The sequence below is a fragment of the Actinomadura sp. WMMA1423 genome, assembly GCF_006547145.1.
In the GTDB taxonomy this organism is placed as follows: Bacteria; Actinomycetota; Actinomycetes; order Streptosporangiales; family Streptosporangiaceae; genus Spirillospora.
In genome coordinates this window covers 884,713-942,383 of sequence record NZ_CP041244.1, presented here as the reverse complement: position 1 = coordinate 942,383, position 57,671 = coordinate 884,713, and the positions used below count along the sequence as shown (strand labels likewise).

The 57,671-nt window shown below is 73.8% G+C and carries 44 protein-coding genes and 1 pseudogene (2 of these 45 only partly in view); 25 read left to right on the top strand and 20 right to left on the bottom strand.

The features are described from left to right. The 4 genes from FKD65_RS04735 to FKD65_RS04720 form a co-directional block, all read right to left on the bottom strand. Nucleotides 1–348, bottom strand: the 5' end (the start) of a protein-coding gene (locus FKD65_RS04735) for a LysR family transcriptional regulator (protein ID WP_141576325.1). Its footprint begins 531 nt before the window's first position; 348 of the gene's 879 nt are visible here — the first part of the coding sequence; it begins with the start codon at nt 346–348; the stop codon falls past the left edge of the window. Nucleotides 349–429: 81 nt separating this feature from the next. Continuing rightward, nucleotides 430–1,995 (bottom strand): MFS transporter, encoded by a 1,566-nt coding sequence (locus FKD65_RS04730; protein ID WP_141576324.1) that lies wholly within the window; start codon nt 1,993–1,995, stop codon nt 430–432. Continuing rightward, nucleotides 1,995–2,258: a ubiquitin carboxyl-terminal hydrolase 14 gene (locus tag FKD65_RS04725; protein ID WP_141576323.1), complete on the bottom strand. Its 264-nt coding sequence runs from the start codon at nt 2,256–2,258 to the stop codon at nt 1,995–1,997. The genes FKD65_RS04730 and FKD65_RS04725 overlap by 1 nt, the downstream gene beginning before the upstream one ends. 32 nt (nt 2,259–2,290) lie before the next feature. Next, nucleotides 2,291–3,325 (bottom strand): GDP-mannose 4,6-dehydratase, encoded by a 1,035-nt coding sequence (locus FKD65_RS04720; protein ID WP_141586362.1) that lies wholly within the window; start codon nt 3,323–3,325, stop codon nt 2,291–2,293. 179 nt (nt 3,326–3,504) lie between these two features. Between FKD65_RS04720 and folP the strand changes: the two genes are divergently transcribed. Beyond that, nucleotides 3,505–4,359: a dihydropteroate synthase gene (gene folP / locus FKD65_RS04715; protein WP_141576322.1), complete on the top strand. Its 855-nt coding sequence runs from the start codon at nt 3,505–3,507 to the stop codon at nt 4,357–4,359. A gap of 186 nt (nt 4,360–4,545) precedes the next feature. Here folP and FKD65_RS04710 read toward each other — a convergent pair whose 3' ends face one another. From FKD65_RS04710 to FKD65_RS04700, 3 genes are all read right to left on the bottom strand, one after another. Continuing rightward, nucleotides 4,546–5,106, bottom strand: a complete 561-nt coding sequence (locus tag FKD65_RS04710) for a CGNR zinc finger domain-containing protein (protein WP_141576321.1) — start codon at nt 5,104–5,106, stop codon at nt 4,546–4,548. A gap of 334 nt (nt 5,107–5,440) precedes the next feature. Further along, nucleotides 5,441–6,013: a hypothetical protein gene (locus tag FKD65_RS04705; protein WP_141576320.1), complete on the bottom strand. Its 573-nt coding sequence runs from the start codon at nt 6,011–6,013 to the stop codon at nt 5,441–5,443. 280 nt (nt 6,014–6,293) lie between these two features. Then, nucleotides 6,294–7,628: a pyridoxal phosphate-dependent aminotransferase gene (locus tag FKD65_RS04700; protein ID WP_141576319.1), complete on the bottom strand. Its 1,335-nt coding sequence runs from the start codon at nt 7,626–7,628 to the stop codon at nt 6,294–6,296. Between the two features lie 145 nt (nt 7,629–7,773). Here FKD65_RS04700 and FKD65_RS04695 point away from each other — a divergent pair, with 145 nt between their 5' ends. The 5 genes from FKD65_RS04695 (at nt 7,774) to FKD65_RS04675 (ending at nt 13,802) form a co-directional block, all read left to right on the top strand. Beyond that, nucleotides 7,774–8,700, top strand: coding sequence for a LysR family transcriptional regulator (locus tag FKD65_RS04695; RefSeq protein ID WP_141576318.1), 927 nt, complete (start codon nt 7,774–7,776; stop codon nt 8,698–8,700). A 261-nt stretch (nt 8,701–8,961) separates the two neighbouring features. Continuing rightward, nucleotides 8,962–9,699, top strand: a complete 738-nt coding sequence (locus FKD65_RS04690; protein WP_240809967.1) for a DUF3159 domain-containing protein — start codon at nt 8,962–8,964, stop codon at nt 9,697–9,699. A 146-nt stretch (nt 9,700–9,845) separates the two neighbouring features. Further along, nucleotides 9,846–11,015 (top strand): Ig-like domain-containing protein, encoded by a 1,170-nt coding sequence (locus tag FKD65_RS04685; protein ID WP_141576317.1) that lies wholly within the window; start codon nt 9,846–9,848, stop codon nt 11,013–11,015. 195 nt (nt 11,016–11,210) lie between these two features. Continuing rightward, nucleotides 11,211–12,404, top strand: coding sequence for an Ig-like domain-containing protein (locus FKD65_RS04680; protein WP_141576316.1), 1,194 nt, complete (start codon nt 11,211–11,213; stop codon nt 12,402–12,404). Between the two features lie 60 nt (nt 12,405–12,464). Further along, nucleotides 12,465–13,802: a glycosyltransferase family 4 protein gene (locus FKD65_RS04675; RefSeq protein ID WP_240809966.1), complete on the top strand. Its 1,338-nt coding sequence runs from the start codon at nt 12,465–12,467 to the stop codon at nt 13,800–13,802. On the opposite strand, the gene FKD65_RS04670 is transcribed toward FKD65_RS04675, so the two are convergent. Next, complete coding sequence (locus FKD65_RS04670) at nt 13,772–14,281, bottom strand: DUF664 domain-containing protein (protein WP_141576314.1); 510 nt, start codon at nt 14,279–14,281, stop codon at nt 13,772–13,774. The genes FKD65_RS04675 and FKD65_RS04670 overlap by 31 nt on opposite strands. Nucleotides 14,282–14,411: 130 nt before the next feature. On the opposite strand from FKD65_RS04670, the gene FKD65_RS04665 reads away from it, so the two are divergent. Next, nucleotides 14,412–15,482 (top strand): DUF3533 domain-containing protein, encoded by a 1,071-nt coding sequence (locus FKD65_RS04665; RefSeq protein ID WP_141576313.1) that lies wholly within the window; start codon nt 14,412–14,414, stop codon nt 15,480–15,482. Here FKD65_RS04665 and FKD65_RS04660 read toward each other — a convergent pair. Both FKD65_RS04660 and FKD65_RS04655 read right to left on the bottom strand, forming a co-directional pair. Further along, nucleotides 15,465–16,727, bottom strand: a complete 1,263-nt coding sequence (locus FKD65_RS04660) for a cell wall metabolism sensor histidine kinase WalK (RefSeq protein ID WP_141576312.1) — start codon at nt 16,725–16,727, stop codon at nt 15,465–15,467. The two genes, FKD65_RS04665 and FKD65_RS04660, sit on opposite strands and share 18 nt — an antisense overlap. Next, entirely contained in the window at nt 16,724–17,380 is a 657-nt protein-coding gene (locus FKD65_RS04655) for a response regulator transcription factor (RefSeq protein ID WP_141576311.1), read from the bottom strand. Before FKD65_RS04655 ends, FKD65_RS04660 begins: the two co-directional genes overlap by 4 nt. 168 nt (nt 17,381–17,548) lie before the next feature. Between FKD65_RS04655 and FKD65_RS04650 the strand changes: the two genes are divergently transcribed. The 4 genes from FKD65_RS04650 to FKD65_RS04635 are packed head-to-tail and all read left to right on the top strand — an operon-like array spanning nt 17,549 to nt 21,055. Then, entirely contained in the window at nt 17,549–18,112 is a 564-nt protein-coding gene (locus tag FKD65_RS04650; protein WP_141576310.1) for a hypothetical protein, read from the top strand. 17 nt (nt 18,113–18,129) lie between these two features. Then, the gene (locus FKD65_RS04645; RefSeq protein ID WP_141576309.1) at nt 18,130–19,152 is read left to right on the top strand and encodes an efflux RND transporter periplasmic adaptor subunit; all 1,023 of its coding nucleotides are present in this window, start codon (nt 18,130–18,132) and stop codon (nt 19,150–19,152) included. Next, nucleotides 19,149–19,838: an ABC transporter ATP-binding protein gene (locus FKD65_RS04640; RefSeq protein ID WP_141576308.1), complete on the top strand. Its 690-nt coding sequence runs from the start codon at nt 19,149–19,151 to the stop codon at nt 19,836–19,838. The genes FKD65_RS04645 and FKD65_RS04640 overlap by 4 nt, the downstream gene beginning before the upstream one ends. After that, nucleotides 19,835–21,055, top strand: coding sequence for an ABC transporter permease (locus tag FKD65_RS04635; protein WP_240809965.1), 1,221 nt, complete (start codon nt 19,835–19,837; stop codon nt 21,053–21,055). Before FKD65_RS04640 ends, FKD65_RS04635 begins: the two co-directional genes overlap by 4 nt. 247 nt (nt 21,056–21,302) lie before the next feature. Here the strand turns inward: FKD65_RS04635 and xylA are convergent, their stop codons facing one another. Together xylA and xylB are read right to left on the bottom strand one after the other, a co-directional pair. Beyond that, nucleotides 21,303–22,460, bottom strand: coding sequence for a xylose isomerase (gene xylA, locus FKD65_RS04630; RefSeq protein WP_141576307.1), 1,158 nt, complete (start codon nt 22,458–22,460; stop codon nt 21,303–21,305). A gap of 10 nt (nt 22,461–22,470) precedes the next feature. Then, nucleotides 22,471–23,853: a xylulokinase gene (xylB, locus tag FKD65_RS04625; protein ID WP_141576306.1), complete on the bottom strand. Its 1,383-nt coding sequence runs from the start codon at nt 23,851–23,853 to the stop codon at nt 22,471–22,473. Between the two features lie 89 nt (nt 23,854–23,942). Here xylB and FKD65_RS04620 point away from each other — a divergent pair, with 89 nt between their 5' ends. Then, on the top strand, nt 23,943–25,148 hold the full coding sequence (locus FKD65_RS04620) for an ROK family transcriptional regulator (RefSeq protein ID WP_141576305.1): 1,206 nt from the start codon (nt 23,943–23,945) through the stop codon (nt 25,146–25,148). Here FKD65_RS04620 and FKD65_RS04615 read toward each other — a convergent pair. Next, on the bottom strand, nt 25,145–26,683 hold the full coding sequence (locus tag FKD65_RS04615) for a glycoside hydrolase family 43 protein (protein ID WP_141576304.1): 1,539 nt from the start codon (nt 26,681–26,683) through the stop codon (nt 25,145–25,147). The two genes, FKD65_RS04620 and FKD65_RS04615, sit on opposite strands and share 4 nt — an antisense overlap. After that, the gene (locus FKD65_RS46545) at nt 26,680–30,126 is read right to left on the bottom strand and encodes a glycoside hydrolase family 3 N-terminal domain-containing protein (RefSeq protein ID WP_141576303.1); all 3,447 of its coding nucleotides are present in this window, start codon (nt 30,124–30,126) and stop codon (nt 26,680–26,682) included. The genes FKD65_RS04615 and FKD65_RS46545 overlap by 4 nt, the downstream gene beginning before the upstream one ends. A 244-nt stretch (nt 30,127–30,370) precedes the next feature. Here FKD65_RS46545 and FKD65_RS04605 point away from each other — a divergent pair, with 244 nt between their 5' ends. From FKD65_RS04605 to FKD65_RS04590, 4 genes are all read left to right on the top strand, one after another. Continuing rightward, complete coding sequence (locus FKD65_RS04605; protein WP_141576302.1) at nt 30,371–31,669, top strand: extracellular solute-binding protein; 1,299 nt, start codon at nt 30,371–30,373, stop codon at nt 31,667–31,669. After that, the gene (locus FKD65_RS04600) at nt 31,666–32,658 is read left to right on the top strand and encodes a carbohydrate ABC transporter permease (protein ID WP_141576301.1); all 993 of its coding nucleotides are present in this window, start codon (nt 31,666–31,668) and stop codon (nt 32,656–32,658) included. The genes FKD65_RS04605 and FKD65_RS04600 overlap by 4 nt, the downstream gene beginning before the upstream one ends. Next, nucleotides 32,655–33,482: a carbohydrate ABC transporter permease gene (locus tag FKD65_RS04595; RefSeq protein WP_141576300.1), complete on the top strand. Its 828-nt coding sequence runs from the start codon at nt 32,655–32,657 to the stop codon at nt 33,480–33,482. Before FKD65_RS04600 ends, FKD65_RS04595 begins: the two co-directional genes overlap by 4 nt. A 144-nt stretch (nt 33,483–33,626) precedes the next feature. Next, nucleotides 33,627–34,694, top strand: coding sequence for a lytic polysaccharide monooxygenase (locus FKD65_RS04590; RefSeq protein WP_141576299.1), 1,068 nt, complete (start codon nt 33,627–33,629; stop codon nt 34,692–34,694). Nucleotides 34,695–34,841: 147 nt separating this feature from the next. On the opposite strand, the pseudogene FKD65_RS04585 reads toward FKD65_RS04590, so the two are convergent. Together FKD65_RS04585 and FKD65_RS04580 are read right to left on the bottom strand one after the other, a co-directional pair. Then, nucleotides 34,842–36,568, bottom strand: a pseudogene (locus FKD65_RS04585) (glycoside hydrolase family 6 protein). A 43-nt stretch (nt 36,569–36,611) separates the two neighbouring features. Beyond that, entirely contained in the window at nt 36,612–38,102 is a 1,491-nt protein-coding gene (locus FKD65_RS04580; protein WP_141576298.1) for a cellulase family glycosylhydrolase, read from the bottom strand. A 293-nt stretch (nt 38,103–38,395) separates the two neighbouring features. Between FKD65_RS04580 and FKD65_RS04575 the strand changes: the two genes are divergently transcribed. The 6 genes from FKD65_RS04575 to FKD65_RS44025 all read left to right on the top strand — a co-directional run bounded on the left by FKD65_RS04575 (nt 38,396) and on the right by FKD65_RS44025 (nt 48,497). Further along, entirely contained in the window at nt 38,396–39,433 is a 1,038-nt protein-coding gene (locus FKD65_RS04575; protein ID WP_141576297.1) for a LacI family DNA-binding transcriptional regulator, read from the top strand. A 109-nt stretch (nt 39,434–39,542) separates the two neighbouring features. Further along, nucleotides 39,543–42,467 carry a glycoside hydrolase family 48 protein gene (locus tag FKD65_RS04570; protein ID WP_240809964.1) on the top strand — a complete coding sequence of 975 codons (2,925 nt, stop codon included), beginning with the start codon at nt 39,543–39,545 and terminating at the stop codon, nt 42,465–42,467. Nucleotides 42,468–42,608: 141 nt separating this feature from the next. Further along, a complete protein-coding gene (gene dinB, locus FKD65_RS04565) occupies nt 42,609–43,784 on the top strand; it encodes a DNA polymerase IV (protein ID WP_240809963.1) in 1,176 nt (391 codons plus the stop codon). 166 nt (nt 43,785–43,950) lie between these two features. Then, complete coding sequence (locus FKD65_RS04560; protein WP_141576294.1) at nt 43,951–45,765, top strand: histidine kinase; 1,815 nt, start codon at nt 43,951–43,953, stop codon at nt 45,763–45,765. Continuing rightward, nucleotides 45,756–46,430 (top strand): response regulator transcription factor, encoded by a 675-nt coding sequence (locus FKD65_RS04555; RefSeq protein ID WP_141576293.1) that lies wholly within the window; start codon nt 45,756–45,758, stop codon nt 46,428–46,430. The genes FKD65_RS04560 and FKD65_RS04555 overlap by 10 nt, the downstream gene beginning before the upstream one ends. 300 nt (nt 46,431–46,730) lie before the next feature. Beyond that, the gene (locus tag FKD65_RS44025) at nt 46,731–48,497 is read left to right on the top strand and encodes an ATP-binding protein (protein WP_168220949.1); all 1,767 of its coding nucleotides are present in this window, start codon (nt 46,731–46,733) and stop codon (nt 48,495–48,497) included. A 43-nt stretch (nt 48,498–48,540) separates the two neighbouring features. Here FKD65_RS44025 and FKD65_RS04545 read toward each other — a convergent pair whose 3' ends face one another. The 4 genes from FKD65_RS04545 to FKD65_RS46185 all read right to left on the bottom strand — a co-directional run bounded on the left by FKD65_RS04545 (nt 48,541) and on the right by FKD65_RS46185 (nt 52,244). Further along, the gene (locus FKD65_RS04545) at nt 48,541–48,936 is read right to left on the bottom strand and encodes an STAS domain-containing protein (protein WP_141576292.1); all 396 of its coding nucleotides are present in this window, start codon (nt 48,934–48,936) and stop codon (nt 48,541–48,543) included. Between the two features lie 104 nt (nt 48,937–49,040). Next, nucleotides 49,041–50,678, bottom strand: a complete 1,638-nt coding sequence (locus FKD65_RS04540; protein WP_141576291.1) for an ABC transporter permease — start codon at nt 50,676–50,678, stop codon at nt 49,041–49,043. Continuing rightward, nucleotides 50,675–51,577, bottom strand: coding sequence for an ABC transporter ATP-binding protein (locus tag FKD65_RS04535; protein ID WP_141576290.1), 903 nt, complete (start codon nt 51,575–51,577; stop codon nt 50,675–50,677). Before FKD65_RS04535 ends, FKD65_RS04540 begins: the two co-directional genes overlap by 4 nt. Then, nucleotides 51,570–52,244: a TetR/AcrR family transcriptional regulator gene (locus tag FKD65_RS46185; RefSeq protein WP_141576289.1), complete on the bottom strand. Its 675-nt coding sequence runs from the start codon at nt 52,242–52,244 to the stop codon at nt 51,570–51,572. Before FKD65_RS46185 ends, FKD65_RS04535 begins: the two co-directional genes overlap by 8 nt. Before the next feature lie 129 nt (nt 52,245–52,373). Between FKD65_RS46185 and FKD65_RS04525 the strand changes: the two genes are divergently transcribed. The 3 genes in view from FKD65_RS04525 to FKD65_RS04515 are tightly spaced (at most 52 nt apart) and all read left to right on the top strand, a layout consistent with a single transcriptional unit that may run on beyond the window. Then, complete coding sequence (locus FKD65_RS04525) at nt 52,374–53,423, top strand: iron ABC transporter permease (protein WP_141576288.1); 1,050 nt, start codon at nt 52,374–52,376, stop codon at nt 53,421–53,423. Next, nucleotides 53,420–54,436 (top strand): iron chelate uptake ABC transporter family permease subunit, encoded by a 1,017-nt coding sequence (locus FKD65_RS04520; protein WP_141576287.1) that lies wholly within the window; start codon nt 53,420–53,422, stop codon nt 54,434–54,436. The genes FKD65_RS04525 and FKD65_RS04520 overlap by 4 nt, the downstream gene beginning before the upstream one ends. A gap of 52 nt (nt 54,437–54,488) precedes the next feature. Next, nucleotides 54,489–57,671 carry the 5' portion of a non-ribosomal peptide synthetase gene (locus FKD65_RS04515; RefSeq protein WP_141576286.1) on the top strand. It continues 180 nt past the right edge of the window, so only the first 3,183 of its 3,363 coding nucleotides appear in the window; the start codon lies at nt 54,489–54,491; the stop codon falls past the right edge of the window.

Genomic DNA, 57,671 nt, shown 5'->3' with positions numbered 1-57,671 from the left:
CCTGCGCGCGAAGCGGGGGATCAGGCCACCGGTCAGCTCCGGCTCGAGCGACGCGGTGACCGCGATGCGCAGCTCCGCGCCGCGCCCGTCGGCCCGGTTGACCGCCAGCCCCTCGATGGCGTCGACGGCGTCCAGCGCGACCCTGGCCTGGCGGACGACCTGCTCCCCGGCGGGGGTGAGCACGACGCCCCGGCCGGACCTCGCGAACAGCTCCAGGCCGAGCTCGCGCTCCAGCTCGCGGACGGCCCGCGACAGCGCGGGCTGGGCCACGTAGAGGGCTTGGGCCGCCGACGTCATCGTGCCGTGGTCGGCGGTCGCCACGACATAGCGCAGCTGCCGCAGGTTCATGGACCGACCGTATGCCAACGAACCGCTCCGGTCCTGGACATAGCCGGATTCGGACCGGGAATCAGCGGACCGGCGCGGGGGTCAGGCCCGGGGGCCCGGCGCGGTCCCGCCGGCGTGGTCGGCCGGGACGGTCTCCGGTTCGGGCTGCAGCTGCGGGGCGCCGACCCCGCACTGCCTCCGGCATTCCGGCACGACCGATTCGCCCGACGGCGTCTGCAGCGCGTCGCTGCCGACCGTGAGGAAGCACAGCACGGCCCCGGCCGCCAGGAGCGCGGCGCACGCGACCATCGCGATCCGGAACCCGTGCGAGAAGGCGACGGGGTCGGTGTAGGCGTCGCCCGTCAGCCCCGCCAGCGGCGGGATCGCCGCCACCGCGAGCAGCCCGGCGGCCCGCGCCACCGCGTTGTTGACGCCGCTGGCCACGCCCGCGTGGCGGACGTCGGCGGTGGCGAGGACGGTGGCGGTGAGCGGCGCGACCACCGCCGCGAGGCCCAGCCCGAACACCACCACGGCCGGCAGGACGTCCCGGACGTAGGAGGTGCCCGCCCCGATCCGGCTCACCAGGAGCATCCCGAAGGCCGCCACCACCAGGCCCGCCGTCATCGGCAGCCGCGGGCCGATCTTCTGCGCGAGGGCGCCCGCGCGCGCCGACAGCAGCAGCATCAGCACCGTGACCGGCAGCAGCGCCGTCCCGGCGGCGATGGGCGAGAACCCGCCGACGACCTGGAGGTTCAGCACGAACAGGAAGAACAGCACGCCCATCCCGCCGTACATGATGAACGTGACGACGTTGACGGCCGAGAACTGCCGCGAGGCGAACACCTCCAGCGGGAGCATCGGCTGGGGCGCCTCCCGGCGCGCCCGCCCGGACGGCAGGTGCCGCCCGCCGCGCAGCCGCTCGACCAGCACGAACGCGACCGCCGCGCCGAGCCCCGCGATCGCGGCGGTGGCGATGACCGGCGGGGCCGCGCCCCCGCCCGGCGCCTCGGTCAGCGCGTACGTCGTGCCCGCCAGGGCCAGCGCCGCCAGTACCGCGCCGAGCACGTCGAAGCGCCCGCGGGCCTGCGGGTCGACGCTCTCCGGGACGTGCCTGACCGCGACCAGCACCACGACGGCGGCGAGGGGCACGTTCAGCAGGAACACCCACCGCCATCCCGCCGCCTCCACCAGCCAGCCGCCCACGAACGGGCCGACCGCGCCCGCGACGCCCGCGAGGCCCGACCAGGCGCCGACCGCGCGGGGGCGGTCGTCGGCCGTGAACGACGCCTGGATGATCGCCAGCGAGCCGGGGGTGAGCAGCGCCCCGCCCACGCCCTGCAGCGCCCGCGCCACGATCAGCGTCCCGATGTCCGGGGCCGCGCCGCACATCACCGAGGCGACCGCGAACCACACCACGCCGACCAGGAAGACCCGGCGGCGCCCGAACCGGTCCCCGAGGGAGCCGCCGAGCAGGATGAACCCCGCGAGCGTCAGCGTGTAGGCGTTGACCGTCCACTGCAGGCCGGCCATGTCGGCGTGCAGGTCGTCGGCCAGTCTCGGCAGCGCCACGTTGACGACGGTGGCGTCGAGCATCGCCACGCTCGACCCGAGCACCGTCGCCAGCAGGATCCAGCGTCCGAGACCCGTCCCCAGCCGGACGTCCGGCATCAGACGATCAGTTCGTCGACGAAGCACCACCGCCAGTCCTCGCCCGGCTCGAACGACCGGACGATGGGGTGCCCCTCCTTCTCGAAGTGCGCGGTGGCGTGCCGCCTGGGCGAGGAGTCGCAGCACCCGACATGCCCGCAGCCCAGGCAGAGCCGCAGGTGGACCCAGCGGGTGCCCTCCCGGAGGCAGTCCTCGCATCCCTGCGGGGTGTTCGGCGCCGGGTCCTCCGCCGGGAGGGACTGCACGTGCTCACATGTGGCCATACCTGAATCGTGCCACGGCCGCGGTAACCGGATCACCAATGATCGGGGCTGAAGGGCTCGTCCTCGGGGCGCGCGGACCGCGACAGCAGCCGCAGGTCGGACTGGACCATCATGGTCACCAGCCCCTCGAAGGTCACCTCGGGCTCCCAGCCGAGCTGCTCGCGGGCCTTCTTCGGGTCGGCGCACAGCAGGTCGACCTCGGCGGGACGCGTGTACCTGGCGTCCAGGACGACGTGGTCCTCCCAGTCCAGGCCCGCGGTGCGGAACGCGAACTCCACCAGCTCCCGCACCGACTGGGTCTGGCCCGTCCCGATGACGTAGTCCTCGGGGGAGTCCTGGGCCAGCATCATGCGCATCGCGCGGGCGTAGTCGCCCGCGTAGCCCCAGTCGCGCCGGGCGTCGAGGTTGCCGAGGCGCAGCTCGGTGGCGAGCCCCAGCTTGATGCGGGCGGCGCCCAGCGACACCTTCCGCGTCACGAACTCGGCGCCCCGGCGGGGCGACTCGTGGTTGAAAAGGATCCCGCTCACCGCGAACATCCCGTAGGACTCGCGGTAGTTCTGCGTGATGTAGTGCCCGTAGCTCTTCGCCACGCCGTACGGGCTGCGCGGGTGGAACGGGGTCTTCTCGTTCTGCGGCGTCTCCCGGACCATGCCGAACATCTCCGAGGACGACGCCTGGTAGAAGCGGATCTGCTCGCCGCCGGGCGTGCGGGACGTGCTGATCCCCGACACCACGCGGATCGCCTCCAGCATGCGCAGCACGCCCATCCCGGTGACCTCGGCGGTCAGTTCGGCCTGCTGCCACGACATCGGCACGTAGGAGATCGCGCCCAGGTTGTAGACCTCGTCGGGCTGCACCCGCTCCACCGCCGAGATCAGGCTGCCCTGATCCAGCAGGTCCCCGGTGGTGATCTGCACGTCGCCGATGTGCTTGCGCAGCCGTGACACATGGGGGTTCGCCTGCCCCCGCACCAGGCCCCAGACCTCGTATCCCAGCTCAAGCAGATGCTCGGCCAGATACGAGCCGTCCTGTCCGGTGATGCCGGTGATGAGTGCTCGCCTGGACAGCGGATCCTCCATGGCTGAAATAGGTCCGACGCGGGCCCACCACGGGACTAAACCCGTAACGAGCGTGATTTATGAGGTTACCGACCAGGACATGTCCATGACGAGGGAGGGCACGGTTTGGACCGAATTCCCTTCTGGTTCGCCCGCCGGGCCGCCGGTATGCCACGGTGAGACCCATCATGAGCTCACCGGACGCGCCGCCGCTGCGGCTGAACGGTCGCGACATCGGCCCGCACGCGATCATGGCCGTGGTGAACCGCACGCCCGACTCGTTCTTCGACCGGGGCGCCACCTACGGTTTCGACGAGGCCCTCGCCGCCGTGGACCGGGCCGTGGAGGCCGGCGCCGACATCGTCGACATCGGCGGCGTCAAGGCCGGCCCCGGGCAGGACGTCGGCGTCGCCGAGGAACTGCGCCGCGTCGTCGGCCTGGTCGCCGCCGTCCGCGACCGCCACCCCCGCGTCGTGATCAGCGTCGACACCTGGCGCGCCGAGGTCGGCGAGGCGGTGGCGCGGGCCGGCGCCGACCTGCTGAACGACACCTGGGGCGGCCCCGACCCCCGGCTCGCCGAGGTCGCCGCCGCGCACGGCGTCGGACTCGTCTGCTCCCACGCGGGCGCCCTAGCGCCCCGCACCCGCCCGCACCGGATCGGCTACGACGACGTCGTGGCGGACGTCGTCGCGCACGTGACCGCCGAGGCCGAGCGCGCCGCGTCCCTCGGGGTGCGGCGCGACGCGATCCTCATCGACCCGGCGCACGACTTCGGGAAGAACACCCGCCAGTCGCTGGAGATCACCCGCAGGCTCGGCGAGCTGTCGGCCACCGGCTGGCCGGTCCTGGTCGCGGTGTCCAACAAGGACTTCATCGGCGAGGCGCTCGGCCGCCCCGTCGACAAGCGCGGCGTCGGCACCATGGCCGTGCTCGCGGTCTCCGCCCTGCTCGGCGCCAGAGTCTTCCGCGTCCACGACGTCCCCGCCGCCCGCAAGGCCCTGACCGAGGTCTCCCGCCTCACCGCAGGACCCCCTGACGCCTGACGCCTGACCTCCCCTTCGCCCCTGCCCCAGGCGACCGACCCTCCGCGATCGCGTCCGAAGGCGGTTTCGAGCCTGCGAGAAACCGATCGCGCAGCGAGCCCCCAGGGCGAGCCGGAGCGATGCAGCGATCGCCCGCAGTTCCTTGGGGTCAGGCGCCCCCAGGCGCCTGACCCCAAGGAACTGCGATCAACTCGGAGCCGCTTCGCGCTGGCGGGCTCGGTAGGCGGCCACGTGCATGCGGTTGCCGCAGGTGCGGCTGTCGCAGTAGCGGCGGCAGCGGTTGCGGGACAGGTCGACCAGGACCCGCGAGCAGTCGGGCGCCTCGCAGGTGCGCAGCCGGTCCAGCTCGCCCGCCGCCACCACGTAGGCCAGCGCCATGCCGCAGTCGGCGGCGAGGTGCTCGCCGAGCGGCGCGCCGGGCGCGAAGAAGTGCACGTGCCAGTCGTAGCCGTCGTGGTCGGTCAGGTGCGGCGTGGTGCGGACCTCGCCCACGATCTCGTTGATCCGCCGCACGGCGGACGGGACGTCCCCGGCGCGGAACACCGCGTGGAACCGGTCGCGCAGCTCCAGCACGCGGGCCAGGTCGGCCGCGGTGAGCTGGCCCACGTCACTGAACTCGTTGCGATCCACGAACTCGCGCAGACCGGGCAGCCCGCCGAGCTCCTCGGCGCCGGAGCCCGTCGCGCTCGTGTTGATCAGGTCGACGACGACGGCGAGCGCGTGCTCGGTGTCATGAGTGAAGATCACGATGACTCCAGTCTCGGGGGACCCGGGCGGTCGGATGCCCGGCGTCGTCGCCGGAGCCGGAACGCGGCCCGTGGCCCCCACCATATGACGGCGACCGCGCACGTCGACGCCCACCCCGCCAGGCCGTGCTGGCGTCCCCGGTGCCCGCATCCAGGCGGAACGTTCCATTCGGAGGGGGCCTCCGCGGCCGCCCCGCGCGCCCGGGCATGGAGCATCGCCGCGGCGGACGATCGGTGCCGAGATGCTCCGCGAGATCGGGCGGGAGCACTGCCACGAGGCCCCCGCGGCCCTGAGCGAACCGCCTATCGCTCCGGCTCGGAGGCTCTGGAGGAAGTCAGCGCTCGTAGTGCGGGTCGGCGACGACCGGGTAGTAGGCGTCGGTGTGCTGGATGCGCATCGTGACGGCCGAGCCCTCCAGCGTGTAGTCCGCCTTCACCTGGCGGAACATCGAGTCGCTCGCCCAGGGGTTGTAGAGCCGTCCCACCGTGGCGCCGTACCGCAGGTGCACGACGTCGTAGCCGCCGGACGGCATCGCCTCCAGCGCGAGCCCGTCGGCCAGGGAGACGGCGAACCGGAACTCCGTGGGGGCGTCGGGGCCGTGGATCACCGTGAGCAGCCGCACCCCGCCCGCGGTCGTCTGCGCCACGATGTCGGTGTCGACGTCCACGCCGACGAACACCCGCAGGCTGGGGCGCAGCACCTGCGCGACCGTGTCGGCCGCCGCGACGTCGATGCCGAGGTGGATCCGCTGCCCGTCCCTGGTCGGCACCCACACTCCGTCACGGGCGCGCTGCCCCCAGGCGACGTCGGGATTCTCCATCTCCTGGGGCTCGTTCTTGCCCCGCGCGACCAGAATCCTGGAAGCGGCGCTCATCGCCGCGGCAGCCCCGTCCCGTGCGTGCCTCATGGCGGGCCCCCTCGCCTTCTTCCATCACTGTGTGCCATCGCGCTCGTCCTGGGTTTACCACGAGCGGGGCGGACAGGACTCCCGATGGCCTGTCGCCGGTCGATTCGCGACGTTCGCCCCGTGCGTCGTTGGACCTTACACCACGCTTATACGCGCCGGTCGGGCCGGGAGCAGATCCTTCGACCGGCCGGTTCCGGCACCGTGACGGTGCGCGCCCGGCGCCTCACGCAGGGGTCCGCGGGCCGCCCTTCGGCGGGCGGCCCGCGGACCCTCGTCCCCCTCAGGCGAGCGCGGGTTCACTCTCCGTGACGGCGGAGGAGAGGTCGTCGAGCACTTCGCTGAGCCGGTCCAGGGCACTCGCGATCCACGGGAGGGAGGCCGGGGAGGGGGAGGCCAGCGCGGCCAGGCGCTGCTCGTCGTCCTCTCCGTAGAGCAGGCTCGGCGCCACCCGCATGCGCAGCGCCGCGGGGGCGTCCCCGAAGGAGCTCCCCGGCAGGACGCCCACTCCGTAGCGCTCCAGAAGGAGGCGGGTGAGATCGGCGCTCGTGCGGACGCCGTGGCCGGCCTCCAGCGCGTCCCTCATCGGGCCGAAGTCGGGATAGACGTAGAAGGCCGCTTCCGGACGCGTGACCCGCGCGCCGGCCGCGGCGAACCGGTCGGCCACCGCGCCGGTGACCGCGGCGTGCAGGCGCCTGCTGCGGTCGACGTGCTCGACCAGCTCGGGGGGCTCGGCGAACGCGAACGCGGCGGCGTGCTGCATGGGGGCTGGGGCGCTGGACCAGATCTCGCTGGCCACCCCGAGCATGCTGTCGCGCAACGCGCGGCCGAACGGCCCCTCCGGCATCCGCGCCACCCCGATCCGCCAGCCGCCGGCCGCCAGGCTCTTGCTCAGCGCGGTCGTCACGACGGTCCGCTCCGGCGCGTACCGCGCCGGGCTCGGAACCGTCCCGCCGGGCGCGTGCACGAGGTCGCGGTAGATCTCGTCGGAGACGACGACCAGGTCCTGCTCGCGCGCGACCGCGCACAGCCGCCGGACGGTGGCCTCGGACGCGATGGTCCCCGTCGGGTTGTCCGGGAGCGTCACCACGACGGCCCGCACGTCGCGGCCCCGGGCGCGGGCCCGCACCACCGCGTCGGCCAGCAGCGCCGGGCTCGGGACCCCGCCCTCGCCCGGCGGGGTCGCGACGCGGATCGGCTCCACCCCCGCCAGCGACGCCTGCGCCGCGTAGCTCACCCAGCTCGGGGCCGCCACGGCGACGTCGCCGCCGAGCGCGGTCAGCAGGGCGAACAGCAGCGGCTTGCTGCCGGGGCCGGCGACGACCGTGGCCGGGTCGGTGGGCAGCCCGCGCCGGGCCCAGTACCCGGCCGCGGCGGCGCGCAGCGCGGCGGACCCGGCGACCGGCCCGTAGCCGCCCCGTCCCGCGGCGGCGCCGAGCTCGCGGGTCAGGGCGGGATGTATGGGGATCCCGGCCTCCCCGAAACCGAGGGGGAGCACGCGTTCGCCCCGCCTGCGCTTGCGGGCTATGGCCTCGTTGACCGCGAGCGTGGCGGACAGAGGGACCGGGCGCGGCTCGAACGACAGCGGCCGGACGGCGGAGCGGTTCTGGGCAGGCATGAAGACTCCAAAGAGGGCATGGCTGAAGCACGGTGGGTGACCGTGGAATCCCCGTGTGTACGACCCGGCCGGGTTCGACTAACTCTTGCCCGCATTTAGCATCATTACAAGCGAGTCTCACCGATGGTGACCGTAAGATGGGCTGATGCTAGAAGTGCGCCGCCTGCGGTTGCTCGCCGAGTTCGCCCGCCGCGGCAGTATCGCGGCCACCGCCGCGGCCCTCGGGTACACGCCCTCGGCGGTCTCCCAGCAGCTCGCCGCCCTCGAGCGGGAGGCCCGCGTCCCGCTGCTGGACCGGACGGCCCGCAGCGCGGAGCTGACCGACGCCGGGCGCCGGCTCGCCGAGCGCGCCGAGGAGATCCTCGGCCTCGTGGAGACGGCCGAGGCGGAGCTGTCGGCCCAGGCCGGAGCCCCCATGGGCCGGGTCGTGGTCACCGCGTTCCCGACGGCGGCCGTCGCGTTCGCCCCCGCGCTCGCGCACAGCCTCGGCGACCATCCCGGGCTCACGTTCGTGCTGCGGCAGACCGCGCCCGGCGCCGGCATCCGCCAGGTGCAGAACGGAGAGGTCGACATCGCGCTGATCGACGACTGGACGGGCAAGGTGCCCGACCGGTCGCCCGCCGCGCTGGAGTTCTTCCACCTGCGCCGCGACCCCCTCGTCCTGGTCGTCCCGGACACCCACCCCATGTCCCGGCCGGACCGGCCGGTCGACCTGCAGCAGCTGCGGGAGGAGCCGTGGATGGCGGCGCCGCCGGGGGAGCCGTCGCGGCAGGCCGTCGAGCGGCTTCTCGACACCGTCGGAGGTGCCCGCCCTGTACCCTGGGAGTTCGAAGGCCTCCACACGATCCTGAGCCTCGTGGCGCGCGGCATCGGCATCACCGCGGTGCCGGCGCTGGCGCTCGCCGCCGGCGACCAGGGGGTGGCGGTCCGGCGCATCCCCGAATGCACGCTGGCCCGGGAGGTCTACGCCGTCACCCGCACCGCGAGCGTGCGCAGGCCGTCGGTGGCGGTCACGCTACGGGCGATCTACGCGGCCGCGAGAGACGTGCAGCCCACCGCGCCCGAGTCCTGAAAAGGCTTTGGGGATACCCGGAAGAAGTCCCTCGTGACGTCTGCCGAAACTCGGAAATAAGCCGAGGGAGGCAGGGTTCCGATCTGGCCGCATCCGGCCGTGACCCGCACCGCGCGGGGATCGGAGCCGAACTAAGGAGGGAAAACCGGCGCAGTACGAATCCGTCGAAATGGGACGGACGTGCGCGGATCATCACGTACGGTGGGGCGAATCGTGAGCACATCCGAGTCCATGTACACCGATCGGGGAGCGCAGCGCTCTATGGAACGACCGGCGACCATGCCCGCGGAACCGCCGGGCCTCGTGCGGGCCCCCCAGCCGCAGGACGGCGAGGGGCACGCGAGCGGCCACCACATCTTCGAACTCCCGCGGGTGACCGCCCTGCTGATGCACGCGCTCCCGCGGTTCGTCGAGGGGGTCATCGCCCCCGTCGCGGTGTTCTACGCCGCGCTCGTGCTCCTCGGCCTGAACGGCGCGCTCGTCGCCGCCGTCGCCTGGGTGTACGGCGGGATCGCCTACCGGTACCTGCGCGGGCACCCGGTCTCGGGGATGCTGATGCTCGCCGCGGTCGGCGTGACCGTCCGCGCGGGGCTCGCCGCCGCCACCCACAGCGCCGTCGTCTACTTCCTCCAGCCGACCCTGGGCACGCTCGCGGTCAGCATGGCCTTCCTCGCCTCGGTGCCGCTGCGGCGGCCGCTCGCCATGAAACTGGCCAAGGACATGGCGCCGATCCCCGACGCGTTCTACGAGCACGCCCGGGTCCACCGGTTCTTCCTGCGCATCTCGCTCCTGTGGTCGGCGGTGCTGCTCACGAACGTGGGCGTCAGCCTCTGGATGCTCTTCAACGAGTCGATCAGCATGTACCTGTGGATCCGCACCGGCATCGTCGCGGGCCTCGGCGCCATCGGCATCGCCGTCTCCGTCTGGGGCTTCAAGCGCCTCGTGCGCCGGATCAACGGCGAGCCCCTGGCCATGCCCGCGCTCGTGCCCGGCAGCTGACCGGTCCGCTGCCCCCTTTGACCCCCCTCGCCCCCGTCTGGCCAGCGAATCTTCGCTGATCTCCGAACCCGGGCCCGCTCTGAGGCGTCTCCATCCTTAGATAGATTTCACCTGCACGGGGTGAACTCATGGGGTTGGGGGAGTCAGTGGCGACAAAGGGTCGGCTGGGGCCTGTGGCGGCGGTCGGGACGGGAGCGCTCGCGCTGCTCGTGACCGGCTGCTCGATCGGTGGCGAGGGCAGTCTCGCCTCGGGCGGGTCGGACACGACCGTGACGATCACGCCGGCGAACGGGACCGCGCAGGTCAAGCCGGACGGGACGATCGAGGTCAAGGCCTCCGGTGCGAAGCTGCAGAACGTCACCGTCCAGGGCGCGGGCGCCGCCGTCACCGGCAGGTACGGCGACGGCCGCAGGACGTGGCGGTCCAGCCGGACCCTGACGCCCGGGACCACCTACACCGTCACCGCGCAGGCCGGCGGGGGCGGCAAGACCCGCACCGCCACCAGCGCCTTCACGACGCTGAAGCCCGCCGAGACGCTGTCGATCGCGGACGTCACCCCGAACCTCGGCGGGGAGAAGGTCGGCGTCGGCATGCCGATCTTCGTCCGGTTCGACCGGCCGGTGACCGACAAGGCGGCCGTGGAGCGCACCCTGCACGTCACCCCGGACAAGCCGGTCGAGGGCGCGTGGCGGTGGATCGGATCCGACCAGGTCGTCTACCGGACGAAGACGTACTGGCAGCCGCACCAGACGGTCCGCTTCCAGGCCGACCTCGCCGGGGTGAACGCGGGCGGCGGCGTCTACGGGGCCAAGGACGCCAAGGCGACCATCAGCATCGGCGCCGCGCAGATCACCACCGGCGACATCGGCGACCACCACATGACGGTGACGCGGGACGGCAAGAAGCTGCGCACCGTCCCGTTCAGCGCCGGCAACGGCGAGACGCGGGAGTTCACCACCACCAGCGGCGTCCACCTGCTGATGGAGAAGGGCAACCCGGTCACGATGACCTCCCCCGGGCGGCAGGAGGGCGACCCCGGCTACTACAAGACGGTCGTCAACTACGCGGTCCGCTTCTCCAACAGCGGCGAGTACGTGCACGCGGCGCCCTGGTCGGTCGGCTCCCAGGGGTCGGCGAACGTCAGCCACGGCTGCCTGAACGTCAGCCCGGCCAGCGCGAAGTGGTTCTACGACATCATGCAGCGCGGCGACGTCATCGACCTGAAGGGGACCGACCGCGAGGTCGAGTGGGACAACGGCTGGAGCGTGTGGCAGCTGTCGTTCGACAAGTGGCGGCAGGGAAGCGCCCTGCGTTGAGGCGGCCGCCGGGGGCCGGGAGGCACCGCCCGCCCCCGGCCGCCGTGCAACGCTTTGATCTCGGGCCCCTGCGAAAACCCTGAGACATGGCATGATCGTCGGATTTTGTCGCTAATGTCGCTGTGGTACACGGCGGGGTTCTGGAGGTCAGAGGTGCAGCGGAGGTTTTCCGCAGGAGTTCGGGCGGGCGCGGGAATGGCTGGGGCTGTGCTCCTCCTCACGACGGCCTGCAGCGGCGGAGAGAAGGACTCCGGCGTCACCGTCGGAGAGAAGGGGGACGCGAGCGTCCCCCAGGTGACGATCAACCCGGGCAACGGGAACACCAAGGCCAAACCGGAGGACGGCGTCGTCGTCACCGCCGCGGGCGGGACGCTTGAACAGGTCACGGTCACGCTCAAGGGCAAGCCGGTGGACGGCGCGATGGCCGCCGACAAGACCAGCTGGAAGTCGCGGACCCTGCGCCCCGGTGCCAGGTACCAGGTCACGGCGGTCGCCAAGAGCCCCAAGGGCAAGACGGCCACGGTCAACGCCGCGTTCGCCACGCAGAAGGCGGCGAACCAGCTGAGCATCGTCGACGTCACCCCGAGCAAGAACGAGAAGGTCGGCGTCGGCATGCCGATCCAGGTGGTCTTCAACCGGCCGGTCGGCGACAAGAAGGCCGTCGAGCAGGCCCTCGAGGTCAAGTCGACGACGCCCGCCACCGGCGCCTGGTACTGGATGAACGACACCACGGTGATCTTCCGTACGAAGAACGGCACGTGGTGGGCGCCCAACCAGAAGGTGATGCTGACGGCCAAGCTGGCCGGCGTGAAGTCGGGCAAGAAGACCTACGGAGTGTCGGACTTCACCCGCCAGTTCCGCATCGGCGACTCGCACATGATCACCGTCAGTACCAAGACGCACAAGCTCGTGGTCAAGAAGAACGGCAAGAAGATCCGCGGCTGGGGGATCAGCGCGGGCAAGGGCGGCCGCGTCGTCAACGGCGTCGACACCTACCTCACCACCAGCGGCATCCACCTGACCATGGGCAAGGAGAATCCGGCGATCATGACGTCGGAGTGGATGGGCGTCGACCCGAAGGACAAGAAGAACGGCGGCTACAAGGAGGTCATCCCGCACGCGGTGCGGATCTCCAACAGCGGCGAGTACATCCATTCGATGGCCGCCACCGTGTGGGCGCAGGGCCGCCAGAACGTCAGCCACGGCTGCCTCAACTCCCCGCCCGCCCAGGCCCGCTGGTTCTACGAGTGGTCCTACCGCGGCGACCCGGTGATCATCACCGGCACCAAGCGGAGGCTCGAGCCGCTCAACGGCTGGAGCTACTACCAGATGTCGTGGGACAGGTGGGTGAAGGGCGGCGCCCTCAACCGAACCGTGACCACCGGATGACCATGACCGTGCCCCGCCGCGGGAACGGGCCGGGCACGGTCATCGGAGATCGGGGGCACGGTGGAGGAGTCCGCGCGTCCGCTGCGGCTGCGGCGCCGCGTGCGGCGCCGGGCGCACCGCGTCCTGCGCCGCGCGGCGCTCTGGACGCTGCGCCCCCTGCTGCTGCGGCGGCGCGTCCCGCGGCCGGGTGAGCGGCTCCGCGTGCGCGTGCTGCTCCAGAACGCGCACGGGACGGGCGGGACGATCCGCACGGTGCTGAACCTGTGCGGCCACCTGGCCCGCGACCACGACGTCGAGATCGTCAGCGTGCTGAGGCGGAGCCGGAAGCCGTTCTTCCCCCTTCCCGCCGGCGCGACGGTCACCTACGCCGACGACCGCCTCGCGCCCCAGGGGCGGGTGGCCCGGGCCCTGGCCAGGTTCCCGAGCCTGCTGACACCGGCGGACGAGGCGTCGTTCCGCCACATGACCCTGTGGACGGACGTGTGCCTGCTGCGGCGCGCGCTGCCGCCGGGGGCGCCGCCCGACGTGCTGATCGGGACCAGGCCCTCGCTCAACCTGCTGGCGGCCGAGCTGGCACCGGCCGGGACCGCGACGATCGGCCAGGACCACATGCACCTCGGAGCGTACTGCCCCGCCCTCCGGAGGCAGATCCGGCGCGCGTACCGCAGGCTCACGGTCGTCACCGCGCTCACCGAGGCGGCGCGCGGCGAGTACGAGGCCGCGCTCGCGGGGTCCGCCGCGCGCGTCGTGCGCATCCCGAACGCCGCGCCCGCGCTGCCGGACCGGCCGTCCCGGCGGGAGCACAAGGTCGTCCTGGCCGCCGGACGGCTCGTCCGCACCAAGGGCTTCGACCTGCTCCTGCGCGCCTACGCGCCGATCGCCGCCGACCACCCGGACTGGAGGCTGCGCGTGTTCGGCGGCGGCCCGCGGCGCGACCGGCTCCGGTCGCTGATCGGCGACCTCGGCCTCGGCGGGCGGGTTGAGCTGCGCCCGCGCACCCCCCACCTGCACGCGGAGATGGAGCGGGCGTCGGTGTACGCCCTGTCGTCGCGCCGCGAGGGCATGCCCATGGTCGTCATCGAGGCCATGGGCATGGGCCTCGCGGTCGTGGCGTTCGACTGCCCCGTCGGGCCGGCCGAGATGATCACCCCCGGCCGCGACGGGCTGCTCGTCCCCGCCGGGGACGTGGACGCCCTGACGGCGGCGCTCCGCCGGGCGATCGCGGACCCGGGCCTGCGGGACCGGCTGGGCGAGGCGGCCCTGCGCACCGTGCGGGCCCACCACCTGGACCTCATCGGCCCCCGCTGGTCGCGGCTGATCTCCGAGATCGCCCCCGCGGCCCCGCCCGCGGGCCGGCGGGCCGGCGGTCAGGCGCCGTCGAGCAGGCCGCGGACGTAGGCCGCCTGTCCCGCGTGCTGGAGGTCGTCAGAGATCACGCTGACCAGCCGCACCGCCAGCGTGACCGGCGGATCCCACGCCCGGTCGACGACACGGGGCAGGTCGGCGTCGGTCAGCGCGGCCACGTAACGCACCGTCCTGTCGTGCACGGCGTCGTGATAGCCCGTCAGCAGGTCCGCCGAGTCCACCCGGACGGCGGCGACGTCGTCCGGGCCGTGGCCGTACCCGGTGTCGGCCGCGTCGAACGGCAGCCCGAACCGGTCGGCCCAGCCGTCCTCCGTCCATGCCTGGGCGGTGCCGGCGACCCCTGCGACGTGGTCGTCCTGGATGCGGGTGAGATGCCAGACGAGCCAAGCGATCGAGTTGGCGCCCTCGGAGGGCCGGTGGGCGAGCCGCGGCCCGCTGAGGCCCCCGACCGCCCGGTGGACGACCTGCTGGATCCGGTCGAACGCGTCCGTGAGCAGTTCAGCACTGGTCATTGGTCCGACGCTACCTTGATCGGGCCCGGGTTTCAGGTCCCGGGCCCCGCATCCGGACGCGTTGCCTCCTTCGGTGCCCGGACCGGTGTTTCCGCAGCTAGCGGGGGCGCCGAATGGGTAGACGACCGGCATGAGCACTCGCGCGCCCGGCCCGCGTCCGCCCGACCGCGGGTTCGCGGCCGAATTCCGCGACGCGGTGACGCTGCGCGGGGTCACCCTGGTCACCGGGGTCCTGCTGCTGCAGTTCGGGTTCATCCTGTCCTACATCGGCGCGTTCCACTCACCGTCGCCGCACCGCATCCCCGTCGCGGTGGTCGCGCCGCCCGGGGTGGCGGAACAGGTCGCCGGGCAGGTGAACGCGCTGGAGGGAGCGCCGCTGAAGGCCCGCACGGCCGCCGACGCGCAGCAGGCCCGCCGGGAGATCCTGCGCCGGGACATCGACGCGGCGATCATCGTGGAGCCGCGGGGAGGCACCGACACGGTGCTCGTCGCGTCGGCCGCCGGACCGGCGCTCGCGGGCACCGCCACCGACATCGCCAACCGCTTCGAGACCGCCCGCGGCCGGCAGGTCAGGGTCGTCGACATCAGGCCGCCCGACCCCGAGGACGGCCGCGGCCTGTCGTCGTTCTACCTGGTCATCGGCTGGATCGTGGGCGGGTACCTGGCGGCGGCGATCCTCGGCTTCGCGGGCGGCGCCCGGCCGGCGAACCGGCGCCGCAACGTCATCCGGCTGGGGGCGCTCGCCCTGTACGCGGTCGTCTCGGGGCTCGGCGGCGCCCTCATCGCGGGCCCGCTCCTCGGCGCGCTGCCCGGCCACTTCTTCCAGGTGTGGGGGATCGGGGCGCTCGTGGTCTTCGCCGCGGCGGCCTCCACCGCCGCGTTGCAGACGCTGTTCGGGCGGCTCGGGATCGGCCTGGCGATCCTGCTGTTCGTCGTGCTCGGCAACCCCAGCGCGGGCGGCGCCTACCCGGCCGCCCTGCTGCCCCCGTTCTGGAGCGCGATCGGCGAATGGCTGCCGACGGGCGCGGCCACGACGGCGGTCCGCAACACCGTCTACTTCTCCGGCAACGCCACGGCGCAGCCGCTGTGGGTGCTGGCAGGGTGGGCGCTCATCGGGACGGCGGTCGCCCTGACCGTGTCCGCGCTGCGACCGGAACGGCCCACCCAGGTCAAGGAGGCCGCCTCAGCCGGGGGCCGATGAGGAGGTCTCTCCGGCGGGGGCGGGCCCGGGCGCTCCGTCCGCCCTGGCGGGCAGGCGTACGGTCACGACCAGGCCGCCTTCCGGGCGCGGCGCCGCGGTCACGGTGCCGCCGTGGGCCGTCGCGGTCGCCCGGACGATCGACAGCCCGAGCCCCGAGCCCCGGTCGGAGCGCACCCGGTCGTTGCCGAGCCGCCGGAACGGCTCGAAGATCGTCTCGACCTCGTAGGCGGGGACGACGGGACCGGTGTTGGTGACGACGAGCTCCGCCCGGCCGTCCCGGCCGCGGGTGGCGACGTGCACCTCGCCGCCGTCGCGGTTGTGCCGGATCGCGTTCTCGACCAGGTTCTGCACGAGCCGTTCCACCAGCACCGGGTCGCCCGAGGTGGGGGCCGGACCGAGCAGCCGGTCGGTGGTGAGGCCGCGGGTCCGCGCCTCGAGGGCGGCCTGCCGCAGGACGTGGCTCGCGACGTCCGCCAGGTCGAGCGGCCCGGCGTCGACCAGGACGTTCTCGGTCCCGGCGAGGGTGAGCAGCCCGTCGATGAGCCGCTCGTGCCTGCCGTTGACGACCAGCAGCGACTCGCCGAGCCGCTTGACGTCGTCGGTCGCGTCCGGGCGGCGCACCGCCACGTCGACCAGCGTCCGGTTGATGGCGAGGGGGGTGCGCAGCTCGTGGGAGGCGTTCGCGACGAACCGGCGCTGCCCGTCGAACGCCCGGGCCAGCCGTCCGAGCATGGTGTCGAAGGTGTCGGCCAGTTCCTTCACGTCGTCGCGCGGCCCCTCGTAGGCGATCCGCTCGGTGAGGTCGTGGCTGCGCGCCACCCGCCGGGCCGTCTCGGTGATCGCGTGCACGGGGCGCAGCGCCCGGTCGGCGAGCAGCCAGCCGAAGCCGAGCCCGGCCGCGCCCACGAGCCCGAGCGCGATCCCGCCCTGGGTGAGCAGCGCGTTCAGCGTCTCGCGCTGATAGTCCTCGCGCCCCTTGATCAGGGCCCCCTGGACCCCTGCCACGGTGAGCTGCGTCTCCTCCCCGGGCACCGGGACCGGTCCCCGCCCCGAGGGGGCCGGGGAGAAGACGCGGTCCTGCGCGGGCTCGCCCTGCTTCTGCAGGTTGTTCTGCACGAGGATGTAGGTCAGGCCGAGCAGCACGATGCCCGCGCCGAGGAACAGGCCCGTGTACAGGATCGTCAGCCGCAGCCGGATCGTCGGCCGCAGCCGGTCGGCGAACCCCGCGGTTCTCGTGGCGGTCATTTGATCCGGTACCCCACTCCCGGGACGGTCTCGATGACCGGGGGATCGCCGAGCTTGCGGCGCAGCTTCATCAGCGTCACCCGGACGGTGTTGGTAAACGGGTCGGTGTGCTCGTCCCACACCTTCTCCAGGAGGCGCTCGGCGGACACGATCGTGCCGTCCGCGCGCAGCAGCTCGGACAGCAGCCCGAACTCCTTGCGCGCCAGGTGCACGTACCGGCCGTCGCGGTACACCTCCTGGCGGGACGGGTCGAGCCGGATCCCGGCGCGCTCCAGCGCCGGCGGCGCCGCCGGGCGGGCCCGCCGGCCGAGCGCCAGGATCCGCGCCACCAGCTCCTCGAACGCGAACGGCTTGGTGAGGTAGTCGTCGGCGCCGAGGCGCAGCCCGTCGACGCGGGCCGGCACGGTGACGGCGGCGGTGAGCATCAGCACGCGGACGAGCGCGCCGGACTCCACGACCGCGCGGCACACGTCGTCTCCGTGCACGACCGGCAGGTCCCGATCCAGGACGAGCACGTCGTAGTCGTTCACTCCGAGCCGCTCCAGCGCGGAGTCCCCGTCGTAGACCACGTCCACCGCGAGGGCCTCCGCCCGGAGCCCCTCGGCGATCGAGTCGGCGAGCATCCGCTCGTCCTCGGCGACCAGTACCCGCACCTCTGCCGTCCCCTGCCCTCGATCGACAACGCCCTGCCGCCCAAGTCTCGGGGAGGGGTCGTAACGCCGACATAACGCGATCCGGTTACGCCGGGGTTACCCGCCCGGGGCTGGACTTGCGGTCGCCGCCGGCGCTCCGTCCGGCGGAGTCGACAAGGAGACAGACCGATGCGACGACAGACGCTCGCGGTGCTGGCGCTCGCCCCGGCCCTCGCGCTCGGCACGCTTGGCTGCGGGGTCCTGGACAAGGACGCGAAGCCGGCGGGCACCGCCAAGAAGGCCGGCGACCTGGAGAAGATGCGGAAGTTCGCCCAGTGCATGCGGGACAACGGGGTGGACATGAAGGACCCGTCCGACGACGGCCGGGTGGAGATCCACTCGAGCGCCCAGCCCGGGAAGGACGGCCCGGGCGGCCCGGGCAAGGCGCCGAGGCTCAACGGAAAGGTCGAGGCGGCGCAGAAGAAGTGCGCGCACCTCATGCCGAACGGCGGCAAGCCGCCGAAGGCCAGCCCCGAGGACCTCGCCAAGATGCGCGCGTTCGCCAAGTGCATGCGGGACAACGGGATCACCGAGTTCCCCGACCCCGAACCCGACGGCGGCGTCAAGATCCAGGCGGGCGGGGGCACCGGGCTCGACCCGCAGAGCCAGACGTTCAAGAAGGCGCAGAAGGCGTGCTCGAAGTACTCGCCGAACGGCGGCGAGGGCCCCTCGGTGACGGTTGGCAGGGGCTAGTGTCCAGGAAGCGCACCATGGTGCTGAGCGCGGCCGGAGTGGTCGTGGCCGGCGGCACCGGGCTCGCCACGGTCGGTCTCGGCGGCGGCGAACCCGCCGCCGAGCACGGCTCGCCGCCGCCCGCGACGGCGTCGATCGAGCGGACGACCCTGGTCGAGACCCAGGACGTGGACGGGACGCTCGGCTACGGCAGCACCCGCACCATCTCCAGCACGGGGCACGGCACTCTCACCTGGCTGGCCGGGGAGGGGGCGGTGGTCTCCAGGGGCAGGTCGGTGTACCGGGTCGACAACAAGCCCGTACCGCTGCTCTACGGAACGCTGCCGCTGTACCGCCGCCTCGCCGAGGGAACGGAAGGCGTCGACGTCCTGCAGTTCGAGCGGAACCTGCGGGCACTCGGCTACACCGGATTCACCGTCGACAAGACCTTCGACGGCTCCACCGCCGACGCCGTGAAGCGCTGGCAGGACGACCTCGGTGTGACCGAGACCGGCCGGATCGAGCCGGGCGCCGCCGTCGTCGCGCCGGGGCGGATCAGGGTCGACGACCGCAAGGCGAGCGTCGGCGACCGCGTCGGGGGGCCGGTCCTCACCTACACGGGCACGAGCCGCGTCGTGAGCGTCGACCTGGACATCGAGTACCGGCGGCTCGTGAGGAAGGGCGGCGCGGTGGAGGTCGAGCTGCCCTCCGGCGGCACCGCCAAGGGAACGATCACCTCGGTGGGGAAGGTCGCCAAGCAGGCGCAGGACGACCAGCCGGCGACGGTCGAGATACGGATCGCGGTCGCGGGCAGGAAGGCGATCGGGTCCTACGACAAAGCGCCCGTCACGGTGCGTCTCACCGCCAACCGCCACGCCGACGTCCTCGCCGTGCCGGTCGGAGCGCTGCTCGCGCAGGGGGACGGCGGCTACGCGGTCCAGGTCGTGGATGGCACGCGGGTCCGGACGGTACCGGTCGAGACCGGCGCCTTCACCGGGGGCAAGGTGGAGATCTCCGGATCGGGGCTGTCCGAGGGGATGAAGGTCGGAGTGCCGTCGTGAGCCCGGTCGTCGAACTGCGGGAGGTCACCAAGACCTACCCGGGCGGCGTCACCGCGCTGGACGCGGTGTCGCTGACCGTCGAGGAGGGCGAGCTCGTCGCGATCGTCGGGCCGTCGGGGTCTGGGAAGTCGACGATGCTGCACCTGCTGGGCACGCTCGACCGGCCGAGCGCGGGCACGGTCCTCGTCGAGGGGACGGACGTGTCCCGGCTGCCCGACCGGCGGCTGTCGGCGCTGCGCGCCCGGCGGATCGGCTTCGTCTTCCAGCAGTTCCACCTCGCCTCGGGCGTGAGCGCGCTCGACAACGTCGCGGACGGGCTCCTGTACGGGGGCGTGCCGCTGGCGCAGCGGCGCCGCAGGGCCCGCCGCGCGCTGGAGCGCGTCGGGCTCGGGCACCGGCTCGACCACCGGCCGCACCAGCTGTCCGGCGGCGAGAAGCAGCGGGTCGCGATCGCCCGCGCCGTGGTGGGGGAGCCCGCGCTGCTGCTGGCGGACGAGCCCACCGGCGCGCTGGACTCCGCGTCCGGCGCGGGCGTGCTGGACCTGCTGCGGGAGCTGTCCGGCGCCGGCACGACGGTCGTGCTCATCACGCACGACCGGGACATCGCCGCCCTGCTGCCACGGCAGGTGCGGATGCGCGACGGCAGGATCGTCCACGACGACGCGAGGGTGGAGGCGGCACGGTGAACGGCGGCACGGTGAAGGCGGCTTCGCGCGGCGAGGGTCCGCCGCGGCTGGGGCCGGGCGATGTGCTGCGCGTCGGCGGCGCGGGCCTGCGGTCCCGGCCGATGCGGGTGTTCCTGTCCGCGCTCGGCATCGCGATCGGGATCGCCGCGATGATCGGCGTGGTCGGCATCTCGACCTCCAGCCGCGCCCAGTTGCAGGCCACCCTCGACCGGCTCGGCACCAACTTGCTCACCGTGGCGCCCGGCCGCGACTTCTTCGGCGAGGACTCGAAGCTTCCGGCGGAGTCGATCGGGATGGTGGGCCGGATGCCGGACGTGGAGTCGGCCTCGGCGACGGCGAAGCTGGCCGACACCCGCGTCTACCGGAACGACCGCATCCCGGAAGGCGAGAGCGGCGGGATCAGCGTCCTCGCGGCCCGCCTCGACCTGCCGAAGACCGTCGGCCTCACGACGGCCGCCGGCGCGTGGCTGAACGCGGGCACGGCCAGGTACCCGGCGGTGGTGCTCGGCGCGGAGGCCGCCGCCCGGCTCGGGGTGTCGACGCCGAACGTCCAGGTGTGGCTCGGCTCCCAGTGGTTCACCGTGGTCGGCGTCCTCGAACCGAACCAGCTGGCACCGGAGCTGGACTCGGCCGCGATGGTCGGCTGGGAGGCCGCGACGGCGCACCTCGCCTTCGACGGTCACCCGACCACGGTCTACACCCGGGCCCGCAAGGACGCGGTGGTGAACGTGCGGGACCGGCTGGCGGCGACCGTGAACCCCCAGGCGCCCAACGAGGTCCAGGTCAGCCGCCCCTCGGACGCGCTGTCCGCGCAGAACGCCGCCGACAGGACGTTCACCGGCCTGCTCCTCGGACTCGGCGGCGTCGCGCTGCTGGTCGGCGGTGTCGGCGTCGCCAACACGATGGTGATCTCGGTTCTGGAGCGGCGGGCCGAGATCGGGCTGCGCCGCTCGCTCGGCGCGACCCGCGGCCAGATCCGCCTGCAGTTCCTCACCGAGTCGCAGCTCCTCGCGGCACTCGGCGGGGTCGGCGGCGTGGCCCTGGGCGTCGTGGTCACAGCGGTCTTCGCGGTGGCCCAGGGCTGGCCGACGGTCGTCCCGGTGTGGGCGATGGCCGGCGGCATCCTGGCCACCCTGGTCATCGGCGGCGTAGCGGGCCTCTACCCGGCCCTGCGAGCAGCCCGCCTCGCCCCCACCGAGGCCCTGGCAACCCCGTAACCACCACGGAAGAAAGCCCAGCCCTCACGGAAGAAAGCTCAGCCCTCACGGAAGGAAGCCCACCCCCTGGCCGCGGGTCGGGCGGCCGGAAGGCGCTCTAGGCGCCTGGAGGTCGCCCGACCCGCCGAGCCGGGCGACCGCAGCGCCACCCACAAACCCGCACGGGCACAAAATCCTCAACAGTGGCGTGAGGATCGCCCGGCTCGCAACGGGGGTTCCAGGGGGTCGCCCCCCCGGGCAGACACAGCTATCTCACCCCGTACAGGTGTTCCAGGGCGAGTTGGTCGAGGTGCTCGAAGGCGGTGCGGCGGGCGCCGAGGGCGTCGGCGTCGGCGGTGGCGTCGCGGACCGAGCGCCAGTCCTCGCCGTCGGCCAGGGTGGGCTGGGCGAGTTCTTCCAGCTTGGCCTGGCGCAGGGCGTCCTGGACGTCGGGGTCGGCGCGGAACGCGCGGGCCTTCTCGCGCAGGATCAGCCAGTTGCGCATGCACGCGGCGGCCGATTCCCACACGCCCGCGTCGTCCTCGGTGCGGGGCGGCTTGAAGTCGAAGTGGATCGGGCCGTCGTAGTCGCTGCGGTCGATCAGGTCGACGACCCAGAACGCGCCGCGCGCGTTGCCGGCGCCGAACCGCAGGTCCTGGTCGTAGCGGGGGCCGTGCTGGCCGTTGAGGTCGATGTGGAACAGCTTGCCCTGCCACAGGGCCTGCGCGAGGCCGTGCGCGTAGTTCAGCCCGGCCATCTCCTCGTGCCCGACCTCGGGGTTCAGCCCGACGGTGTCGGGGCGCTCCAGGGTCTGGATGAACGCGAGCGCGTGGCCGATCGTGGGCAGCAGGATGTCGCCGCGCGGCTCGTTCGGCTTCGGCTCGATCGCGAAGCGCAGGTCGTAGCCCTGGTCGGCGACGTAGGCGCCGAGGACGTCGAACGCCTCCTTGTAGCGGTCCAGCGCGGCCTGGACGTCCTTGGCGGCCCCGGACTCGGCGCCCTCCCGCCCGCCCCAGCACACGTAGGTGCGGGCGCCCAACTCGGCGGCCAGGTCCAGGTTGTCCATGACCTTGCGGAGCGCGAACCGGCGGACCTCGCGGTCGTTGGCGGTGAAGGCGCCGTCCTTGAAGATCGGATGGCCGAACAGGTTCGTGGTGGCGGTGGTGACGACGAGGCCCGTCTCGTCGAGGGCCTTGCGGAACGCGTCGATCGCGCCCTGGCGTTCGGCGGGCGAGGCGTCGAAGTCGAACACGTCGTTGTCGTGGAAGTTCACGCCGTAGGCGCCGATCTCGGCCAGCTTGCGGACGGCGCGGTCGGCGGGCATCGGCGGCCTCGTGCCGGGGCCGAACACGTCGACGCCCTGCCAGCCGACCGTCCAGACGCCGAACGAGAAGCGGTCCTCGGGCGCGGGGGTGTAGTCGCTCATGGGTTCCTCCTCAGATCTCCGGGGCGCTGTCGCGCAGTGCCGCGTAGCGTGCGCGGACCCCGGAATCGGTGCGGTCGGCGGTGTGCTCGGTCGCGGGCGGGGCCGGCCAGGCGGGCGGTTCCGGGGTGCCGGCGAGGGCCCAGGCCGCCTGGCGGGCGGCGCCGAGCGCGACGTACTCGGCGGGCTCGGGGACGGTGACGGGCGTCCCGAAGATCGCGGGGGCGAGGGCCCGGACGGCCTCGGCGCGGGCGCCGCCCCCGATCAGCAGGACGCGGCGCGGCCGGGCGCCGTGCGCGGCGAGATGGTCGACGGCGTCGGCGAGCGAGCACAGCAGCGCCTCGACGGCGGCCCGCGCGAGGTTCTCCCGCGTCGCGTTGGACGTGGTGAGCCCCGCGAGCACGCCGGTGGCGTCCGGGCGGTCGGGGGTGCGCTCGCCGTCGAGGTAGGGGAGCAGCGTGAGGCCGCCCGCGCCCGGTTCGGCGGCGAGGGCCAGCGCGGACAGCTCGTCCAGCGAGGCCCCTGTCATCGCGGCGGCGGCCGACAGGATCCGCGCGGCGTTCAGCGTGCAGACGAGCGGGAGGAACCGGCCGGTCGCGTCGGCGAACCCGGCGACCAGCCCGGCCGGGTCGGCCGCGGGCCGGTCGGCGACCGCGAACGCCGTGCCGGAGGTGCCGATCGAGACGACCGCGTCTCCGGGCTCCAGGCCGAGCCCGAGCGCGGCGCCCATGTTGTCGCCGGTGCCGGGGGCGAGCACCGCGCCCCAGGGGGTCTCGCCGACGCGCTCGCCGGGGGCGGCGACGCGGGGCGTCGCGGCGTCGCGGCCGAGCGCGGCGCGCAGCAGGTCAGGCAGGTACGCGCCGGTCGCGGGGGACCAGTAGCCGGTGCCGGACGCGTCTCCCCGGTCGGTCACCGGTTCGGAGGCGCCGAGGCGCAGCGTCAGCCAGTCGTGCGGGAGCATGACCTGCTCGGTGCGGCGCGCGCGGTCCGGCTCGTGCTCGGCCATCCAGCGCAGCTTGGTCACCGTGAACGACGCGAGCGGCACGCTGCCGGTCCGCTCCGCCCAGGCCTTCGCGCCGCCGAGCTCCTCGACGAGGGCGCGGGCCTGCGGCGCCGAGCGCGTGTCGTTCCACAGCAGGGCGGGCCGGACCACCTCGCCCGCGCCGTCGAGCGCGACCATGCCGTGCTGCTGGGCGGCGACGGCGACCGCGTCGGCGCGTTCGAGCAGCTCGCGGACCTGCGACAGCGCGCCCCACCAGTGGTCGGGATGGCATTCGGTGCCGTCCGGATGGGGGGCGGACGCGGACGCGACCACGGCGCCGTCCTCGGCGCGGCACAGCACGGCCTTCGTCGACTGCGTCGAGGAGTCGACGCCCGCGACCAGGCTCTCGGGCATCGTCCCGCCTTTCGTAAAGAGCGTGGACTAATTAACGTAGCAGAGGGCTCACCACCTGCCTATACACGCGATTCATTTAGGGTTCATCCATGACGAAGTCCGCCAACGCCCCCGTCCGGCACGCGACGATGCGCGAGCGGAACCTCGCCGTCGTCCTGGAGCACGTGGCCCGCCACCAGCCCGTGACCCGGGCGCGCCTGGCCGAGCTCACCGGCTTCACCAAGACGACGGTGTCCAACCTCGTCTCCCTGCTGGAGGGCGCGGGCCTGGTGCGCGACGGCGCGCCGGTGCACGAGGGGGAGCGCGGCCGCCCCGGCGTGGGCGTGTCCGTCCACGGCGACGGCGCCGCGGGCCTCGGCCTGGAGGTCAACGTCGACTACCTCGCCGCCTGCGTCCTCGATCTCGCCAGGCAGGTCCGCTACCGGCACGTCGTCAGCTCCGACAACCGCGGGCGCGAGCCCGGCGCCGTGCTCGCCGCGCTCTCCGCGCTGGCGGGCGAGGCGGTCGCCGCCGCGGCCGGGCAGGGCCTGACCGTGGCCGGCGCGGCGGTCGCCCTGCCCGGCCTTCTCGACCGCGAGAACGGGGTGGTGCGGCACGCCCCGAACCTCGGCTGGACGGACGTCCCCGTCACCGGCGCCCCGGGCCTGGCCACGGCGCTGCCCGCCGAGTACGACAACGAGGCCAACCTGGCGGCCCTCGGCGAGCTGTGGTTCGGGGGCGGCGCCCGGTTCGGCGACTTCGTGCACGTCTCGGGGGAGATCGGGATCGGCGCCGGCATCGTCGTGGACGGCCGGGTGTTCCGCGGCGCCCACGGTTTCGCCGGCGAGCTCGGGCACCTGGTCGCCGACCCGTCCGGCCCCGCCTGCTCCTGCGGCGGGCGCGGCTGCCTGGAGCAGGTCGCCGGCCAGGAGGCGATGCTGCGCGCGGCGGGTCTCGCCGCGACGCGCCCCGCGGGCGGGCCGCGGGGGTCGGTGAGCGGGCTCGTCGAACGGCTGGACGCCGGCGACGCGGCGGCGCTGGAGGCGGTGGCCCGGGCGGGCCGCGCGCTCGGCGGCGCCCTGGCCTCGGTCGTCAACCTGATCGACCCGGACACCGTCGTGCTCGGCGGGGTGTTCTCCCCGCTGGCCGCCTGGATCCGGCCCCCGCTGGAGGCCGTCCTCGCGGCGGGGCCGGGCTCGCTGCGGCGCGGCGTGCCGCCGGTCGAGGTCTCCGGCCTGGCCGAGGGCGCCGCGGTCCTCGGCGCCGCGGGCCTGGTCGTGCAGCGGGTGATCGCCGACCCCGCGCTGCTCCTCTAGGGAGTGCTCTCCAGGAGCGGCCGGTACTCGAACCAGTCGAAGTCGGCGTGGCCGCCGCCGGGCCTGCCGCCGGACGTGGCGTAGAGGCCGATGTAGACGCCGGTGAACCCGCCCGCGACCTGGCTGCTGAGGAGGTCGCCGTCCACCGGGCCGCCGAGCGGCGCCCACTCGCCCGGCGCGGTGCCGTGCAGCGCCTGGTACCAGCGTCCGTGCGCCTCGAAGCCCAGCCGGACGGGACCCGGCGCGGCGGGGGCCTCGGCGAGCGCGGTCTCCACCCCCTGCTCGCGCTTGACCAGGCGAAGCCCCCGGCTCGTCGACACCAGCAGGACGTGGAAGTCGCCGTTCTGGACCAGGGCCAGCCCGGCCGCCTCCTCGCCGGCCGGCGCGAAGTCGAGCGAGGTGAAGGCGGCGAAGTCGGGGTGCTGCTGGCGCCGCCCGACGAAGGACGGGTTGGCCGCGTCCGCGAGCGTCTCCGGGCGTGCGCGCAGCCGCAGGAAGCCGGGGCGCTCCGTGAGGCTCCACCAGCGCTCGCGCGGTGTCCGCGGCATGTTCCAGGCCGGGCCCAGCTCGGGTCCGTCGAAGTGGTCGCAGGCGGGCGCGGCCGGCCACGGGTGCGGCGGCAGCGACGGGGCCGGGTGGCTCGGCTCGATCCGCCCGCCGGTCACCGGCCACCCGTCCTCACAGTTGACGGGGGTCAGGAAGGTCTCGCGGCCGAGGGTGCACCGGTCGAGGTGGTGCGGGCGCATCGCGAGCAGGACCATCCACCACTCGCCGTCCGGCGTGTCCACGAGGTCGGCGTGGCCCGCCCCGACGATCGAATGCTCGGACCCGAGGTGGCGGTGGGTCAGTACCGGATTTCGCGGGTTCCCCGTGTAGGGCCCGGTGACGGCGTCGGCGCGGGCGACCATCACGGCATGGTCGAGGGCGGTGCCCCCCTCGGCCGTGAGCAGGACGTACCGGCCGCCGATCTTGTAGAGGTGGGAGCCCTCGGACCAGATCGCCCCCTTCACCGCCCCGTCCCAGATCACGTGCTCCTCGCCGATCAGGGCGAGGGCCGCAGGGTCGAACTCGCGGAGCCAGATCTCGGTGTGGCCCTCGTAGCGTCCGGTCGGCCGGGTGCCGGTGCACCACGCGCGGCCGTCGTCGTCGAAGAACAGCGACGGGTCGATGCCGTCGCCGTCGAGGCGGTGCGCGTCCGACCACGGCCCGGCCGGGTCGGAGGCGGTCATGACGAAGTGCCCGGACCACCGGGTCCCGTCCACGAGCGTGCAGACCAGGTAGAAGGTCCCGTCCTGGTGGCGCAGGGTCGGCGCGTAGAGCCCGCCCGACGACGGGACCCCGTCCAGCGGCAGCTGGCCCGGACGGTCGAGCGCGTGCCCCACCTGGCGCCAGTGCACGAGGTCGCGGCTGTGGAACACCGGGAGCCCGGGGAACCACTCGAAGGTCGACGTGACGAGGTAGAAGTCTCCGTCCACGCGGCAGACCGTGGGGTCGGGATGGCAGCCCGGCAGGACGGGGTTGCGGAACGCGGTCACAGCGGCGTCACCTCCACCGGCACGGTGAGGACCCGGTCCGGGCCGAGTTCGCGGACCGGCCCTTCGAGCGTGAACGAGGCGCGCAGCGGCAGGTCGGCGCTCGACCCGCCCACGGAGACCTCGATCGCGCCCGGCTCGACGATGCGCCGCAGGCCCGGGCCGGTGAAGGAGGTCCGGTCGGCGTGCACGCGGAACGCGACCCGCGCGGCCTCGCCCGGCTCCAGCCGGATCCTGGCCCACCCGGCGAGCCAGCGCGCCGGCCGCACCACCGAGGCGACCGGGTCGGACAGGTACAGCTGCGCCACCTCGGTCCCGGCCCGCTCGCCGGTGTTCCGGACGACCGCGCTGACCGTCACCGTCCCGTCGGTCTCCGCCCGCTCGTCCGCGCGCAGGTCTCCGTACTCGAACGACGTCCAGGTCAGCCCGTGGCCGAACGGGTAGAGCGGGACGGGGTCGACCACGCTCCAGTCGTGGCCGCCGTCCATCAGCGACCGCAGGTAGGTGACCGGCGGGCCGGACGCGCGGCGCGGGACGCTGATCGGCATCCGTCCCGACGGCTCGACCCGGCCCGACAGGACCCCCGCGACGGCCCCGCCGCCCTCCTCGCCGGGGAAGAACGCCTGCACGACGGCGGCGGCCCGGTCCGCCAGGGACTCGATCGCGTACGGCCGCCCGCTCAGCATCACGATGACCGTGGGCGTGCCGGTGTCCAGGACCGCCGCGGCCAGCTCGGCCTGCCGTCCGGGCAGCGCGAGCGTCTCGGCGTCGCAGCCCTCGCCGGACGTGCCGCGCCCGAAGAGCCCCGCGCGGTCGCCGAGGGCGAGCACGCACACCGCGGCGTCGCGCGCCGCCGCGGCGGCCGCCTCGATGTCGGCGTCGTCGGCCACGAACACGTCGTCCGAGGCCGCGACCCGAACCCCGGGCAGATCGGCGCGCAGCGCGTCCGCCAGCGTGGGGATCGGCACGCCGAGCGGCATCTCCGGGTGCTGGCGGCCCACATGGCTCGGGAACGTGTAGCAGCCGAGCATCGCGAACGGGTCGTCCGCCAGCGGCCCCGCCAGCACCACCCCGGAGCCGTCGCGCAGCGGCAGCACGCCGTCGTTCGCCAGCAGGACGACCGACTGCTCGGCCAGGCGCCGCGCCAGGGCCCTGTGCCCGGGGGGATCGAAGTCCGGCTCCGCGCCGTCGCCGCCGGCGGGGGCGCCGTCCAGGAGGCCGAGCTCGGCCTTCAGCGTCAGGACCCGGTCGGCGGCGCGGTCGAGCAGCTCCCCGGGCACCGCGCCCTGCCGGACCGCCTCGATCAGCGGCTCGCCGTAGCAGCGGACGGTCGGCAGCTCCATGTCGATCCCGGCGCGCAGCGCGAGCGCGGCGGCCTCGCCGCGCGACCCGGCCACGCGGTGCCGGCTCTCCAGGAACGAGATGCCGAAGTAGTCGGCGACGACGACGCCGGTGAAGCCGAGCTCCTCGCGCAGCAGGCCCGTCAGCAGGCGCTCGTCGGCCGCGGCGGGCATCCCGTCGATGTCGGTGTAGGAGTGCATGACCGAGCGGGCGCCGCCGTCGCGCAGCGCCATCACGAACGGCTCCAGCACGACGTCGGTGAACTCGCGCGGGCCGATCGGCGTCGGCGCCATGTTCCGGCCGGCGCGGGACGCGGAGTACCCGGCGAAGTGCTTGAGCGTGGTGACGATGCCGGACCGTTCCAGGGCCCTCACGTAGGCCGTGCCGAGGACCCCGACGAGGTACGGGTCCTCGCCGATGCACTCCTCCGTCCGGCCCCAGCGGGCGTCGCGGACGACGTCCAGCACGGGCGCGAGGCCCTGGTGGACGCCGGCCGCCCGCATGCTCGCCCCGATCGCGGCGGCCATCTCGCCGACCAGCTCGGGGTCGAAGGTCGCGCCCCACGCGGGCGGGCTGGGGAACACCGTGGCGCCCCAGGTCATGAAGCCGTTGAGGCACTCCTCGTGCGCGATCGCCGGGATGCCGAACCGGTTGCCCGCGGCGACGAGGGCCTGCAGCTCGCGGAGCCGGGCGGCGCCCTCGGCCGCCGCGACCGGCGCGGTGCCGAACACGCGGGTGAGCTGGCCGAGGCCGCGGTCGAGGATGTCCTCCAGGGCCGGGGCGGCCTCGTGGGAGTCGTCCTCCATCGGCGCCACGGGTTCGCCCGGTTCGGCGGGCACCGCCCAGAAGCCGGCGAGCTGCCCCGCCTTCTCCTCGGGGGTCATCCGGGCCAGCAGGTCGGCGACCCGCTCGGCGGCCGGCAGTCCGCGGTCCTGCCAGGGCCCGCTGGTCGTGCTCGGGGCCGGGGCGGCTTCGGTCATCGTTCCTCCGGGTGGGACGACGAGGCGTGGGGGCGGCGGTGTGGCGGAGGCGCGGACGCGCAGGTCGGTGGCCGGCCTCACGCGGGAGGGCGGCGGCGCCGTGGAGGCGCGGACGCGCAGGTCGGTGGCCAGCTCCACGCGGGGGGCCAGCGGCGCCCGTCCGTCCAGCAGCTGGAGCAGGGTGCGGGCCGCGACGCGGCCCATCTCCTCCAGCGGCTGCCGGACGGTCGTCAGCGGCGGCGAGAGCCACTCGCAGGTCGGCAGGTCGTCGAAGCCGACGACGCTCAGGTCCTCGGGGATGGACAGCCCGGCGAGGCGGGCCGCCTGGTAGGCGCCCATGGCCTGCTCGTCGCTGCCCGCGAAGACCGCGGTGGGCCGCTCGGCCAGCGACAGCAGTTCGCGGGTCCGGGCGTAGCCGCCCCGGTGGTGGAAGTCGCCGTACCGGACGAGGTCCTTGTCGACCCCGATCCCGGCGCGCTCCAGCGCGGTCCGGTAGCCGTCCTCGCGGGCCTTCGTGCACAGGATGTCGGCGGGGCCGCCGATCATCGCGATGCGGCGGTGGCCGAGCCCGATGAGGTGCTCGGTGGCGGCGAGCCCGCCCGCCCAGTTGGTGGCCCCGACGCTGGCGATCCCGCTGTCCGGGAGGTTCACCGGGTCCACCAGGACGAGCCCGACTCCGGCCCGCTCCAGCTGCTCGCGCTGGCGCCGGGTCATCCGGGACGTCACCAGGATCACCCCGTCGCTGTGGTGCAGGGCGGGCAGGTTCTGCCAGCTCGGCGGGCGGGCGTCGTCCTCGCGCACGAGCGAGACCACCACGCCGGTGCCGTGCTCGGCGCACTCGGCCTCCACCCCGCGCAGGATCTCCACCGCCCACGGGCTGTCCAGGCCGGCCAGGACCAGGTCGATCAGCCCCGACCTGCGGGCGCGCCGGGTCCCGCCGGGGCCCGGGTACTTGTGGCGGCGCAGCAGCGCCTCCACGCGCTCGCGGGTGGCGGCGGCGACGTCGCTGCGGCCGTTCAGGACCTTGGAGACCGTGGCGGGGGAGACCCCCGCCTCGGACGCGATCAGTGCCAGCGTCGGCCGGGACGGCGGGTCCGGCAACTCGTCGGTGGTGCGCACGGGCACGCTTCACTCCTCCCGAGGAAACGATTGCGAACAGTATCGCAATGTTTCGCTGGCTCCTAGTCCCTGTGTCGGAGTTCCCAACCGTTTCATTTAGGTCACTCGTCGCTGAAGCCTTGACCCTGGGAAGGGCCTTTCTTAGAGTTCCACGGCAACGGCAAGCCCGAAGCATTTCGAAAAGTTTCGAACGGGCGGTCCCGTCCCACCCGATCCAGGCCGAGCCCACCCCCGATCCAGGAGGCCACTCATGGGCATTCCACTGTCGCGCCGTTCCTTCCTCACCGCGGTCTCCGCGGGCGCCGTGCTGGCCACGGCCGCGCCCATGCTCGCCGCCTGCGGTGACGGCGACTCCGGGTCGGGGGGCGGCAAGGTGACCGTCGAGTGGATGGACATCGCGACCACCGAACCGTCCGAGTCGCTCTACCCGCAGATCGCCAAGGCCTACGAGGCCACGCACCCGAACGTCAAGATCAAGCTCACCAACCTGGAGAACGACGCCTACAAGTCGAAGATGACGGCGCTCGTCGCCTCCGGGAAGCTGCCGGACATCTTCGTGACCTGGGGCGGCGGCGTGCTCAAGCAGCAGATCGACGCGGGGCTGGTCAAGGACCTCACCTCCGACGGGGGGAGCCTGCTGGGCACCATCACGCCCGTGTCGCAGAAGCCGTACCAGTTCGACGGCAAGACCTACGCCATCCCCTACGACATGGGGATGGTGGGCTTCTGGTACAACAAGCGGCACTTCGAGAAGGCCGGGATCAAGGAGCCCCCGAAGACCTGGGCGGAGTTCCTGGACGCCGTCCGCAAGCTCAAGGGCGCCGGGGTCACCCCCATCGCGCTGGCCGGCAAGGACAAGTGGCCCGGCCACTACTACTGGGCCTACCTGGCGATGCGCGTCGGCGGCATGGGCGCCATGGAGCAGGCCGCCAAGAGCAACGACTTCACCGCGCTGGCGTTCGTGCAGGCCGGCCAGCACCTCAAGGAACTGGTCGACCTGCAGCCCTTCCAGAGCGGGTTCCAGAACGCCGGCTACGACTCGCCGGGCGGCCAGGCCGCCACCATGGGGGCGGGGAAGGCCGGCATGGAGCTGATGGGGCAGTGGGCGCCGGCGGTGCAGAAGGACGCCTCCGGCAAGGGCATCGGCGACGACCTCGGCTGGTTCCCCTTCCCGACCGTCGACGGGGGCCAGGGCACGGTCACCGACGTGTTCGGCGGCGGCAACGGGCACTCGCTCAGCAAGAAGGCCCCCAAGGAGGCCCTGGACTTCCTGACGTTCCTCATGAACGCCGAGAACGAGCGCAAGCTCGTCTCCTCGGGCGCGTTCATGCCGGTCGTCAAGGGCGCCGAGGGCGCGCTCGGCGACGAGAACCGCAAGCAGGTCGCCCAGGCGCTCGCGGGTTCCAGCGGGTTCCAGCTCTACCTGGACCAGGCCTTCCCGCCCGCCGTCGGGCAGGAGGTCAACGACGGCGTCGCCGCCCTCGTCGGCGGCAAGAAGACGCCGGACCAGGTGGCGCAGCAGGTGACCAAGGCGGCCAAGAGCGAATGACTCTGCCCGCCATGGCCGACGACCGGCCGCGCTCCGCCCCGCGGGCCCCGCGCGAGGGGGCCCGCGGGGCGCCGGCCGGACGGCGGCTGCGCGGCTGGATGTCCGCCACCTGGTTCCTCCTGCCGGCGCTGCTGCTGTTCCTCTTCTTCGTGCTGATTCCGATCTGCGTCGCGTTCTACACGAGCTTCTTCACCTGGGGAGGCTTCGGCCGCCCCGAGGACTTCGCCGGGCTCGGAAACTACCGCAGGCTGGCCGGCGACCCCGTCTTCCGAGGCGACCTGTGGCGCGGCCTGGTCCTGGTCGTGCTGGCGATCGTCGTCCAGCTGCCCATCGCGCTCGGCACCGCCGTGCTGCTGAACCAGCGGATGCGCGGCCGCGCGGTGTACCGGGCGGTCTTCTTCGCGCCCTACATCCTGTCCGAGGTGATCGCCGGCGTCCTGTTCGGCATCATCCTCCTCCCCGAGACCGGTCTCGCCGACCGGCTCGTCGGCGGGCTGCCGGTCGTCGGGAACCTCGCCGGCACGTGGTTCTCCGACCCGAGCACCGCGCTGCCCACCCTGTTCGCCGTCCAGACCTGGAAGTACTTCGGCTTCCACATGATGATCTACCTCGCCGGTCTCCAGGGCATCCCCGCCGAGGTCCTGGAGGCGGCCTCGATCGACGGGGCCGGACCGTGGCGGCGGTTCCGGAGCGTCACGCTGCCGCTCCTGGCGCCGACGCTGCGGATCAGCGTGTTCCTGTCCGTCATCGGCTCGATCCAGCTGTTCGACCTCGTTTGGGTCACCACGACCGGCGGGCCGACGAATTCCACGGAGACGATGGCCGTCACCATGTTCGAGTTCGGATTCAAGCGGTACCAGATGGGCTACGCGAGCGCGATCAGCGTGGCCATGTTCCTCATCAGCATGGTCTTCTCCCTGCTCTACCAGCGCTACGCGCTGCGCCGCGACCTGCAGGGCGCCGTCACCTCCGCGGGAGGCCGCCGATGAGGGCGGGCATCGCGCGGAGCGCGTCCCGGCACACCCTGGTCTGGGTGCTCGGCTCCTTCATCGTCGTCCCGCTGCTGTACGCGGTCGTCTCCGGCTTCAAGACCACGGGCGACCTCACGACGGACCCGATCGGGCTGCCCTCGCCGTGGAAGGTGTCGAACTACACGGGCATCCTGTCGTCCGGCGACTTCTGGCGGCAGATCGCCAACAGCGTGATGATCGCCCTGGCGACCACGCTGCTCACCGTAGCCGCCGCGGCGATGGCGGCCTTCGCGTTCGCCCGCTACGCCTTCCGGGGCCGGGAGTTCTTCTTCACGCTGTTCGCGGCGGGCCTGATGTTCCCGCCCGCCGTGGCGGTGCTCCCGTTGTTCGTGCTGCTGCGCTCGTTCGGCCTGCTGGACAACCCGCTCGGCATCATCCTGCCGCAGGCCGCGTTCGCGCTGCCCATCACGATCATCATCCTGCGCTCGTTCTTCCGGACGATCCCGGCGGAGCTCGAGGAGGCCGCCATCATGGACGGCTGCACCCGCTTCGGGTTCTTCTGGCGCATCCTGCTGCCGATGGCGAGGCCCGCCCTCGGCACCGTGTCGGTCCTCGCCATCGTCACGAGCTGGAACAACTTCTTCCTCCCGCTCCTGGTGCTGGCCGACCCGAAATGGCAGACGATCCCCGTCGGCATCCAGCAGTTCCAGGGGCAGTACTCGACGAACTACGCGCTGGTCATCGCCTACATCGTGCTGGCGATGGTGCCCGCGGTCGCCTTCTACGCGGTGGCCGAGCGCCAGCTGATCGGAGGGCTCACCGCGGGCGCGACGAAGGGCTGAGCCGCGGCCCCCGTCCCCCCGCGGCGCGCCCGGCCGGGCCCCTCCCCGCGCCGATGAAAGCCTGAAAGGCCCGTTCACCGGCCCCGCCGGGCGGAGTTAGCGTCCGCTGGACAGCACTCTCCTCGGCCCGGTGACGGGAGGAACATGGGCAAGCGACGACGAAGGGCACTGGCCGCGGGGGCGGTGCTCGGCCCCGCGATGATCGCCGGTGCGCTGCTGACGGCCGCGCCGGCGTCCGCGCACGGCGCGATGATGGTGCCCGGCAGCCGCACCTACCTGTGCTGGAAGGACGGCCTGACCCCGACCGGGCAGATCGTCCCGCACAACCCCGCCTGCGCGGCGGCGGTCGCCAAGAGCGGGCCCAACTCGCTCTACAACTGGTTCGCCGTCCTGCGCTCGGACGGCGCCGGCCGCACCCGCGGCTTCATCCCCGACGGGAGCCTGTGCAGCGGCGGCGCGGTCGTCTACGACTTCAGCGGCTACGACCTCGCCCGCGACGACTGGCCGGTCACGCACCTGACCTCGGGCGCCGAGATCGAGTTCCGGTACAACAAGTGGGCGGCCCACCCGGGGACGTTCCGCACCTACGTCACCAAGGACAGCTGGAGCCCGACCAGGCCGCTCAGCTGGGACGACCTGGAGGACCAGCCGTTCTACAGCGTCACCGACCCGCCGAGCGTCGGCTCGCCCGGCAACGAGGACGCCTACTACCACTGGAACGCCAGGCTGCCGTCCGGCAAGAGCGGCCGCCACCTCCTCTACACCGTGTGGCAGCGCTCGGACAGCAACGAGACGTTCTACGGCTGCTCCGACGTGGTCTTCGACGGCGGCAACGGCGAGGTCACCGGCGTCGGCGAGGACGGCGGCGGCCCGACCGACCCGCCCACCGACCCGCCGGGCGACCCCGGCAAGGTCTGCAAGGCCGGATACCGCTCCCTCGGCGCCTGGAACGGCGGCTACCAGGGCGAGATCACCGTCACCAACACCGGCACGCTCCCGCTCGCCGGCTGGATGGCCCACTTCACCTTCGCCAACGGCGAGACGGTCGACAGCCTGTGGAACGGGAGCTACACGCAGTCGGGCCCGGACGTCACGGTCAAGAACGCGGCCTACAACGGCTCCCTCGCCGTGGGCGCGTCCACCACGTTCGGGTTCACCGTGAAGGCGCCGACCTCGCCCACCGCGCTCGAACCGCACTGCATGACCTCCTGAGGCCGAGCGGAGACACGGCCCGCGGCGCCCGGCAGGGGGCGCCGCGGGCCGCTTCCTTTGCGGGACAGAGCAGGAGGGGACGATCCCCTGGACAGGAAGAGGCCCCGTGACAGGAGCGTGTCACGGGGCCGTATCCCTGATGGCCCGTTACCGGACGGGCGGGTTGGCGTTCTTCAGCAGTTCCTGGAACTGGGCGGAGAACCAGTGCCCGGACAGCGGGGCGTCGGGCAGCGCGCCGCTCATTTGTTGTTACGCGGGTTGCCGGTGTAGGTGGGGTCGCACATCCGGTCGAAGCCCTTGCCCTCGTCGTTCGGGATCTCCTTGCTGGCGCCGTCGGACTCGCCCGGGGGCTTCATCCACACGTAGGCGTCGATGCCGGACGCGGGGGCCGCCTTGGGGCGCTCGCCGAGTCCCGCGCCCGCCTGGTTGCACCAGTTGCCGAGGTGGATGCGCCGGTCGGTCCGGCTGCCGTCCACGTAGGCGTCCACGGTGGTCTTCGGGCCGGGGCCGGTCGGGCGGTTCGCGCCGCCCCAGCCGTTGCGGCTCGTGTCGACGAGCATCCCGATGCCCGGGTCGAAGCCGTCCTTGACGAGCTCCTGGCGGAACGCCTGCGCGTAGGACAGCTCGTCGACGTACCGGTTCCAGTCGACCCACTTCGACTGCCGGACCGACGTGCCGTTCACGGTGTCGTTGATGGTGAAGTACGGCTCCTGGAGAGCGCCGTAGTTGGCGGTGTTGGTGATGAACCCGGCGACGTTGTTCTTCGAGCCGGACGCCTGGGCGACGGTGGCGAGCAGCTGGGCGGTCGGGCCGAAGTTGTCGTCCCAGCCGATCCAGCCGTGGTGGCCGACGTCGAGGTAGTTGTAGACGTTGGAGATGGCGCCGAGCTTCTGCAGCGCGTAGGCGACGCCCTTCTCGTAGTTGCCGTTGGCCTTCATCACGTTGCAGTCCTCGGTGGCGGTCGGCCGGCTCCCCGTGTTGGTGATCAGGTTGGGCAGCGAGTCGATCTCCACGACCGTCACGATCCGCAGGCCGGCGTACTTGGCGTCGCCGAGGATCTGCGCGATCGGGTCGATGAACTGCGTCTTGTACTTGTCCAGGTCGTCGGGCCCGAACTCACCGTTGGACGCCAGCGCGGAGCAGTCGCGTCCGGGCAGGTCGTAGACGACGAGCTGGATCACCCCGGCGCCCTGGTCGAGGGCCTTGTCGAGATGGGCCCGCAGGCCCATGGCGCCGCCCGCGCCCTGGATCGCGGCGACCCGGTCCAGCCACACGCCGGTCGGCTGGTTCGCGACCGCGCCGCCGCCGGGCTCCGCGGCGGCCTTGGCCGACCAGTCGGGGTTCACATACGCCTTGACCCCAGCGTAGGGGTTGTCGACACGGTTGCCCGGCGGCGGGTCGGTGGGCGGGTCGGTCGGGGGATCGGTCGGGCCCGTCGACCCGGTGCAGACGGTCCCGTTGAGCTTGAACTGGGCGGGGGCCTGGTTGCTTCCGGAGTAGGTGCCCTGGAAGCCGGGGTTGACCGTCGCGTTGGTCGCCAGCGTCTGGGCCCAGCTCGGGTTCTTCACGGTGACGTGCTTGCCGGACTGCGTGAACGTCCCGTTCCAGCCCGACGTCACCTGCTGGTTGCCGGCGAAGTCCCACTCCAGCGTCCAGCCGCTGGTGATCGGATCGCCGAGATTGGTGACCGTCACGGAGGCGGTGAAGCCCGTGCCCCAGTCGTTGGTGGTGTAGTCGACCTTGCAGCCGGCGGCCGCGCTGGCCTGGGCCTGGGCCAGCGCGACCGTGCCCGAGGCGAGCAGGACGGCCGCCGACGCGGCCGCCAGGCCGCGGCGCGCGGCGGCAGGGCGGCCGCGCGCGGAGGGGTGTCTCATTCCGGTTCCTCCATCTGGTGGGGGTGGGCTTCTGCCAGTGGGGTCAGGGAGCGGACCGCAGGTGGTCGCGCAGTCCGGCGCCGTACGCGGTCGGCGTGCCGTCGTAGGAGCTGATCAGGGAGGGGCCGCTCGAGCAGTCCCAGGTGTTCCACGTCCAGCCGAGGTAGGAGGCTCCGTGCGAGTCCAGCCAGGCCATCAGCGTGTCGACGTAGGAGTGGCCGCAGGTGTTCTCGCCTATCTCGCCGGCGACGAGCGGGACCTGCGCCGCGACGGGGGCGAGCTGCTGGTCCCAGCAGGACGCGTCCTTGCAGTAGTTGAAGTTGTAGGAGTGCCAGGCGGCCGCCAGGTTCCCGGTGGGGTCGGACGGCTTCTGCGCGAGCCACTGGCCGAGGTCGTTGGAGTAGCTGCTCCCCGCCGCCATGACGACGTTCCGGGCCCCCGTGGAGCGGACGGCGTCGAGGAGGTCCTGCATTCCGGCCGCCTCGTAGGTCAGGCCCGTGCAGGCCGCGCCGCCGTCGCGCCAGCACTTCCACGACTGCGCGTAGTCCATGACTTGGAGGTTGTTCGGATACGGCTCGTTGAACAGGTCGAACACGACGGCCGTGTCGCCCTTGTAGGCGGTCGCGAGCTGCTTCCAGAATTCGGGCGCGTACCGGGCGTCGGGCATGGGTTTCTGGCATTCCGCGGCGGCGGTCTGGCAATGGCTGTCGTAGCCGGTCCACGACCCGTGGCTCCAGTGCAGTTCCAGGATGGGCGTGATGCCGTTCTCCTCGAGCAGTGCCACGTAATTCCCGACGGCGTTCTGGTAGGCGGTTCCCCGGTAGGCGGGATCGACGTCGTCCAGGCCGAGCCAGCAGTCGGAGTTGAGGGGCACCCGGACGGCGTTGACATTCCAGCCCTTCATCGCGGCGACGGAGGACGCGTCCATCGGGCCGTCCCATATCCCGTTGCCCTGGACGCACGCGAATTCGCCGCCGGACCGGTTCACCCCGCGCAGGCGCACGGCGTTCCCGCCGTCGTCCACGAACGTGTTCCCGGAGACCTTCAGCTTCGGCGCGGGCCCGCCCGGCGGGGGAGTGGTCGGGGGGCCGGTCGGCTCGCCGCCGCCGTCGCAGGCCGTCCCGTTCAGCGCGAAGCCGGTGGGCGCGGCGTTCGTGCCGCTGTAGGTGAACTGCGCGCCGGCCTCGACGGACGCGCCCGTCGCGAGGGCCGCGTTCCAGCTCTCGTTGGCGACCGTGACGGTCCTGCCCGACTGGGTCCACCGGCCGTTCCAGCCGTTCGCGAGGTGCTGGTTCCCGGCGTAGGAGTACGTCAGCGTCCAGCCGTCCATCGCCGGGCCCCGGTTGGTGATCGTGACGGCCGCCGTGAAGCCGGTGCCCCAGTCGTTCGTGGTGTAGCCGACCTCGCAGGCGACGGCGGCGCGGGCGGGAGGCGCGCCGAGCGCGGACCCGGTGCCCGCGACGAGCGAGCCCGCCGCGCAGAGCGCGCCGGTCAGCCCGGCCACCGCGGCGGTGCGCGGGGAAAGCGATCTCATGGGAACTCCGCTTCACGTCGGATGCTGCGGCTTGGGAGCGCTCCCACTCCTGGACTGCGGTGAACGTAGAACGCCCCGGACGCGGCACGGAAGCCCTGTTCCATTCCTTTCACGAATTTTCACGGCGCCTTGCGCGCGCGGTGAGGGGCGGGCATGACCGGGCCGGAATTCCTTCTCCACTCGGCCCTTGACACGATCGGCGCGCGATCGGATTCTTGGGAGCGCTCCCACTAACTCCCGACCCGGTCCACCCCCTCGAAAGGCCGGGAACCCCCGAAGGGAGTGCCATAAGCGTGACCGTCACCCACGCCCAGCACGATCCCGTCCTCCCCGCCCGCCCGCCCACCCTCGCCCACGTCGCGGAGCTCGCCGGCGTCTCGCCGGCCACGGCGTCCCGCGTGCTGAACGGCTCGGCGCGGGTCAGCAGGGCGGCCCGCCTCCAGGTCGAGGAGGCGGTCGAGCGGCTCGGCTACGTCAGGCGCCGCAGCGGCTCCCCCGACCGCGAGTCCTCCGGCACGATCGCCGCCGTCGTCTGCGAGGACGGCTGCCGCGTCCTCGGCGACCCCTTCTACGCTCGCCTGCTGTGGGGCGTTCGCCGCGGGCTCGGCGGCCGCGCGCCGCTCGTCGTCCTCATGGCCGGCCGGGCGGACGAGTGGCGGGCGACCACCGGCTACCTGCGCGGCGGGCGCGCCGAGGGCGTGCTGCTCGTCGGCGCGCGCCGCGACCAGGTGGCCCCGCTCGTCCAGGCCGCCGCGGGCGCTCCCGTGGTGCTCGCGGGCCGCCCTCTCGACGAGGTGGCGCTGCCCTACGTCGACGTCGACAACCGGGGCGGCGCGCACGCCGCCGTCCGGCACCTGCTCGCCTCGGGCCGCCGCCGGATCGGCACGATCGCGGGGCCCGCCGACACGGGCGCCGCCGTCGACCGGCTCGCCGGCTACCGCCTCGCGGCGCGCGAGGCCGGGATGGGCGTCAACGGCCTGGTCTGCCAGGGCGACTTCGGCCGGCTGTCCGGCGAGCGGGCGATGCGCCGCCTGCTGGAACGCCGGCCCGACGTGGACGCCGTGCTCGCCGCCTCCGACCAGATGGCGGTCGGCGCGCTCGGCGCGCTGCGCCGGGCGGGCCGCCGCGTCCCCGACGACGTCGCGGTCATCGGCTTCGACGACACCCCGGTCGCCCAGCAGGTCCGCCCGCGGCTGACGACCGTCCGGCAGCCGGCCGAGGACCTCGGCGCCCGGCTGGCGCGCGAGTTGCGCGCCTGCACCGGCGGCAGGCCGAGCACCGAGCGGGGCGTCGTGCTGCGCACCAAGTTGATCATCAGGGAGTCGGGCTGACGGCTCCGGGCTGACGCGGCCCCGTCCTCCACGTCACCGCCACCTCCGCGCTCCGCCGGTGGTGCGGCACGCCATGCCCGGGCACCGGGCGCGACAGGAAGGAACTCAGGTGAGAAGACGTCAACGATGGCGCGCGCCCACGGCCGTGGGCGCGATGCTGGCGCTGCTGTGCGGCGGCCTCGGCGTCATGGCCCCGGCGCACGCCGCGGCCGCGGCGTGCAAGGTGGTCTACAAGAAGAACGACTGGGGCAACGGGTTCACGGCGAGCATCGACATCACCAACCAGGGCGACGCGATCGACGGCTGGAAGCTGACCTACTCCTACTCGGGGAACCAGAGGCTGTCGAACGGCTGGTCGGCGAAGTGGTCGCAGTCGGGACAGCAGGTCACCGTCGAGAACGAGAGCTGGAACCGCACGCTCGCCTCCGGCGCCTCGGTGAACGTCGGCGCGCAGTTCACCTACAGCGGGACGAACACCGACCCCACCGCGTTCAGCCTCAACGGCACGCCGTGCAACCAGAGTTCGTCCGCCCCGACGGTTGCGCTGACCAGCCCGTCCGCCGGCTCGACGTACTCGGTGGGCGCCTCGGTTCCGATCGCCGCCACCGCGGCGGCCGGGTCGGGCGCGACCGTGTCCAAGGTGGAGTTCTTCGACCAGGACGGGTCGCTCGGCGCGGCGGACACCACCGCCCCGTACGGCCTGAACTGGACGCCCGGTGCTGCCGGCTCCTACTCGGTCTACGCCAGGGTGACCGACAGCAGCGGCGCGACGGCCGAGTCCGCGCCGGTGGGCGTCACCGTGACCGCCGCGTCGAGCGTGGTGGCGAGCCCCACCGCGCTGACCGTCGCGCAGGGCGCGAAGGCGACGTACTCGGTGAAGCTGTCCGAGGCCCCCTCGGGCACGGTCACCGTGACGACGACCCGGACCGCGGGCAACTCTGGCCTGTCGGTGACCGGCGGCGGGACGCTGACCTTCACGCCGCAGAACTGGTCCGCCGCCCAGAGCGTGACGATCAGCGCGGACGCCTCCGGGACCGGCCAGGCGACGTTCACCTCCGCCGCGCCCGGCTACACGGCGGCCAAGGTCACCGCGACCGAGGTGGCGACCTCCGGCGACGTCTACACCCAGCGGTTCCTCGACCAGTACAACAAGATCAAGGACCCGGCGAACGGCTACTTCAGCCCCGAGGGCATCCCGTACCACTCGGTGGAGACCTTCATGGTCGAGGCGCCCGACCACGGGCACGAGACGACGTCGGAGGCCTGCAGCTACCTCATCTGGCTGGAGGCCATGTACGGCAAGGTCACGCAGAACTGGGCCCCCTTCAACGCCTCCTGGGCGCTGATGGAGAAGTACATGATCCCGACGCACGCGGACCAGCCGACGAACTCCTTCTACAACGCATCCAAGCCCGCCACCTACGCCGCCGAGCATCCTGACGTGAGCGGCTACCCGTCGCAGATCGACGGCGGCGTGCCGGTCGGTCAGGACCCGATCGCGAGCGAGCTGAAGTCCGCCTACGGCACCGACGACATCTACGGGATGCACTGGCTGCAGGACGTGGACAACGTCTACGGCTACGGCAACACGCCCGGCGGCGGCTGCGAGGAGGGCCCGAACGCGAACGGCCCCTCCTACATCAACACCTACCAGCGCGGAGCGCAGGAGTCGGTGTTCGAGACGGTCCCGCAGCCGACGTGCGACAAGTTCGCCTTCGGCGGCACCAACGGCTACCTCGACCTGTTCATCAAGGACTCCTCCTACGCCAGGCAGTGGAAGTTCACCGACGCGCCGGACGCCGACGCGCGCGCCATCCAGGCCGCGTACTGGGCGAACGCCTGGGCCAAGGACCAGGGCAAGTCCGGCGACGTCTCGTCCACCGTGGCCAAGGCCGGCAAGATGGGCGACTACCTGCGGTACTCGTTCTTCGACAAGTACTTCAAGAAGATCGGCGACTGCCACTCGCCCTCGTCCTGCCCGGCCGGGTCGGGCAAGGACAGCGAGCACTACCTGCTGTCCTGGTACTACGCGTGGGGCGGCGCGACGGACACGAGCGCCGGCTGGTCGTGGCGCATCGGCGACGGCGCCTCGCACTTCGGCTACCAGAACCCCCTGGCCGCCTACGCCCTGGTGAACGACGCCGCGCTCGCGCCCAAGGGCGCGACGGCCAAGGCCGACTGGGGCAAGAGCCTCACCCGCCAGCTCCAGCTCTACAAGTGGCTCCAGTCGGCCGAGGGCGGGATCGCCGGCGGCGTCACCAACAGCTGGGAGGGCAGCTACAGCACGCCCCCGGCCGGCCTGACCGAGTTCTTCGGCATGGCCTACGACTGGCAGCCGGTCTACCACGACCCGCCGAGCAACCAGTGGTTCGGCTTCCAGGCGTGGTCGATGGAGCGCGTGGCCGAGTACTACCAGGTCACCGGCGACGCGTCCGCCAAGGCGATCCTCGACAAGTGGGTCTCCTGGGCGCTGTCGCAGACGACGGTCGACCCGTCCACGGGCGGCATCAAGATCCCGGCCACCCTCAAGTGGACGGGGCAGCCCGACGCGAACTGGTCCTCCTCCACCGGGACGCCGCCCGCCAACACGGGCCTGCACGTCTCGGTGCAGGACTACACCGACGACGTCGGCGTGGCCGCCGCGTACGCCAAGACCCTGGCGTACTACGCCGCCAAGTCCGGTGACGCCGACGCCAAGCAGACCGCGAAGGACCTGCTCGACGCCATCTGGAAGCACACCGACGCGAAGGGCGTCTCCGTCCAGGAGTCCAAGTCCGACTACAAGCGCGTCGCCGACCCGGTCTACATCCCCTCCGGCTGGAGCGGCAAGATGCCGAACGGCGACCCGATCAACTCCAGCTCGACGTTCATGTCCATCCGCTCCTTCTACAAGAGCGACCCCGACTACGCACGCGTGTGGGCCTACGCCAGCGGGCAGAGCTCCACGGTGCCGGTGTTCAACTACCACCGGTTCTGGGCCCAGGCGGACGTGGCCCTGGCCATGGCCGACTACGGCCGCCTCTTCAACGAGTGATCCATCCCCGCGGGGCCCGTCGCGACGCACGCCGCGGCGGGCCCTCCGCACGTCCAAGGCGCCCGCCACCAGCGGCGACGGCCGGTCTGCCGGCGTCGCCCCCGCTCGCGCACCGGACCCCGGGCATGCGAACATATGTTCGTGTCCGGTGGTGCGACGATCCTGCATGCCGACCTGGACGCGTTCTACGCGTCGGTCGAGCAGCGCGACGATCCCGCTCTGCGGGGGCGGCCGGTCATCGTCGGAGGCGGCGTGGTGCTGGCGGCGAGCTACGAGGCCAAGGCCTGCGGCGTGCGGACGGCGATGAGCGGCGGGCAGGCGCGCCGGCTCTGCCCGCGGGCCGTCGTCGTCCCCCCGCGCATGAGCGCCTACACCGCGGCGAGCAGGGCGGTCTTCGCGGTGTTCCGGGCCACGACGCCGCTGGTGGAGGGCCTGTCGATCGACGAGGCGTTCCTGGACGCCGCCGGGCTGCGCCGCCCGGCGGTGGACGTCGCGGTCCGGCTGCGGCGCGAGATCGCCGAGGAGGTCGGGCTCCCGATCACGGTCGGGGTCGCGCGCACCAAGTTCCTCGCCAAGGTCGCCAGCGGCGTCGCCAAGCCGGACGGGCTGCTGGTGGTGCCGCCGGACGGCGAGCTGGAGTTCCTGCGCCCGCTGCCGGTGCGGCGGCTGTGGGGCGTGGGGCCCGCGACCGCGGCCAAGCTCGCCGCGTTCGGGGTGAGGACGGTCGGGGACGTGGCCGGCATGCCGGAGTCCACGCTGGCCTCGATCCTCGGCCCGGGAGCGGGCCGCCACCTGCACGCGCTGGCGCACAACCGCGACCCGCGCCCGGTGCGGACGGGCGTGCGCCGGCGGTCGATGGGGGCGCAGCGGGCGCTCGGGCGCCGCCGGCGCTCGGCGGCGGAGCTGGACGCGCTGCTCGTCGGGCTCGCCGACCGGCTCGGCGGCAGGCTGCGCAAGGCCCGCCGCGTGTGCCGGACGGTCACCCTCCGCCTCCGGTTCGGCGACTTCGCCCGGGTCACGCGCTCGCACACGCTGGCCCAGGCGACCGCCGAGACGCCCGCGGTCCTCGGCGCGGCGCGGCGGCTGCTCGCCGCCGCCATGCCGATGATCGACGACCGCGGCCTGACGCTCATCGGCCTCTCGCTCGGCAACCTGCACGACGACGGGGCCGTCCAGCTCGCGCTGCCCTTCGACCAGGCGATGGCGGTGGACGGCGCGGTCGACGGCGTCCGGGACCGGTTCGGCCCCTCCGCCATCACGCGCGCCGTGCTGCTCGGCCGGGACCAGGGCGACTCGGTGCCGCTCCTGCCCGACTGAACGCGCGGGCGGCGGCGCGCCGCGCATCGATGGGATAACGCCCTCCGGCCGCGCGGCCGGAGTCGGGGAGGATGCCCGTGCGGGCCGCGCGGCCCGGGAAAGCACGGAACGGCGCCCCGTGGGTTCGCGGTGGCGGGACGCCGCCCGAGGTCCCAGAGTGGAAAGGATGGTCGTGGTGATTTCCGCGCCCCGTAGGCGCAGGTCGCCGCCGTGGTTCGGGACGGAGACGAGGCGCGCCCTCGTCGCCGGGGCGGCGGTCGCGGGGCTGGCGCTCGTCGCGGGCTGGCCGTACTGGCGCGGCCACCCGGTCGCCGCCGCGATCACGCTGGTGAGCTGCGCGGCCATCGCCGTGGTGGGCGTGCTGCTGGCGACCGGGCCGCGCACCCGCCGCACCGGCCTGCTGTTCGCGGCCGCCTCGGTGTGCTGGGCGGTCAACTGGGCGGCGAGCTGGGACGCGACCTTCGGGCCCATCATGTCGCCGTACGCGCAGGCCGACTTCTACCTCGCGCTCGCCGTCGGCGTCCTGCTCTACCCGGGCGGGCGCTTGGAGTACCTGGGCGACCGGATCTGGACGGCCATGGCGTGCCTGGTCCTGTGGGGGTGCCCCACGGCGATGTGGGTGACGTCCGAGCCGGAATGGGCCGCGTTCCGGGGCGAGTCGGTGTGGTGGCCCGCCCTCTACCCGGACCTGGGCACGTTCGAGGCCGTCCTGAAGGTCTCCGCCGCGCTCTACGTCTTCCTCGCCTTCTCGTTCGCCTTCGTCCTCCTGCTGCGGCTGCCGCGCATGGGGCGGATGCGGCGCCTGCTCGCGCTCCCCGTCACGATCGCGATCGGGTTCGTCGGCATCTCGGCGGCCCTCACGCAGAAGCCCACCATGGAGGCGTCGATCCCGCTGGACGACCTGCTGCACGTCTACGTGGTCCAGGGCGCGATCGTCGTCCTCGTCCCGCTCACCCTGCTGGCCTCCGGGCTGCGGGTCCGCATCGCCGAGCTGGCCGTCGCGGGCCGGATGCTCCGGCTGACCGCGCCGGTGTCGGTCGAACGCGTCCGCGACGCACTGCGCGAGGTCCTGCACGACCCGACGCTGGAGCTGTGGTTCTGGGCGCCGACGGAGCGGACCTACGTCGACACCGCGGGGCGGCCCGTCGACCTGGAGCCGGGGGACGGCGGCGCGGACGGCCCGGCGGCGGAGGACCCGGCGGATGACGGGGGACGGTGGCGGCACCGGGTGCGCGGCGCCGCCGGGGAGCCGCTCGCCGTCGTCGAGCTCGGCGGCGCGCTGCGCGACCACGGCTCGCTCGTGGAGGCCGCGCTCGTCGCCGGCGGACGGGCGCTGGAGACCGCGCGGCTGCAGGCGGGAGTGCAGGCGGGACTCGAACGGGTCAGGGCCGCCTACCGAAGGCTCGTCCGGGCCGAGGCCGCCGAGCGCGAACGCCTCGCCCGCGACCTGCACGACGGCGCCCAGCAGCGGCTGCTGGCGCTCGGCGCGATGCTCGCCACGCTGGAGGCCGTCACCGGCGACCCGGCGGTCAAGGAGCACGCCCGCACCTGCCGCGCCGAGCTGAAGCAGGCCCTCGCCGAGCTGCGGACGCTGGCGCGCGAGGTGCAGCCGGCGCTGCTCGTCCAGGACGGGCTCGGCCCGGCGCTGGAGGTCGTCGCCGAGCGGCTCGGTACCAGGGTCGCGCTCGAGGTCACTTCGCGGCGGTTCTCCCGCGAGGTCGAGTCCACGCTTTACACGGCGCTTTGCGAGACGCTGTCGTACGCTGTCGACCGCGCGCGTGCGACCCGGGTGTTCGTGCGGGTCGGCGAGGAGGACGGACGGGTGGTCGCCGAGGTCGGCCTCGACGGCGCCCGCTCCGGCGATCCCGCCGCCGCACTGGCCGGTCCGTCCGGCCGGATCAGGGCGCTGCGCGGCGAGATGGCAATCGGCGGCGGCCCCAGCGCGGGCATGACGGTAAGGATGGACCTGCCATGCGAGTAGCCGTGGCGGAGGACAGCGGGATCTTCCGGCAGGCACTGGTCACCCTCCTCACCACCGTCGGGATCGACGTCGTGGCGTCCGCCGGCTCGGGCGAGGAGCTGATCGCCCGCGTCGACGGCGACCCGCCCGACGCCGTGATCCTCGACCTGCACATGCCGCCCACCTTCACCAACGAGGGCGTCGTCGCGGCGCGCCGGCTGCTGGAGCGCCATCCCGGCCTCGGCGTCCTCGTCCTGTCCGCCTTCAACGAGACCCCGCAGGCGATGGAGCTGTTCCGCGGCAGGCCGCGCGGCGTCGGCTACCTGCTGAAGGACCACGTCACGGACGTGGAGAACCTGCGTTCGGCGCTGGAGCGGGTCATCCGCGGCGAGGTCGTCATCGACCCCGACGTGGTGACGAGGCTGGTCGAGGCGCGGCACCGCGAGCAGGAGCTGTCCCGGCTGTCGGGGCGCGAGCGGGAGGTCCTGTCGCTGATGGCGGAGGGGCACTCCAACGCCGGCATCGGCCGGCGGCTGCACCTGTCCGCCCGCACCGTCGAGGACCACGTGCGCGCCATCTTCGGCAAGCTCAAGATCACCTCGCCCGGCGGGCCGCCCGGCCCCCAGGACACCAACAAGCGGGTGCTCGCCGTCCTGACCTGGCTGCGCGCGGCCGAGACCCGCTGACCGGTACCGGTCACCGCGGCCCGCGGCCCTCGCGGGCGGCCGCTTTCCGCGCATCGATCGGGTAACGGACCCTCGCGCTCCGTGGCGGAGGTTGGAAAACTGACCGTGCGAGTCCGGTCGCGTCAGGTGACTCCGGTGGTGGCCCCCGCACGCCACCGTGAGGCGCCGCGGGCCCGTGCAGGGGTTCGCGACGCGGCCGTCCCGGCACGTTTTCATGCTCCCCGGTGCCGCCCCGCGCGCACATCCGGGAAAACCCCCGTCCCGAGCGGTGGTTTCCCGGGACGACACGGAAGGATCGCGTTGAGGCGCTTCCCCCGGTGGCCGCCGTGGCTCGGCGCCCGGGTGCGCCGCGCGCTGGCCGCGGGCGCGGCGGTCGCGGCCGCCGCGCTGGCCTGCGGGTGGCCGCACTGGCGCGCCCAGCCCGCGGCCGCCGCGGTCACGCTCGTGTGCTGCGGCGGGTTCGCCGTCGCGGGCGGGCTGTTCGCGGCGGGGCGCACCGCCCGGGGCACCGGCGCGGCGTTCGTCGCCGCCGCGGCGGCGTGGGCCGTCACCTGGGCGGCGGCCTGGAACACCGGCGCTGCCCCGCTGGTGTCGGTGTTCGCCCAGTCGGCGTTCTTCTTCGCGATCGGCGTCGGGGTCCTGCTGTACCCGGCCGGGCGGCTGGAGGGCGCCGCCGCGCGGCTGTGGACCGCCGCCGCCGGCGTGATCATGTTCGGCGGGCAGGCGCTGCTGTGCGCCCTGTCCCGCCCGGAGTGGAACGGGTTCGCGGCTTCGGTGGCCTGGCCGGCGTTGCGTCCCGAGCACGCGGCGTTCCACGGCGTCCAGCACGCCGTGACCGCCGTGATGACGGTGCTCGCCGGCGCGCTGGTGGTGATCCTGGTAGCCCGTCTTCCGCGCACCGGGCGGCTGGACCGGGCGCTCACGATCCCCGTCGCGGTCGCCGTGGCGTTCGGCGTCACCGGTGCCCTGGTGGTGCAGAGCAGCCTCGTCGGCAGCGACGCGGAACTGGCGGACGTGCTGGACGTCTACCTCTTCCAGGGCGTCTTCGCCACGGTGCTCCCGCTGGCGTTCCTCGGCACCGCGCTGCGCGCCCGGCTGGCCGAGCTGACCGTCGCCGAGCGGATGCAGCGCCTGCTCGTCGCGCCCCTCTCGGTCGCGCGCGTCCGCGACGCGCTCCGCGACGTCCTGGGTGACGGCGCCCTGGACCTGTGGATGTGGGCGGAGGGCGGCTACGTCGACGTGGACGGCCGGCGCATGCGCGACGCCCCCGGGGGCGCGGCCGGGCGCTGGCGGCACGAGGTGCGCACGTCCGGCGGCGAGCCCCTCGCCACCGTCGACCTCGCCGCCGCGCTCGGCGACCACGGGCCGCTCGTCGAAGCGGCGCTGGTGGCGGGCGGGCGCGCGCTGGAGACCGTCCGGCTCCAGGCCGCCGCGCAGGCCAACCTCGAACGGGCGCGCGAGGCGCGCGAGCGCCTGGTGCGCGTCCAGGCGGCCGAGCGCGAGCGGCTCGCCGCCGACCTGAAGCACAGCGCGCAGCAGCGGCTGCACGCGCTGGAGGAGATGCTCGCACTGCTGGAGGACGCGGCGGCCGACCCGCGGGCCCGGGAGCAGGCCCGCGTCTGCCGCCGGGAGCTGTCCGAGGCGGTCGCCGAGCTGGAGGCGCTGGCCCGCGGCATGCATCCGGCGATCCTCGCCGACGCGGGGCTGGGGCCGGCGATGGAGCTGGTCGCCGCTCGCACGGCCGTGCCCGTCCATCTCGACCTGCCCGCCGGCCGGTTCCCGCCGGAGATCGAGTCGACCCTCTACTTCGCGCTCTGCGAGGCCCTCACCAACGCCCTTAAGCACGCCAGGGCCGACGCGATCCACCTGGCCGTCCGCCCGGGGCGGGACGGGATCGCCGCCGAGGTCCGCGACGACGGCGTCGGCGGCGCCGTTCCGGGTCCGCGCGGCGGGCTCGCCGGCCTCACCGACCGCGTCAGCGCGCTGCGCGGCCAGGTCACCGTCCAGAGCCCGCCAGGGGAGGGCACGACCGTCCGCATCGTCCTCCCGTCCGGCGGCGGCGCCTGAACCGGCCCATGAGCGCCGCGCGGTGCGCGGCGGGTACGGCGGTTCAGCGGGTGGACAGGGCGGCCAGGGCCTCCTCGGGCGTCCGGTGGGCGATGAGGTGCCGGTCCAGGCCGCTGCGTTCGATGATCGTGCGGAACCGGCGCTCCGGACGGGCCAGCACCAGCTCGCCCCCGGATCCGTGCGCGGCCTTCCACAGTGTGATCATCGCGTTCAGTCCCGAGGAGTCGCAGAAGCTCACCTCGCCGACGTCCAGGACCACCAGCGGCGGCCCGCTCATGGCCCGCATGTCGGCGAGGACGTGCTCGCGCAGTTCGTCGGACGTCAGGATCGTGAGCTCCCCCTCCGCCTCCACCAGCAGGCACGGGCCGCGGACGGCGCTGTGGACCCGCAACGGATCGACGGGGGTTCTTTCCGGCGGATCGCCGGGTCCGAGGGACATCTAGATCACCTTCCGTAGTCGCAAGACTGCGGAGTACCCATGAAAGGCGAGGTCATGCCGGGTTTCCGGGCGGGCCCGCCGGCGCCCGCCCGGGGACCGCCGGATCAGGTGGCGTCGCGGCGGCGGAAGGCGGCCAGTCCGGCCGCGGCCAGGGCGGACGCCGCCGCGGTGAGCCCGGCCAGGGGCAGCGGGTCGGCGTCCCCGCCGGGCAGCTTCGGAGTATGGGTGAAGGGGGACAGGTCCATGACCGCCTGCGGGAGGCCGAGCAGCGGCCCCACCTGCCCGAGGAGCAGGAACACGGCGAGGACGCCCCACGCCGCGGAGGCCGCGCGGGGAAGCGCCCCGAACAGCAGCATCGCGGCGGCGGCGACGACCCAGACCGCCGGGAGCTGGGCGAGCGCCGCGCCGAGCTGGCGGGGGAGCTGGCCCGCCAGGTCGCCTGACCGGGCGCCGTGGACCAGGCCCACCGCCAGCCCGGTGGCCGCGAGCATGGCGACCGTCCCCGCGACGGTGGTGGCCAGCCCGGAGACGGCCCAGCGGGTGCGGCCGACGGCGGTCGCGAGGACGGGCTCCAGGCGCCCGGCGGTCTCCTCGGCGCGCAGCCGCAGCACGCTCTGCACCGCGAAAGCGGCGGTGAACAGCGCCATGAGTCCCATGGCCGTGGCGAGGAACGCGTCCGCGATGTCCTGCTGGCCGCCCATCTTGCGGATGTCGTCCAGGACGGCGTCGCTGCCGTTGACCAGGTCGCCGACGCCGTCCGCGACGCCGCCGATCGCCAGCCCGTACACGAGGACTCCGGCGGTCCAGCCGAGCAGGGTTCCGCGCTGCAGCCGCCACCACAGGGCGAGCGGGCCGCGCAGGGACGGCGGGGCGTGCGCGGGGCCGAGCGCGGGGGCGAGGATCCCGGCGCCGAGGTCGCGCCGCTCGGTCAGCAGGTAGGCGGCGGTGACCAGCAGCGCGGACGCCAGCAGGGGGAGCAGCAGGACGGCCCACTGCTCGTCCGCGCACGGGCGCAGGCGCTGCGCCCAGCCGATCGGCGACAGCCACGACAGCCAGTGCGCCGAGCCCGCGTCGGCCGCGCCGCGCAGCAGGTAGGCGGCGCCGAGGACGGCGAACGCCAGGCCGTTGGCCAGGCGGGAGGTCTCGGCGAGCTGGGCGGTGAGCGCCGCGACACCGGCGAACACCAGCCCGGCGCCGAACCAGGACAGGCCGAACGCGACCGAACCGGCCGCCGGCATCCCGAACAGGACCATGACGAGCGCGGCCGCGGCCGCCAGGGTGCCGGCGGCGGTCACGGCGGTCAGCAGGGCCGCGGTGAGCGGCGCGCGGCGCCCGACTGCGGCGGCGCCGACGAGCTCCAGCCGGCCCGCCTCCTCCTCGGCGCGCGTGTGCCGCACGACGAGCAGGACGCACATGACCGCGGTGAGCGCGGCGCCGGTCGCGCCGACCCGCCACGCGCTGAGCCCCGCGACGCTGCCGTCGTCGAGCACCGGCCCGTAGAGCACCCGCGTGGAGGGGTTGGCGCCGATGCCGCGCGCGAAGCTCTCGCGCGCCGCCGCCGTGGCGTACTCGTGCTTGAAGCTGTAGACGGTGCTCGCGACGAGCGCGGTCAGCAGGTAGATCCAGGACGGCATCATGACGCGGTCGCGGCGCAGCCAGACCTTCAGCAGCGTGCTGGTGCCGGTGAGGCCGCCGTCGCGGCGGGCTGCGCGCGCCGGGGCGCGCAGTGTCGTGGCGGTCATGACGCGTGCTCCCTGGCGAGGTCGTCCTCGTAGTGGCGCAGGAACAGCTCTTCGAGCGTCGGCGGCCGGCTCGTCAGGGCCCGGACGCCGATCCGGGTCAGCTGCTTGAGCGCGGCGTCCAGCTCGGGGGTGTCGACCTCGAACGCGATGGTCGCGCCGTCGATGCGGACGTCGTGCGCCCCCGGCAGCGGGACGCCGTCCGGCGCGGCGGCGAGCTCGGCGCGGATGGACGTGCGGGTCAGGTGCCGCAGCTCGTCGAGCGTGCCGGTCTCGACCGTCCGGCCCTTGCGGATGATGGTGACGCGGTCGCAGAGCGCCTCCACCTCCGACAGGATGTGGCTCGACAGCAGGACGGTGCGCCCGGCGCGTTTCTCGTCGCGCACGCACTCCTGGAAGACCTCCTCCATGAGCGGGTCGAGGCCGGAGGTGGGCTCGTCCAGGATGAGCAGCTCCGCGTCGGACGCGAACGCCGCGACGAGGGCGACCTTCTGCCGGTTCCCCTTGGAGTAGGCGCGGCCCTTCTTCCTCGGGTCGAGCTCGAAGCGGTCGAGCAGCTCGTCGCGCCGGCTCCCGTCGAGCCCGCCGCGCATCCGCCCGAGCAGGTCGATCACCTCGCCGCCGGACAGGTTCGGCCACAGCGTGACGTCGCCCGGGACGTAGGCGATGCGGCGGTGCAGGGCGGTGGCGTCGCGCCACGGGTCGCCGCCGAGCAGGCTCGCGGCGCCGGAGTCGGCGCGCATCAGCCCGAGCAGGACGCGGATGGTCGTCGACTTCCCGGAGCCGTTCGGGCCGAGGAACCCGTGCACCTCGCCGGGCGCCGCGCGCAGGTCGAGGCCGTCGAGCGCGCGCGTCCTGCCGAACGTCTTGACCAGGCCCTCGGCCCGGACCACGTCAGTCATCGTCATCTCCCTTGAGGACGGCCTCGTAGCGGTCCATCGCCGCGTGGGCGCGCGCGACGGTCTCCCGTTCGAGCAGCCGGTCGTCGAAGATCTCCAGGACCGCGCGGCGCAGCCGCAGCGACCCCTCGGGGGTGAAGGTGTCGGCGCCGAGGACCCGGCTGAGGTGCTGGTGCAGCACCTCGATCCCCGTCGTCATCGCGACGATCGCGGCGGCGTAGGCCTGCGGGTCGCGGGTGGTGGGCGGGAGGGTTCCGGGCGGCGGGTCCGCCATGTACCGCTCGGTCACCGTGACCAGGTCGTCGAACATGCGGGACGCCGCCGCCGAGCCGTCGACGAGCGCGCGGGCCAGGTAGCGCCGGACGGGCAGGTCGGCCTGGACGGCCGCGGCCAGGAAACCGGGGTCGCCCATCGCCTCGCCGGCGGACGTCGAGCTGAGCTCGCGGACCGTGTCGAGCGCGTAGGCGTCGCACGCCTCGCGCAGCTCCTCCTTCGAGCCGAAGTGGTGCTGGACGAGCCCCACCGAGACGCCCGCGGCCTCGGCGATCCCGCGGAAGGTCGCGCCCTTCGTGCCGTGCTCGGCGAACTGCAGGAGCGCGGCGTCCCGGATCCGGGCCCGCGCCGTCAGGTCCTCCGGCGCCGGGCCGCCGTCCCGGCCGGTCCTCGCCATTCACCCACCCCCAATACAGACGTTCAATTTCCAATATCTATGTATACCATACGCTTGTATTGTCGATGGGCACCAGAGGAGGCGGCCACGTGTTTGGGGGAGTGAGTTAGCTTAGGCTAGCCTTACTTTGTGCTGCCCCCCGCGCTGCGACGCCCGCCCAGAAGCCCGGACCTCCAGGGGCGGCCGCGCGGCGCGCGGCTGTGGTGGACGGTCCCGCTCGCGGCGGCGCTGCTGCTGACGGTCGGGGCGAGCCTCGCGATCGGCGCGGGCCACGTCCCGGTCGCGGACGTGCTTCCCGGCGTGCTCTCCCCGGACGATGACTCCAGGGCGCAGCTGATCGTCCATGAGCTGAGGCTGCCCCGCACCCTCCTCGGGGTCGCCGTCGGCGCCGCGCTCGGTCTGGCGGGTGCGGTGATGCAGGCGCTCACCCGCAACCCGCTCGCCGAGCCGGGACTGCTCGGCGTGAACGGCGGCGCGGCCCTCGCGGTCGTCCTCGTGATCGGCGCGTTCCGGGTGGACGACCCGCTCGTGTACGTGTGGGCGGCGTTCGCGGGCGCGGCGGGCGCGGCCGGCCTCGTCTACATGATCGGCGCCCGGGGGCGCGGCGGCGCCTCGCCGGCGCGGCTCGTGCTCGCCGGGGCCGCCGTCAACGCCGTCTTCAGCGCGATGACCGCCGGCGTGATGCTGTTCGCCCCGCGGACCTTCGGGGCCTTCAGGTTCTGGCAGGTCGGCACGCTCGGCGGCCGCGACGTGGCGGTGTTCCTGAGGGTGCTGCCGTTCATCGCGGCCGGGGCGCTGCTCGCGCTGCTGCTCGCCCGCCCGCTGAACGCCCTCGGCCTGGGCGACGACGCGGGCCGCGCGCTCGGCTCCCGCCCCGGCGCGACGAGGGCGCTCGCGGCGCTCGCGGTGGTGCTGCTGTGCGGGGCCGCGACGGCGGCGGCCGGGCCGATCACGTTCCTCGGACTGGCGGTGCCGTTCATCGTCCGGACCGCGGTCGGCCCGGACCAGCGGCTCGTCCTGCCGTACTCGCTGCTGCTCGCGCCCGTCCTGCTGCTCGGCGCGGACGTCGTCGGCCGCGTCGTCGCGCCCGGAGAGCTGGAGACCGGCATCGTCACCGCGTTCCTCGGGGCGCCGCTGTTCGCGGTGATGGTCCGGAGAGGGAGGACGCGCGAGCTGTGAGAGTCATCCGTGCGGCAGGGGTGTCGCTGCGCTGGGAGCCGCGCACGGCGGCGGTGTGCGGTGTGCTCGCGGGGGTCGCGGCCTGCGCCGCCGTCCTCGTCGTCGGCTCGGGGGAGTTCCCCATCGCGCCGCCGGACGTCGTGCGCGTCCTGCTCGGCGAGGGCGACCAGGCCACCGCGTTCATCGTCACGACCCTGCGGCTGCCGCGCGCCGTCACCGGCCTGCTCGCCGGGTTCGCGCTCGGCCTGGCCGGGGCGATCTTCCAGAGCATCTCCCGCAACCCGCTCGGCAGCCCCGACCTCATCGGCTTCACCACCGGCTCGGCGACCGGCGCGCTGCTGCAGATCCTGGTGTTCGGCGGCGGCGCCGTCGCGATCGCCGCCGGCTCGGTCGCGGGCGCGGTGCTGACCGCGCTGGCGGTGTACGTGGCGGCCTACCGCCGGGGGAGCGGCGTGCACGGCATGCGGCTGGTGCTGATCGGCGTCGCGGCGGCGGCGATGCTGGAGGCGCTCAACTCCTACCTCATCACCCGCGCGGAACTGCGCGAGGCGTACGAGGCCGCGTTCTGGCTGACCGGCAGCCTGAACGGGCGCGACTGGGACCAGGCCGTCCCGCTCGCGCTCGCGCTGGCCGCGCTCGCCCCCGCGGCGCTCCTGCCGGCCAGGCCGCTCGGGATGGGCGAGCTGGGCGACGACGCCGCGCGGGCGCTCGGCGTCCCCGTCCAGCGCACCCGGGCGCTGCTGACGGCCGCCGGGGTCGGCCTCGTCGCGGCGGCGACGGCGGCGGCCGGGCCCGTCCCGTTCGTGGCGCTCGCCGCGCCGCAGCTCGCCCGGCGGCTGACGCGGCGCCCCGGCGCGCAGCTGCTGCCCGCCGCGCTCACCGGCGCCGCGCTGCTGGCGAGCGCCGATCTCGTCTCGCTGCACCTGCCGGTCGCGGTGCCGGTCGGCGTCGTCACGGGCGTCCTCGGCGGCGCGTACCTGGCCTGGCTGCTGGCCGCCGCCGGCCGGCGTTGACGGGGACGGTCCATCTAATTAGGTTAGCCTTACCTAATTTGAGAGGAGTTCCGTGCTGACCTGGGATGAGCTCCACGCCGCGCTGGCCGAGGTGCTGGGCGAGCGCGCGGAGGCGGACGACAACCTCATCGAGCTGGGCATGGACTCGATCCGGCTCATGCAGCTCACCGGCCAGCTCCGGCGCCGCGGCATCGAGGTCCGGTTCGCCGAGCTGGCCGAACGTCCGACGCTCGCCGGATGGTGGGATCTGCTCGCGGAGAAGGGCCAGGTCGAGGCGCCCGCCGCGCCTGACGCGGAGTCCGATGAGGCTGCGGCCGACCCCGGGGAGCCCTTCCCGCTGGGGCTGATGCAGCACGCGTACTGGATCGGCCGCGACGCGGGCCAGGATCTCGGCTCCGTCGCCGCCCACCTGTACGTCGAGCTGGACGGGCGCGCGATCGACCCGTCCCGCTTCGAGTCGGCCGTGGGCGCGCTGGTGAGGCGGCACCCGATGCTGCGCGCCGCCATCCGCGACGACGGGACGCAGCGGATCCTGCCCGAACGCCCCGGGCCGCTCGTCACCGTCCACGACCTGCGCCCGATGGACGATCCCGGCGCCGAACTGGATCGGGTCCGGGACGAGATGTCGCGGCAGCGGCTCCCCATCGAGGACGGTCGCGTCTTCGACGCCCGGCTGAGCCTCCTCCCCGGCGGCACCGCCCGCCTGCACCTCGACGTCGACATGGTCGCCGCCGATGCGATGAGCTACCGCGTCATGCTGGCCGACCTCGCCGCCCTGTACGAGGGCGAGGAGCTCGCGCCGATCCGCTACGGCTACGCCCGCTACCTCGCCGACGACCCCCGCGCGCAGGCCCGCGCCGCCGACCGCCGCTGGTGGGCGGACCGGCTCGCAGGCCTTCCGGGGCCGCCCGAGCTGCCGGTGGTCCCGGAGCCGGGGAACCGCGTCGAGCGCAGGCACCACTGGCTGCCCCCCGAGGACAAGGACCGCCTCATCGCCCGCGCGCACGCCGAAGGGGTCACCCCCGCGATGGCGCTCGCCGCCGTGTTCGCCGAGGTGGTCGGGGCCTGGTCGGCGGCGCCGCGGTTCCTGCTGAACCTGCCGCTGTTCCACCGCGAGCCCGTCCACCCCGACGTCGACAAGGTCGTCGGGGACTTCACCGGCTCCGTCATGCTGGAGGTCGACCTCACCGAGGACCTCCCGTTCGTCGCGCGCGCCCGTGCGCTCCAGGCGAACCTGCACACGGCGGGCGCGCACGGCGACTACTCGGGCCTCGAGGTGCTGCGGGACCTCTCGCGGCTGCGCGGGGAGCAGGTGCTCGCCCCCGTCGTCTACACCAGCGCCCTCAACCTCGGGGAGCTGTTCGGCGACCGCGTCCGCGAGCTGTTCGGCGAACCCGGGTGGATCATCTCCCAGGGCCCGCAGGTGCTGCTGGACGCGCAGGTGACCGAGGTGTCCGGCGGCCTCCTGCTGAACTGGGACGTGCGCCTGCCCGCGTTCCCGGAGGGCGTCGCGGAGTCGATGTTCGACGCCTACTCCGGCGCGATCACCCGTCTCGGCGCGCCCGGCGCCGACTGGGACGCGCCTCTCGGCATCGCGGCCACGCCCGCCCAGCTCAGCCTCAGGCAGGGGTTGAACGCCACGCCCGCGCCGCCGCCGCGCACCCTGACCGAGGGGTTCTTCGAGAACGCCGCCCGCCGCCCCGATGCCCCGGCACTGCACTGGGGCGACGGAGGGACGGCGACCTACGGCGAGCTCGCCGCCCGCGCCCTGCGGATCGCCTCGGCATTGGCGGTCGAAGGCGTCCGGCCCGGCGACCGGGTCTCGATCGAGCTGCCGAAGGGCCCCGACCAGGCCGCCGCCGCGCTCGGGGTGCTGGCGGCCGGCGCCGCCTACGTCCCGATCGGTTCCGAGCAGCCGGACGCGCGGCGCGCGAGGATCCGCGCGAGCGCCGGCGTCGCCGCCTCGCTCGCCCCGGGCCGCGTCGCGGAGGCCGAGCCGCTGGCGGCGCCGGTCGCGGTGCGCCCCGACCAGGCCGCCTACGTGCTGTTCACCTCCGGGTCGACGGGAGAGCCCAAGGGCGTCGAGGTCTCGCACGGCGCGGCGATGAACACCATCGGGGACCTGGTCGAGCGGTTCGCGATCGGGGAGGACGACGTCACGTTCGCGGTGTCGGCGCTCGACTTCGACCTTTCGGTGTTCGACCTGTTCGCCGCCTGGCACGCGGGCGGCGCGGTCGTCGTCCCGGACGAGGCCGAGCGGCGGGACGCCGCCCGGTGGGGCGAGCTGGTCCGGCGCTGGTCGGTGACCGTCCTGAACTGCGTCCCGTCCGTCCTGGAGATGCTGCTGCGCGCGGACCGGGCGGAGAGCCTGCGGCTCGTCCTGCTCGGCGGCGACTGGGTCGGGACGCACCTGCCCGCGCTGCTGGAGGAGCGCGCGCCGGGCTGCCGGTTCGTCGCGCTCGGCGGCACGACGGAGACGGCGATCCACTCGACGGTGCAGGAGGTCGTGGGCGAGGTGCCCGCCGACTGGCACGCCGTCCCGTACGGGGTGCCGCTGCGCGGGGTCGCGTGCCGGGTCGTGGACGGGCTGGGCCGCGACCGCCCCGACTGGGTCGCCGGGGAGCTGTGGATCGGCGGAGCCGGCGTCGCGGACGGCTACGTCGGCGACCCCGAACGGACCGCCGACCGGTTCGTCGTCCATGAGGGGACGCGCTGGTACCGGACCGGCGACCTGGCCCGCTACCGCCCGGAGGGGACCATCGAGTTCCTCGGCCGCCGCGACCACCAGGTCAAGGTGCGCGGGTTCCGGATCGAGCTCGGCGAGGTCGAGGCCGCGCTGCGCGGCCATCCCGCCGTCGAGCGCGCGGTCGCGCTCCTCGCCGGGGGCCGCCTCGCCGCCGCCGTGGCGGCGCCCGCCGGCACCGACCGGGACGCCGTGCTCGCCCGCGTCCGCGACCTGCTGCCTCCGCACATGGTCCCCGAGTTGCTCGTGCGCGTGGACGAGCTGCCGCTCACCGCGAACGGCAAGGTCGACCGCAGGGCCCTCACCGCCCTCGCCTCCGCCGAGGCAGGGGAGGCGACCGCCGGCCACACCGAGCCGCAGACGTCCCTGGAGAAGGTGCTGGCCCGGATCGCCGCCGAGGTGCTGGGGAGGGAGCGCGTCGGCGCGGACGCCGACTTCTTCGCCCTCGGCGGCGACTCCGTCCTCGCCACCACCGTGCTCGCGCGGCTGCGC

Bases quoted from the DNA above. Each gene is read 5' to 3' on its own strand.
- FKD65_RS46185 (WP_141576289.1), bottom strand. From the start codon at position 52,244: ATGGCGAGGACCGGCCGGGACGGCGGCCCGGCGCCGGAGGACCTGACG.
- FKD65_RS04650 (WP_141576310.1), top strand. From the start codon at position 17,549: ATGCGACGACAGACGCTCGCGGTGCTGGCGCTCGCCCCGGCCCTCGCG.
- FKD65_RS04560 (WP_141576294.1), top strand. From the start codon at position 43,951: ATGGTCGTGGTGATTTCCGCGCCCCGTAGGCGCAGGTCGCCGCCGTGG.
- FKD65_RS04660 (WP_141576312.1), bottom strand. From the start codon at position 16,727: ATGACCGCCACGAGAACCGCGGGGTTCGCCGACCGGCTGCGGCCGACG.
- FKD65_RS04645 (WP_141576309.1), top strand. From the start codon at position 18,130: ATGGTGCTGAGCGCGGCCGGAGTGGTCGTGGCCGGCGGCACCGGGCTC.
- FKD65_RS04700 (WP_141576319.1), bottom strand. From the start codon at position 7,628: ATGCCTGCCCAGAACCGCTCCGCCGTCCGGCCGCTGTCGTTCGAGCCG.
- FKD65_RS04545 (WP_141576292.1), bottom strand. From the start codon at position 48,936: ATGTCCCTCGGACCCGGCGATCCGCCGGAAAGAACCCCCGTCGATCCG.
- FKD65_RS04590 (WP_141576299.1), top strand. From the start codon at position 33,627: ATGGGCAAGCGACGACGAAGGGCACTGGCCGCGGGGGCGGTGCTCGGC.
- FKD65_RS04695 (WP_141576318.1), top strand. From the start codon at position 7,774: ATGCTAGAAGTGCGCCGCCTGCGGTTGCTCGCCGAGTTCGCCCGCCGC.
- FKD65_RS04680 (WP_141576316.1), top strand. From the start codon at position 11,211: ATGGCTGGGGCTGTGCTCCTCCTCACGACGGCCTGCAGCGGCGGAGAG.
- FKD65_RS04600 (WP_141576301.1), top strand. From the start codon at position 31,666: ATGACTCTGCCCGCCATGGCCGACGACCGGCCGCGCTCCGCCCCGCGG.
- FKD65_RS04725 (WP_141576323.1), bottom strand. From the start codon at position 2,258: ATGGCCACATGTGAGCACGTGCAGTCCCTCCCGGCGGAGGACCCGGCG.
- xylB (WP_141576306.1), bottom strand. From the start codon at position 23,853: ATGCCCGAGAGCCTGGTCGCGGGCGTCGACTCCTCGACGCAGTCGACG.
- FKD65_RS04730 (WP_141576324.1), bottom strand. From the start codon at position 1,995: ATGCCGGACGTCCGGCTGGGGACGGGTCTCGGACGCTGGATCCTGCTG.
- FKD65_RS04580 (WP_141576298.1), bottom strand. From the start codon at position 38,102: ATGAGATCGCTTTCCCCGCGCACCGCCGCGGTGGCCGGGCTGACCGGC.
- FKD65_RS04540 (WP_141576291.1), bottom strand. From the start codon at position 50,678: ATGACCGCCACGACACTGCGCGCCCCGGCGCGCGCAGCCCGCCGCGAC.
- FKD65_RS04620 (WP_141576305.1), top strand. From the start codon at position 23,943: ATGACGAAGTCCGCCAACGCCCCCGTCCGGCACGCGACGATGCGCGAG.
- FKD65_RS04665 (WP_141576313.1), top strand. From the start codon at position 14,412: ATGAGCACTCGCGCGCCCGGCCCGCGTCCGCCCGACCGCGGGTTCGCG.
- FKD65_RS04595 (WP_141576300.1), top strand. From the start codon at position 32,655: ATGAGGGCGGGCATCGCGCGGAGCGCGTCCCGGCACACCCTGGTCTGG.
- xylA (WP_141576307.1), bottom strand. From the start codon at position 22,460: ATGAGCGACTACACCCCCGCGCCCGAGGACCGCTTCTCGTTCGGCGTC.
- FKD65_RS04670 (WP_141576314.1), bottom strand. From the start codon at position 14,281: ATGACCAGTGCTGAACTGCTCACGGACGCGTTCGACCGGATCCAGCAG.
- FKD65_RS04555 (WP_141576293.1), top strand. From the start codon at position 45,756: ATGCGAGTAGCCGTGGCGGAGGACAGCGGGATCTTCCGGCAGGCACTG.
- FKD65_RS04535 (WP_141576290.1), bottom strand. From the start codon at position 51,577: ATGACTGACGTGGTCCGGGCCGAGGGCCTGGTCAAGACGTTCGGCAGG.
- FKD65_RS04605 (WP_141576302.1), top strand. From the start codon at position 30,371: ATGGGCATTCCACTGTCGCGCCGTTCCTTCCTCACCGCGGTCTCCGCG.
- FKD65_RS04690 (WP_240809967.1), top strand. From the start codon at position 8,962: ATGGAACGACCGGCGACCATGCCCGCGGAACCGCCGGGCCTCGTGCGG.
- FKD65_RS04705 (WP_141576320.1), bottom strand. From the start codon at position 6,013: ATGAGGCACGCACGGGACGGGGCTGCCGCGGCGATGAGCGCCGCTTCC.
- folP (WP_141576322.1), top strand. From the start codon at position 3,505: ATGAGCTCACCGGACGCGCCGCCGCTGCGGCTGAACGGTCGCGACATC.